The 46087-nt window shown below is 32.2% G+C and carries 45 protein-coding genes and 1 tRNA gene; 28 read left to right on the top strand and 18 right to left on the bottom strand.

Translation table 11 applies throughout. The features are described 5' to 3' along the window. Positions 1 to 193 precede the first annotated feature (193 nt). Positions 194 to 646 (top strand): GNAT family N-acetyltransferase, encoded by a 453-nt coding sequence (locus V7P59_RS12470; protein ID WP_333810483.1) that lies wholly within the window; start codon positions 194 to 196, stop codon positions 644 to 646. Positions 647 to 694: 48 nt separating this feature from the next. Next, a complete protein-coding gene (locus V7P59_RS12465) occupies positions 695 to 2284 on the top strand; it encodes a L,D-transpeptidase family protein (RefSeq protein ID WP_333810482.1) in 1590 nt (529 codons plus the stop codon). Between the two features lie 69 nt (positions 2285 to 2353). Here the strand turns inward: V7P59_RS12465 and V7P59_RS12460 are convergent, their stop codons facing one another. Further along, complete coding sequence (locus V7P59_RS12460; protein WP_333810481.1) at positions 2354 to 3085, bottom strand: murein L,D-transpeptidase catalytic domain family protein; 732 nt, start codon at positions 3083 to 3085, stop codon at positions 2354 to 2356. 191 nt (positions 3086 to 3276) lie between these two features. Between V7P59_RS12460 and V7P59_RS12455 the strand changes: the two genes are divergently transcribed. The 6 genes from V7P59_RS12455 (at position 3277) to V7P59_RS12430 (ending at position 12489) form a co-directional block, all read left to right on the top strand. Beyond that, positions 3277 to 5688 carry a DUF5916 domain-containing protein gene (locus V7P59_RS12455; RefSeq protein ID WP_333810480.1) on the top strand — a complete coding sequence of 804 codons (2412 nt, stop codon included), beginning with the start codon at positions 3277 to 3279 and terminating at the stop codon, positions 5686 to 5688. An 83-nt stretch (positions 5689 to 5771) separates the two neighbouring features. Beyond that, positions 5772 to 7289 (top strand): 2,3-bisphosphoglycerate-independent phosphoglycerate mutase, encoded by a 1518-nt coding sequence (gpmI, locus tag V7P59_RS12450; protein ID WP_333810479.1) that lies wholly within the window; start codon positions 5772 to 5774, stop codon positions 7287 to 7289. A 141-nt stretch (positions 7290 to 7430) separates the two neighbouring features. Further along, positions 7431 to 8102: a TetR/AcrR family transcriptional regulator gene (locus tag V7P59_RS12445; protein WP_333810478.1), complete on the top strand. Its 672-nt coding sequence runs from the start codon at positions 7431 to 7433 to the stop codon at positions 8100 to 8102. Further along, complete coding sequence (locus V7P59_RS12440; protein ID WP_333810477.1) at positions 8099 to 9751, top strand: peptidase domain-containing ABC transporter; 1653 nt, start codon at positions 8099 to 8101, stop codon at positions 9749 to 9751. Before V7P59_RS12445 ends, V7P59_RS12440 begins: the two co-directional genes overlap by 4 nt. 3 nt (positions 9752 to 9754) lie before the next feature. Further along, positions 9755 to 11101 (top strand): HlyD family secretion protein, encoded by a 1347-nt coding sequence (locus V7P59_RS12435; protein WP_333810476.1) that lies wholly within the window; start codon positions 9755 to 9757, stop codon positions 11099 to 11101. Beyond that, a complete protein-coding gene (locus V7P59_RS12430; protein ID WP_333810475.1) occupies positions 11101 to 12489 on the top strand; it encodes a TolC family protein in 1389 nt (462 codons plus the stop codon). The genes V7P59_RS12435 and V7P59_RS12430 overlap by 1 nt, the downstream gene beginning before the upstream one ends. Positions 12490 to 12543: 54 nt before the next feature. Here the strand turns inward: V7P59_RS12430 and V7P59_RS12425 are convergent, their stop codons facing one another. Both V7P59_RS12425 and V7P59_RS12420 read right to left on the bottom strand, forming a co-directional pair. Then, positions 12544 to 12876: an RNA recognition motif domain-containing protein gene (locus V7P59_RS12425; RefSeq protein WP_333810474.1), complete on the bottom strand. Its 333-nt coding sequence runs from the start codon at positions 12874 to 12876 to the stop codon at positions 12544 to 12546. Between the two features lie 220 nt (positions 12877 to 13096). After that, complete coding sequence (locus tag V7P59_RS12420; RefSeq protein ID WP_333810484.1) at positions 13097 to 14374, bottom strand: acetyl-CoA hydrolase/transferase family protein; 1278 nt, start codon at positions 14372 to 14374, stop codon at positions 13097 to 13099. Between the two features lie 177 nt (positions 14375 to 14551). Between V7P59_RS12420 and map the strand changes: the two genes are divergently transcribed. Both map and V7P59_RS12410 read left to right on the top strand, forming a co-directional pair. Beyond that, a complete protein-coding gene (map, locus tag V7P59_RS12415) occupies positions 14552 to 15370 on the top strand; it encodes a type I methionyl aminopeptidase (protein ID WP_333810473.1) in 819 nt (272 codons plus the stop codon). Beyond that, positions 15370 to 16134, top strand: a complete 765-nt coding sequence (locus tag V7P59_RS12410) for a class I SAM-dependent methyltransferase (protein ID WP_333810472.1) — start codon at positions 15370 to 15372, stop codon at positions 16132 to 16134. The genes map and V7P59_RS12410 overlap by 1 nt, the downstream gene beginning before the upstream one ends. Positions 16135 to 16165: 31 nt before the next feature. Here the strand turns inward: V7P59_RS12410 and V7P59_RS12405 are convergent, their stop codons facing one another. The 9 genes from V7P59_RS12405 to V7P59_RS12365 all read right to left on the bottom strand — a co-directional run bounded on the left by V7P59_RS12405 (position 16166) and on the right by V7P59_RS12365 (position 24132). Then, entirely contained in the window at positions 16166 to 17182 is a 1017-nt protein-coding gene (locus V7P59_RS12405; protein ID WP_333810471.1) for an FAD:protein FMN transferase, read from the bottom strand. Further along, positions 17157 to 17522, bottom strand: coding sequence for a Na(+)-translocating NADH-quinone reductase subunit F (locus tag V7P59_RS12400; RefSeq protein ID WP_333810470.1), 366 nt, complete (start codon positions 17520 to 17522; stop codon positions 17157 to 17159). Before V7P59_RS12400 ends, V7P59_RS12405 begins: the two co-directional genes overlap by 26 nt. Before the next feature lie 74 nt (positions 17523 to 17596). After that, positions 17597 to 18064: a hypothetical protein gene (locus V7P59_RS12395; RefSeq protein WP_333810469.1), complete on the bottom strand. Its 468-nt coding sequence runs from the start codon at positions 18062 to 18064 to the stop codon at positions 17597 to 17599. A gap of 107 nt (positions 18065 to 18171) precedes the next feature. After that, positions 18172 to 19464, bottom strand: a complete 1293-nt coding sequence (gene nqrF / locus V7P59_RS12390) for an NADH:ubiquinone reductase (Na(+)-transporting) subunit F (protein WP_333810468.1) — start codon at positions 19462 to 19464, stop codon at positions 18172 to 18174. 25 nt (positions 19465 to 19489) lie between these two features. Continuing rightward, positions 19490 to 20248, bottom strand: a complete 759-nt coding sequence (nqrE, locus tag V7P59_RS12385) for an NADH:ubiquinone reductase (Na(+)-transporting) subunit E (RefSeq protein ID WP_333810467.1) — start codon at positions 20246 to 20248, stop codon at positions 19490 to 19492. Positions 20249 to 20253: 5 nt separating this feature from the next. After that, positions 20254 to 20919, bottom strand: a complete 666-nt coding sequence (locus V7P59_RS12380) for an NADH:ubiquinone reductase (Na(+)-transporting) subunit D (RefSeq protein WP_333810466.1) — start codon at positions 20917 to 20919, stop codon at positions 20254 to 20256. Between the two features lie 5 nt (positions 20920 to 20924). Beyond that, the gene (nqrC, locus tag V7P59_RS12375; protein WP_333810465.1) at positions 20925 to 21608 is read right to left on the bottom strand and encodes an NADH:ubiquinone reductase (Na(+)-transporting) subunit C; all 684 of its coding nucleotides are present in this window, start codon (positions 21606 to 21608) and stop codon (positions 20925 to 20927) included. 2 nt (positions 21609 to 21610) lie between these two features. Continuing rightward, positions 21611 to 22777, bottom strand: a complete 1167-nt coding sequence (locus tag V7P59_RS12370; RefSeq protein WP_333810464.1) for an NADH:ubiquinone reductase (Na(+)-transporting) subunit B — start codon at positions 22775 to 22777, stop codon at positions 21611 to 21613. Between the two features lie 5 nt (positions 22778 to 22782). Beyond that, on the bottom strand, positions 22783 to 24132 hold the full coding sequence (locus V7P59_RS12365; protein ID WP_333810463.1) for a Na(+)-translocating NADH-quinone reductase subunit A: 1350 nt from the start codon (positions 24130 to 24132) through the stop codon (positions 22783 to 22785). A 195-nt stretch (positions 24133 to 24327) separates the two neighbouring features. On the opposite strand from V7P59_RS12365, the gene V7P59_RS12360 reads away from it, so the two are divergent. The 4 genes from V7P59_RS12360 to pruA all read left to right on the top strand — a co-directional run bounded on the left by V7P59_RS12360 (position 24328) and on the right by pruA (position 28780). Continuing rightward, complete coding sequence (locus V7P59_RS12360) at positions 24328 to 25575, top strand: type IX secretion system plug protein (RefSeq protein ID WP_333810462.1); 1248 nt, start codon at positions 24328 to 24330, stop codon at positions 25573 to 25575. A gap of 5 nt (positions 25576 to 25580) precedes the next feature. Continuing rightward, positions 25581 to 26639, top strand: a complete 1059-nt coding sequence (locus tag V7P59_RS12355; protein ID WP_333810461.1) for a DUF3667 domain-containing protein — start codon at positions 25581 to 25583, stop codon at positions 26637 to 26639. Between the two features lies 1 nt (position 26640). Continuing rightward, positions 26641 to 27027: a Co2+/Mg2+ efflux protein ApaG gene (gene apaG, locus V7P59_RS12350; protein ID WP_333810460.1), complete on the top strand. Its 387-nt coding sequence runs from the start codon at positions 26641 to 26643 to the stop codon at positions 27025 to 27027. Between the two features lie 127 nt (positions 27028 to 27154). Further along, entirely contained in the window at positions 27155 to 28780 is a 1626-nt protein-coding gene (gene pruA / locus V7P59_RS12345; RefSeq protein WP_333810459.1) for an L-glutamate gamma-semialdehyde dehydrogenase, read from the top strand. A 74-nt stretch (positions 28781 to 28854) separates the two neighbouring features. Here the strand turns inward: pruA and V7P59_RS12340 are convergent, their stop codons facing one another. Together V7P59_RS12340 and rsmG are read right to left on the bottom strand one after the other, a co-directional pair. Further along, positions 28855 to 29334, bottom strand: coding sequence for a hypothetical protein (locus tag V7P59_RS12340; RefSeq protein ID WP_333810458.1), 480 nt, complete (start codon positions 29332 to 29334; stop codon positions 28855 to 28857). 52 nt (positions 29335 to 29386) lie between these two features. Beyond that, on the bottom strand, positions 29387 to 30016 hold the full coding sequence (gene rsmG, locus V7P59_RS12335; RefSeq protein ID WP_333810457.1) for a 16S rRNA (guanine(527)-N(7))-methyltransferase RsmG: 630 nt from the start codon (positions 30014 to 30016) through the stop codon (positions 29387 to 29389). Positions 30017 to 30123: 107 nt separating this feature from the next. Between rsmG and V7P59_RS12330 the strand changes: the two genes are divergently transcribed. The 11 genes from V7P59_RS12330 (at position 30124) to V7P59_RS12280 (ending at position 39094) form a co-directional block, all read left to right on the top strand. After that, positions 30124 to 31218 (top strand): fatty acid desaturase family protein, encoded by a 1095-nt coding sequence (locus V7P59_RS12330; protein WP_333810456.1) that lies wholly within the window; start codon positions 30124 to 30126, stop codon positions 31216 to 31218. A 57-nt stretch (positions 31219 to 31275) separates the two neighbouring features. Further along, positions 31276 to 32460, top strand: coding sequence for a pyridoxal phosphate-dependent aminotransferase (locus V7P59_RS12325; RefSeq protein ID WP_333810455.1), 1185 nt, complete (start codon positions 31276 to 31278; stop codon positions 32458 to 32460). 167 nt (positions 32461 to 32627) lie between these two features. Continuing rightward, positions 32628 to 34499, top strand: a complete 1872-nt coding sequence (locus V7P59_RS12320; RefSeq protein WP_333810454.1) for a peptidase U32 family protein — start codon at positions 32628 to 32630, stop codon at positions 34497 to 34499. 72 nt (positions 34500 to 34571) lie between these two features. Then, entirely contained in the window at positions 34572 to 35147 is a 576-nt protein-coding gene (locus V7P59_RS12315) for a Crp/Fnr family transcriptional regulator (RefSeq protein ID WP_333810453.1), read from the top strand. Between the two features lie 75 nt (positions 35148 to 35222). Then, positions 35223 to 35939, top strand: coding sequence for a pirin family protein (locus V7P59_RS12310; protein ID WP_442902427.1), 717 nt, complete (start codon positions 35223 to 35225; stop codon positions 35937 to 35939). Between the two features lie 44 nt (positions 35940 to 35983). After that, on the top strand, positions 35984 to 36265 hold the full coding sequence (locus tag V7P59_RS12305; protein ID WP_333810451.1) for a GNAT family N-acetyltransferase: 282 nt from the start codon (positions 35984 to 35986) through the stop codon (positions 36263 to 36265). Positions 36266 to 36333: 68 nt separating this feature from the next. Then, a complete protein-coding gene (locus V7P59_RS12300) occupies positions 36334 to 36564 on the top strand; it encodes a (4Fe-4S)-binding protein (RefSeq protein WP_333810450.1) in 231 nt (76 codons plus the stop codon). Further along, positions 36557 to 37087: an NADPH-dependent FMN reductase gene (locus tag V7P59_RS12295; protein ID WP_333810449.1), complete on the top strand. Its 531-nt coding sequence runs from the start codon at positions 36557 to 36559 to the stop codon at positions 37085 to 37087. The genes V7P59_RS12300 and V7P59_RS12295 overlap by 8 nt, the downstream gene beginning before the upstream one ends. Before the next feature lie 74 nt (positions 37088 to 37161). Further along, positions 37162 to 38037, top strand: a complete 876-nt coding sequence (fabD, locus tag V7P59_RS12290; RefSeq protein WP_333810448.1) for an ACP S-malonyltransferase — start codon at positions 37162 to 37164, stop codon at positions 38035 to 38037. Between the two features lie 76 nt (positions 38038 to 38113). Beyond that, positions 38114 to 38827, top strand: coding sequence for a peptidoglycan DD-metalloendopeptidase family protein (locus V7P59_RS12285; protein WP_333810447.1), 714 nt, complete (start codon positions 38114 to 38116; stop codon positions 38825 to 38827). Between the two features lie 12 nt (positions 38828 to 38839). Continuing rightward, complete coding sequence (locus tag V7P59_RS12280) at positions 38840 to 39094, top strand: hypothetical protein (RefSeq protein ID WP_333810446.1); 255 nt, start codon at positions 38840 to 38842, stop codon at positions 39092 to 39094. A 23-nt stretch (positions 39095 to 39117) separates the two neighbouring features. Here V7P59_RS12280 and galE read toward each other — a convergent pair whose 3' ends face one another. Together galE and V7P59_RS12270 are read right to left on the bottom strand one after the other, a co-directional pair. After that, complete coding sequence (gene galE / locus V7P59_RS12275) at positions 39118 to 40134, bottom strand: UDP-glucose 4-epimerase GalE (protein WP_333810445.1); 1017 nt, start codon at positions 40132 to 40134, stop codon at positions 39118 to 39120. A gap of 145 nt (positions 40135 to 40279) precedes the next feature. Further along, on the bottom strand, positions 40280 to 41410 hold the full coding sequence (locus V7P59_RS12270; RefSeq protein ID WP_333810444.1) for a DegT/DnrJ/EryC1/StrS family aminotransferase: 1131 nt from the start codon (positions 41408 to 41410) through the stop codon (positions 40280 to 40282). 151 nt (positions 41411 to 41561) lie between these two features. Here V7P59_RS12270 and V7P59_RS12265 point away from each other — a divergent pair, with 151 nt between their 5' ends. The 3 genes from V7P59_RS12265 to V7P59_RS12255 all read left to right on the top strand — a co-directional run bounded on the left by V7P59_RS12265 (position 41562) and on the right by V7P59_RS12255 (position 45385). After that, the gene (locus tag V7P59_RS12265; RefSeq protein ID WP_333810443.1) at positions 41562 to 42815 is read left to right on the top strand and encodes a 3-deoxy-D-manno-octulosonic acid transferase; all 1254 of its coding nucleotides are present in this window, start codon (positions 41562 to 41564) and stop codon (positions 42813 to 42815) included. Between the two features lie 52 nt (positions 42816 to 42867). Then, positions 42868 to 45021 (top strand): S46 family peptidase, encoded by a 2154-nt coding sequence (locus tag V7P59_RS12260; RefSeq protein ID WP_333810442.1) that lies wholly within the window; start codon positions 42868 to 42870, stop codon positions 45019 to 45021. Positions 45022 to 45184: 163 nt separating this feature from the next. Continuing rightward, complete coding sequence (locus V7P59_RS12255; RefSeq protein ID WP_333810441.1) at positions 45185 to 45385, top strand: hypothetical protein; 201 nt, start codon at positions 45185 to 45187, stop codon at positions 45383 to 45385. A 54-nt stretch (positions 45386 to 45439) separates the two neighbouring features. Here V7P59_RS12255 and V7P59_RS12250 read toward each other — a convergent pair whose 3' ends face one another. Both V7P59_RS12250 and V7P59_RS12245 read right to left on the bottom strand, forming a co-directional pair. Next, complete coding sequence (locus tag V7P59_RS12250) at positions 45440 to 45802, bottom strand: DUF1508 domain-containing protein (protein WP_333810440.1); 363 nt, start codon at positions 45800 to 45802, stop codon at positions 45440 to 45442. Positions 45803 to 45905: 103 nt separating this feature from the next. Beyond that, a tRNA-Leu gene (locus V7P59_RS12245) sits at positions 45906 to 45991 on the bottom strand. Positions 45992 to 46087 lie beyond the last annotated feature (96 nt).

Here is a 46087-nt window from a genome sequence, read left to right as displayed (position 1 = left end):
TCGCGACAACCAGCTTGGAAGGCTGGAGCTCTACCAACTGAGCTACTTCCGCATAACAAAAGCGTTAACTTTTGTGGGTGCAAATATACTTTAAAAGTTTTAGTAATTGCAAATTTTTTTTGATATTTTTTTCAAAGCTATTGCACTAACTTTACCCTAAAATTAACGCCTTTCTCTAAAAGATTAACTTTTAATGAGTTATATAATTATGGAAATTAAAAAAATTAGTTCGGTTGAAACATATCCTGTGCGTCATGAAGTTTTAAGAAAAGGGAAACCAATTGAAACTTGCATTTTTAAAGGAGATGATGATGAACAAACAATACATTTGGGATTATTTTTAGATGACCAACTCGTGGGAATTATCTCTGTTTTTAAAGAACAAAATAATTTATTCTCTGAAACAAATCAATTTCAAATAAGAGGAATGGCCGTTTTAGAAGAATTTCAAGGAAAAGGATTGGGGACCAAACTAGTAAAAGAAGCTGAAAAACACTGTATTAACTTGAACGCAAATGTAATTTGGTTCAATGCACGAGAAAATGCAGTTCCGTTTTACGAAAAATTAGACTATAAAATTATTGGCGATTCTTTTTTAATTCCAGAAGTTGGCATTCATTTTGTTATGTATAAGAAAATACACTAAGAAGTTATTTGATAATTCTTCTTATATTTATAACACAATTGAGATTTCATGAAAAAAATTACGTTACTCCTCTTTATTTTCACTCTAATTTCGTGCAAGAAGGAACCTTTACCTATTGCGTTTGACAATAGCATTATTAAAGATACCGTTCTAAATGTAATTATAAGACCTATTCATCCAGATTTACTGAGTGAAAAATCAGACAGTATAAAATTATATTACAAGAAACTGAATTTTCATGAAATTTGGTATTTAGATGAAAACAGGAAAGATTTAATAAATGAGATTAAATTTTGTTATCAGGAAGGTTTAAACCCAAAAGATTACGAAATCAATATTATTGAAGATTTAGAAAACAAAAGAGCAACACTGAAAGATGGAGATATTGTAAAATATGACATTTTGCTTACGGAAACTTTTGAAAAATTAGCCAATCATCTACACAAAGGAAAATTAAACCCAAAAGAATTATACTCTGATTGGGATTTGAAACCAAAAGAAATTGCACTTTCTTCATTGTTAGAAAATGCCATTAAAGAAAAAACAGTTGCTTCCACTTTTAAAAAAATAAAACCAAATCATATTGTTTATCAATCTCTTAAAAAGAGTTTAGTTGAAATTGATAAATTTCCAAACGTTACTTTTGAAAAAATTGCTATCAAAAACAAAATTGTTCTAGGCGACACTTTACCCGAAATGGTAAAAATCAAAAAACGTTTAGCGTATTGGAAAGATTATCGTAATAAAGATAGTGTTATCACTTGGGCATATGATTCATTAACTTTTAAAGCCATAAAACGTTTTCAAACGCGTCATGGATTGGCCGCAGATGGCGTTATTGGAATTGGAACTTTAAAAGCATTGAATACTTCTAAAAACGATCGAATAGAACAAATATTTGCTAATTTAGAACGTTGGAAATGGTATCCTTCCGATTTAGGCGAACAATATTTAATTGCGAACATTCCAGATTATATGTTGCATTATGTTAGAGATAATGACACCATTGCAAGTCATCGAATTGTGGTGGGAACACCGAAAAGAAAAACTCCAATTTTAAGTTCAAAATTATCCAATTTTGTATTTAATCCAACGTGGACAATTCCACCTACAATTATAAAAGAAGATTTAACTCCATCTGCTTCAAAAAACCGAAATTATTTTTCATCCAGACAGTTAACCATTTACAATAATGAAGGTAAAGAGGTAAGTCCGAATGATTGGAATCCTGCTAAAGCAAACAATTATAAATACGTTCAAAAACCCAGTTACAATAATTCTTTAGGATTAGTAAAGTTTAATTTTGTAAATCGTCATTCGGTTTACTTACACGATACTAATCATAGAGATTACTTTGTAAAAACATATCGTTCTCTAAGTTCGGGCTGTGTTCGAGTTGAAAACCCATTAGTTTTAGCGAAACAGATTTTAGTAAAAAGCAATCCGGAAAAATGGAGTGGCGACGAAATGGATGCAATAATTAAATTAGAGAAAACAAAAACAGTATCTGTAAAAGATACTGTAAATATTTATATATGGTATTGGACCAGTTGGATTGAAAATGGTAAACTTCAATTTAGAGAGGACATTTACGACCTTGACAAAGCGTTATTTGAAAAATTACGAAATCGCGAGTAAGAAAACTTTGTATCAACTAAATCAATAAAAAGCGATTACATAAATGACAACTTAAAATTAAATCTTCATTTATGAAACTAATTTTGATTTTACCACATAAGTTCTTGATGGATGATAGATAAAAATACAAGATTTTCCTTTGATAGTTTGAATCAATTCTTCGTGAATTTCATATGGAACGGCTGGACAACCTTGGCTTCTTCCTAATCTTCCTGTGTTTTTAATAAATGATTTGCTCACATAATCAGCGCCATGAACTACTACTGCTCTATTGCGAGCATTATCATTAATTCCATATTCCATTCCGTCTAAACGTAAAGACAATCCGTGTTTTCCATTGTAAACTTCACCTGTAATATAAAATCCTAAACTACTTTTAAAAGATTCATTTGCATTTGAAAAGTCGGTTGCATATTCTAAACCGGAATTTCTACCATGTGCTACAAGTGATTTTAAAATTATTTTTTGAGTTTTCATATCAACAACCCACATTCTCTCTTGAATAGATGACAAACTAAAATCAACAATAGTCAAAATTTCATTTTCAATTTTACCTTGTTGTTTTAATTGTTCATACCCTTCAAAAGCAGCTACAAAACTCTCAAAAGAAGGTAATGAAAAACCATTTGCATCAATCAATGTGTAAAATGATTTACTTTTTGCTTCCACAGTGGCTTTTTTGTTTGCAGCAATTAATTTTGGATCTGTAATTTTAACTTCATTATTTTTGTCATCTATTGTATTTAAAGGCTTAAAAGAAAAAACGCAAAATAAAATTAGGGGAAAAATTCTGTAAATCATTGTTAATCTTGTAGTTATATTGTTGTTGAGATGCGCCAAATATATTTATTATTTTTAAACCAACAAATTTTTTAATGTATTTTATCGAAAATTTTAACCTTTCGTCGATTATTCTCACAAAAGTTAAACATTATATAAAAAAAGTAGACATATAATACATTATCCTAATTTTGCGCAATATAGTTTCATTTATGTCAAAGAAAATTATTTTCCTCCTAACACTTGCAATTAGCGTTTCAACTTTTACTTATAGTCAACAAAAAAAGACAGTAAGAGCTCATAAATTGACAGAAGCTATCAGTATTGATGGCGAATTAAATGAAACAGTGTGGAAAAATGCAGAAGTAGCAACTGATTTTGTTTCTTTAGAACCAAAAAACGGCACTCCAATTCCTGAAGAATTTAAAACCGAAGTGAAAATTTTATATTCTAATGACGCTATATATATAGGAGCTGCATTGTATGACCCTAATCCTGAAAAAATATTAAAAGAACTTGTTGAACGCGATAATGTTGGAACTTCCGATTTTTTTGGTGTATTTATTAATGGATATAATGATGGTCAGCAAGAATTTAGATTTTTTGTAACGGCTGCTAATGGTCAGATTGACACCAATTTTACTTCATCTGAAGGAGAAGATGGTTCATGGAATGCCATTTGGGAAAGCAATGCTAAAATTACCGATTTTGGTTATGTAGTAGAAATGAAAATTCCTTACGCGGCTCTTCGTTTTCCTGAACAAGACAAACAAACTTGGGGACTTAACTTTTTTAGAGAAGTTAGAAGAGAACGCCAAAAATACACATGGAGTCCAATTGATAATAAAATTGGAGCCATTTCTCAACAAGCTGGTATTTTAACAGGTATAGAAAACATCAAAACTCCTACCCGATTGTTTTTAATTCCTTATTCTTCTTTTTATCTTTCAGGAAGTGAAACCCAAAAAACTAAAGGTGAATTAAAAGGCGGATTGGATATCAAATATGGGATAAACGATGCTTTTACTTTAGATGCTATTTTAGTTCCCGATTTTGGTCAAACCAAATTTGATAATGTCATTTTAAATTTAGGACCATTCGAACAACAATTTAACGAAAATCGACCTTTTTTCACAGAAGGAACAGACTTATTTAGCAAGGGTAATTTGTTATATTCGAGAAGAATTGGGGCTACACCAAATTTAGACCTTAATTTAGATGAGAACGAAAGAATTTTAAAATTTCCATCGGCCATTAATCTTTTGAATGCAATGAAAATTTCAGGAAGAGATAAAGATGGTTTAGGAATAGGATTTTTGAATGCAATTACAGAGAAGACTACCGCAACTGCTTTTAACGAAGTTACAAATAATTCTCGTGAAGTAGTGATTTCACCATTAACCAATTATAACGTTACCGTTTTTGACCAACGATTCAATCAAAATTCTTCAGTTACTTTTATCAATACTAACGTAACAAGAGATGGAAGTTTTAGAGATGCAAATGTTTCAGGGTTATTATTTAATTTAAACAACAAAGATAATTCTTACAATTTGTCTGGAGAAGTTAAAACTAGTAGCATTTATGATGAAAAAAGTTCAAATGGCTTAAACACTTCTTTGTATTTTGCAGATACTAATGGAAAATATCGATATAGTTTAGGTGGCAATTATGTTTCAAAAGATTATCAAGTAAATGATTTAGGAATTAACTTTAGAACTAACTATTATTCGTTTTCAGGAAATGCAAGCTATCGTATTCTAAATCCAAACAAAACATTTAATACCTTTAGAGTTAATTTAAATTCTTACTTTGAATTTTACACGCCTACTAACCAAATTCAAGCAAGTAATTTTAATGCTAACATCAATTCTACTAATAAAAAAAATCACTTTTTTGGGGGAGGAATCAACTTTAATCCTTTTAAAAATTACGATTATTATGAGCCTCGAGTTGCCAACAGATATTTTGTAAATCCTGAAAACATTGGCGGTTGGATTTATTTTTCTTCTAACTATAATAATAAATTTGCAATTGATTTTGAACCTTTCATATCGCATGTTATCAATGAAAACCGATATGAAGCTGGCGTAAATATTAGCCCAAGATATCGTTTTAGTGATAAATTGTCATTAGTTTATAGTTTCAACTATTTCAAACAAAAAAACGACATTGGTTGGATTGATTTTGAAAACTCTAACATCATTTTTGCCAGAAGAGATAGAGACACTTATACCAATTCTATCTCAAGTAAATTTTCTATTAGTAGTGTTATGAACTTTAACTTGTCTGTAAGGCATTATTGGTCGTTAGCAGAAAACAACAAAATAAACAACCTAAACGATGATGGAAGTTTATCAACAAACACCACTTATACAGGTAATAGAAATTCAAATTTTAGTACTTGGAATTTGGATTTAAGCTATTCTTGGTGGTTTGCTCCAGGAAGTCAAATGTCTATTTTATATCGAAATAATGCGGCATCATTTAATCGTCAAATTAACAAAGACTTTAGCTCAAATTTTTCTACTTTATTTGAAGATAATTTGAATCATGTTTTATCTATAAGTGTACGTTATTTCATAGATTACAATCAAGCTAAAAACTGGGTAAGAAAAGGATAATTCACTTAATCGTTTTCGTAATTTTACGTCACTTTTTCGTTCAAAAATTTACCAAATGTTTATCTTTGTACAAACACACAAAAATGAACAAAAAAGTAATTTTAATGATATTAGACGGCTGGGGAAAATCTCCAGATCCGAGAGTTTCTGCCATAGACAACGCCAATACCCCTTTTATAGATAGTTTATATACAAAATATCCAAATGCCCAACTAAGAACTGATGGCTTAAACGTAGGTTTACCCGAAGGTCAAATGGGAAATTCAGAAGTGGGCCATATGAATTTAGGCGCTGGTCGAATTGTGTACCAAGATTTAGCAAAAATAAATTTAGCCGTTCAAAACAAAAACGTAAATCAAGAAAAACCACTTATTGATGCGTTCAAATATGCGTTAGAAAACAATAAAAAAGTACATTTTTTAGGATTGGTTTCTAATGGTGGCGTGCATTCTCATACCTCGCATTTATACGGCTTATTAGATGCTGCGCAAGAATATGGTTTAGAAAAAATATTTGTTCACGCTTTTACCGATGGTCGTGATGTAGATCCAAAATCGGCTTTATTAGACATCGCAAATTTAGAAGAATATGTAAAAGATTCTAATGCAAAAATTGCAACTGTAATTGGTAGATATTATGCAATGGATCGAGATAAACGTTGGGAACGCGTTAAATTAGCTTATGATTTATTAGTAAATTCAATTGGTCATCACACCACAAATTTTGTTGAGAGCATACAAAAAAGTTACGACGAAAATGTAACCGATGAGTTCATTAAACCTTTAATTAAAGTGAATGAAAACAACGAGCCATTAACAAAAATTGAAAATGGCGATGTCGTAATTTTCTTCAATTTTAGAACCGATAGAGGAAGGGAATTAACCGAAGCTTTATCTCAAAAAGATTTTCATGAGTACAACATGCACAAATTGAATTTATATTATGTTACCATGACCAATTACGACGACACGTATAAAAATGTTCATGTAATTTACGACAAAGATAATATTACCCAAACTCTAGGCGAAGTTTTAGAAAAAGCCAATAAAAAACAAATCCGTATTGCTGAAACTGAGAAATATCCGCATGTTACTTTTTTCTTTTCGGGCGGAAGAGAAGAACCTTTTACAGGCGAAACTCGCATTTTGAAAAATTCTCCAAAAGTAGCTACCTACGATTTACAACCCGAAATGAGTGCTTTTGAACTAAAAGACGCACTAGTTCCTGAACTTAAAAAGAGAGAAGTTGATTTTGTTTGTCTAAACTTTGCTAATGGCGATATGGTTGGGCATACAGGTGTAATGTCAGCAGCAATTAAAGCTTGTGAAGCTGTTGATGTTTGCGTAAAAGAAATAGTTGAAACTGCTTTAGAAAACAATTACACTACAATAATAATTGCAGACCACGGAAATTGTGAAACTATGATTAACCCTGATGGTTCACCAAATACGGCACATACAACTAATCCAGTTCCAATTATTTTGGTGGATAAGGATTTGAAAACAATACATGATGGCGTTTTGGGTGATATTGCTCCTACTATTTTAGATTTGATGGGAATTGAAAAACCTGCAGTAATGACATGTCATTCTTTATTGTAAAATTTTACTTCTAATAAATTAATTATATGAGATTCATTTTTATTGAATCTCTTTTTTTTGCTCTAACATTTCTAAATTAAAAGTTAAACTTTTATATATTGATAGTAATACTATTATATTTGCATTGTTAAATATCGTTTTATGCAAAACTTACTATCTAATTTAAAAATAACTATTAACGAAAAATTATACGTTAAAGATCCCGAAACCTCTGAATTAGGACGTAATATTCTAAAAAATAGTATTTTACTAATCGATGAAATTGGCTTTGACGCATTTACATTTAAGAAGTTAGGAGAGAAAATTCAATCTAACGAAAGTTCTATTTATCGTTATTTTGAAAATAAGCACAAACTATTGGTTTATTTAACTTCTTGGTATTGGTCTTGGATGGAATACCGCATGGCTTTTGCTACAACGAATGTTTCCAATGCATTTGAAAAATTAGAAAAAGCCATAAAGTTAGTAACTGAAAATGTAATTGACGATAATTCAACACCTCATATCAATGAAGCTATTTTAAACAGAATAATTATTGAAGAATTCACTAAAACTTTAATGACAAAAGAAGTGGATAACGAAAATAAAGAAGGTTTCTTCTTAGTATATAAAAGAGTTATTAATCGAATTGTGGATATTATTATTGAAGTTAATCCTGATTATCCCTATGCAAAAAGTCTAGCATCTAATATTGTAGAAGGTGCATTACACCAACATTTTTTGAAAAATCATTTAAAAACTATTACTAATTTATCTGAAAAAGAATGTGCAACAGAATTCTACACAGATATGGCTAAAAAAATATTACTATGACCCCTTTAAAAAGATTTAAAAACCTAATTTTAATTGACAAACAAGATATTTATCAAATCTTCTTGTACTCTATTATTGCGGGTTTAATAAGTTTATCATTACCATTAGGAATTCAATCCATAATTAATTTTATTCAAGCTGGTAAAGTAAGTACATCTTGGATTGTATTAGTTGTTATTGTTGTAGTTGGAGTAGCATTTGTAGGTTTACTTAAAATCATGCAATTTCGAATTACAGAGAATTTACAACAAAAAATATTTGTTCGTTCGTCTTTTGAATTTGCTTATCGCTTTCCAAAAATAAAATTCAATGAATTACACAATCATTATCCGCCAGAATTAGCCAATCGTTTTTTTGATACTTTAACAGTACAAAAAGGATTTACAAAATTATTATTAGATATCTCTGGAGCTGCTTTACAGATTATATTTGGAATTATATTACTTTCTTTATATCACTCTTTCTTTATCTTCTTTGGAACTATCTTATTATTATTGTTGTATTTAATTTTCAAAATGAACTTTAGTATTGGATTAGAAACCAGTTTAAAAGAATCTAAATACAAATACAAAGTAGCTCATTGGCTCCAAGAAATTGCACGAAATCACTTGAGTTTTAAAAGCAATTTCATATTTAATTTTTCGCTACATAAAAATGATAAGTTAGTAAATGAATATCTAAAGCAAAGGGAAAATCATTTTCAAGTTTTGTTAAAACAATTTATTCAATTAACAGGATTTAAAATTATAATTACAGCAGGATTATTAATTATCGGAGGATTATTAGTGATTAATCAGCAAATGAATATTGGTCAGTTTGTTGCAGCAGAAATTATCATTTTAAGTATCATTGCAGCGGTTGAAAAATTATTTTCTGGCTTAGAATTATTTTATGATGTATTAACATCACTTGAAAAATTAGGTTCAGTAGTTGATATGGAATTAGAAGAAGATATTCAAAATTCAAACTATTTGGTTGACAAAAACAAAATTACTATTGAAACAGAGAATTTATCTTTTATCTATCCAAAATCAGACAAAGAAATAGTTAAAAACATCAATTTATCTATAGAGCCAAAACAACACACTTTAATACTAGGTGAAAATGGTTCGGGTAAAACAACACTGATGCGATTATTAGCTCGATTAATTGAACCAACTTCGGGAAGTATATTCATTAATAATACAAATTATAAAAAATATTCTTCAGATGAATATCGTTCGAAAATTGGAATCATTACCGCACATGAAATGCCTTTTGAAGGTACTATTTTAGAAAATATTACATGTAATAATCCAGAAATTAAAATGGATACGGTATTTGAATTAATTGAAAAATTAAAATTAACCGAAGCCATTAAAGCATTACCAAAAGGATTAGACACAACAATTTCATCTGAAGGAAAGCAAATCAATTCCTCTACTATTCAAAAAATAGTATTAGCGCGTTGTATCATAAACAATCCAAAATTGTTGTTTTTAGAAAATCCTTTGGATAAATCTGACGAAAAAACTTGCCAAGAAATAATCGATTATTTAACAGATGATAAACATCCTTGGACATTGATTGTCATTAGTAAAAATCCATATTGGAAAAAGCTTTGTAAACAGACTATTCTTTTAGAAAAAGGAGAAATTAAATCGATTTAAACTATGTTAAACATCACAAAAAATAGAATTGATCAATCCATTAAAATGGACCAATTCAAATCAACTCAAATATTTAAAGCTGAGAAAGATTACAAAGTAATTCGTAAAATTATTTGGGCTTTTGTAATCCTTGTTGTGCTTTTTCTATTTCTTCCATGGACTCAAAACATTCAAGGTGATGGAAATGTTACCACATTAAGACCAAATCAACGTCCACAAACCATACAAACTATTATTGCGGGTAAAATTGAAAAATGGTATGTAAATGAAGGTGATTTTGTAAAAAAAGGCGATACTATCTTATTTATATCTGAAGTAAAAGAGGATTATTTAGATCCAAATTTAATTGAAAATACCGGTAATCAAGTAAAAGCAAAAGAAAATGCTGTCATTTCATATGCAGACAAAGTAAAAGCTCTTGAAAATCAAATGTATGCTATTGAAAACGAAAAGAATCTAAAACTGAAACAAGCGCAAAATAAACTTAAACAAGCCTATTTAAAAGTACAAAGCGATAGTATTGATTTTGAAGCCACGAAAACCCAACTCAAAATTGCTAAAACACAATATACGCGTTCAGTTAACTTAAATAAAGAAGGTTTAAAACCTATGACCGATGTTGAGGAAAAACGAATGAAACTTCAAGAAACAGAGGCAAAAATCATTACGCAAGAAAACAAATACATTGCTAGTAAAAATGAGGTCTTGAATGCCACAATGGAACTTAACAGAATTAGTGCCGAATATGCAGAAAAAAATGCTAAAGCAAGTAGCGATAAACAAACTGCCTTGAGTTCGCAATTTGATACCGAAGCACAAGTTAACAAACTCAAAAATCAATATAAAAATTATCAGATCAGAAATGGATTGTATTACATTACTGCTCCACAAGATGGTTATGTAAACCGAGCTTTACAATCGGGAATAGGTGAAACTATAAAAGAAGGAACTGCAGTGGTGAGCATTATGCCTTCAAAATACGACATTGCAGTGGAAACTTATATCGATCCAATTGACTTTCCGTTAATCAACAAGGGTGAAAAAGTAAGAGTTTGGTTTGATGGATGGCCAACTATTGTTTTCAGCGGATGGCCTGATATTTCGTATGGAACGTTTGGAGGTGTAATTGTAGCAAAAGAAAATTTCATTAGTCCAAACGGTAAATACCGTGTGTTAATTGCACCCGATCCAAAAGATAAAAAATGGCCTGAACAACTTAGCATTGGTGCCGGAACACAGACTTTAGCATTATTAAACGATGTACCAATTTGGTTTGAAATTTGGCGAACTCTAAACGGTTTCCCTCCTAATTTTTACAAACCTACAACAACTGAAAACACAAAAAAATAATGAAATCAAGACTGTTTTATATCTTTATTATTATTTGGAGTTCACTGAATTTATTAGGGCAAAATAATCCTAAAGAATTCACATACAATGAATTTTTAGGTTATGTAAAAAAATATCATCCTTTAGTAAAACAAGCCGATTTAAAACTGAATGAAGCACAAGCCAATTTAATGCAAGCTCGTGGTGCTTTTGATCCAAAAATTGAAGTAGACTTTAATGAGAAACAATTTAAAGATAATCAATATTACTCTATTTTAAACAGTAGTTTTAAAATCCCTACTTGGTATGGTATTGAATTAAAAGCAGGATTTGATAATGCTGAAGGAATGTATGTAAATCCAGAAAACACCTTACCAAATAGCGGTTTAACTTCATTTGGAATTTCAGTTCCTGTGGGTCAAGGGTTGTTTATTAACCAAAGAATGGCTGATATAAGAAAAGCAAAAATTGCACAAAGTTTGAATGCAGCCGAGCGAAAGTTACAAGCTATTGAAGTTTTACATGAAGCTTCGGTAAGTTATGTAAATTGGAAAAGAGCTTTTGATGAGATGAAATTGTATGAAAACTATCTTGTTAATGCTACAACTCGATATAAAGGCGTTGAAAAACTAATTTCAGAAGGCGATAAACCAGCTATTGATAGTATTGAAGCAGGAATTTTAGTAAAAACAAGATTATTAAATTTAGAAGATGCTAAATTAAAACTTACAAAAGCCAAGTTAGAATTATCTAATTATTTATGGTTAGAAAACAATGTTCCATTAGAGTTAAATGATGATTTAATTCCTGAAATCACATTATCAAAAACCATAAAAGAAGTTTTACAGGTAAATGAATTAAGCCCAATAGATTTAAATAATCATCCGAAAATTCAAGCACTAGATGCTAAAATTGCAATGCTAAAAGTGGATAAAAAATTAAAAGCTAATGCTCTCTTACCTAAACTTGATGTAAGCTACAACTATCTATCAGAACCTAGTTACATTGATAATTATCGATTTGAAGATTATAAAATTGGGGTAAATTTCTCTTTTCCGCTTTTTTTAAGAAAAGAGAGAGCTGGAGTAAAATTAGCTAATATTAAAATTCAAGATTCCGAATTTGGATTGCAATTTGAACGAAAAAGTTTAGAAAACAAGATAAAATCACAACAGCAAGAAATTACTTCTTTAGAAAAACAAAGAGAATACATCCGAAAACTGGTTCAAGATTATAACACATTATTGAATGCAGAAGATCGTTTATTTGAAATGGGAGAAAGTTCACTTTTTATCATTAATTCCAGAGAAAACACATTAGTAACTTCTCAATTAAATGAAATTGGACTAGAAAACAGGTACTTAAATGTAGTAATCGGTTTATATAGAACTCTTTCAAATGTAGAGTAAATAAATAAGCCTTCGCAATGCGAAGGCTTATTTTCGTTTATATTAAAAAATATATTAGTAACGACCTCTGTTGTTATCTCTATTATTAGAATAACCTCCTCTACTTCCACCTGAATTACGATCGAAACTTCTTCTTTCGCCTTCTGGTTTTGGTTCAGATTTGTTAACCACGATTTTTCTACCTTCGATAGTTCCACCGTTTAATTCGTCGATTGCTTTTTGAGCTTCCGCATCGTTAGCCATTTCAACAAATCCAAATCCTTTACTTCTTCCGGTAAATTTATCAGAGATAATTTTAACTGAATCAACAGCTCCATACTCTTCAAAATAACCTCTTAAATCTGCTTCCTCTACACTGAAAGGAAGACTTCCTACAAAAATGTTCATCTATGAAAAATTTAATTCCTTACAAAGGTAGACTATTTAATGTTGCTAAAAGGTTAAAGTTTGATTTATTTTCAAAAAAGAAGATTTTTATATAAAAAATTAAAAATCAAAATGTTATATTTTTAAAAAAATTTCATTCCAAAATTAATTTTTTTGAAATTTTTTTATCATAAAAAAAGACAATCTCACGATTATCTTTCTGTACTAACTAATTTTTTAATTATTTATGGCAACCTATCATTTCCAAATAAGCTTTTTCAACAGCTTCTTGATGATTTGGATGCGCAATTTTAACTAACTCATTAACACGTTGTTTTAGTGTTTTACCATATAAATCGGCAATACCGTTTTCTGTAATAATGTAGTGAGCATGCGCTCTAGTCGTTACTACTCCTGCTCCCTGTTTCAAATAAGGGACTATTCTACTTTCACCTCTTTTAGTAATGGATGGTAAAGCAATAATCGCTTTTCCTCCTTCACTTAATGATGCTCCTCGTATAAAATCCATCTGACCACCTACACCAGAATACATCGTACTACCAATAGAATCGGCGCAAACTTGTCCAGTTAAATCAACCTCAATTGCAGAATTAATCGCTACCATTCTAGGATTTCTACGAATTCGTGCCGTATCATTTACCATTGAAGATTCTTTCATTTCAATGAATGGATTATCATCTACAAAATCATACAAACGTTTAGAGCCCATCAAAAAAGTTGCTAAAGCTCTACCACGTAAAGTTCCTTTGTAATTACAATTGATAACATCTTTTTCTATTAAATCGATAACACCATCAGAAAACATCTCCGTGTGTAGTCCTAAGTCTTTATGATTTGTTAATTTACTCAGAGCTGCATTGGGTATAGAGCCAATCCCCATTTGAAGTGTACTTTTATCTTCAATTAAAGAAGCTACATACGTTCCTATTTTTTCTTCTTCCACAGTAAAAGGAGCTACTTCATGAGCATAAATTGGCAAATTAACTTCTACTAAATAATCAATTTCAGAAACATGTAAAATACCATCACCAAAGGTTCTTGGCATTTGCGGATTCACCTGTGCCACAACAATTTTAGCATTTTCAATTGCCGCTACAGAAGCTTCAACCGAAACTCCTAAAGAACAATACCCATGACTATCTGGAGGCGATACATGAATGAAGGCTACATCAAGTTTTACCACATTTTTTCTAAACAATAAAGGCAATTCGCTCAAAAAAACGGGTGTATAAGATCCATTTCCAGCTTTTAAAGTATGACGAACATTGGCGCCAATAAAAAAGGAATTAACATGAAAACTTTCGGCTAATTCAGGATTTGCATAAGGTGCATCGCCTTCGGTGTGTAAATGACAAATTTCAACATTTCTAAGCTCAGAAGCTCTATCCGTTAGTGCTCTTGTTAAGATTGTTGGAGTGGCTGCAGCAGCCTGAACATAGACCCTATCCCCACTTTTTACTACTTGTACAGCTTCCGCTGCGGTTACATATTTTCCCATACCTAATGAAATTAATACCGCAAAATTATGCTCTAATTTAGGCATAAAATATGACAATTCTCATATTTAGTTTCAGGTTTTGAGTTTAAGTAATAGGAATAATAGATTGTAATTGAATTTTGAATTTGTTCTTGTAATTGAACTTGAATTCGTACTTTTGCTTCGAAATTTTGCATTATGATTGTAATAAAAACATTAGAGGAAATTGAATTAATGCGCGAAAGTGCTTTGATTGTTTCTAAAACACTAGGAATGATTGCTAAGGAAATTAAACCTGGCGTAACTACTTTATATTTAGACAAATTAGCGGAAGACTTTCTACGTTCGCATGGAGCTGAACCTGCATTTTTAGGTATGTACGGATTTCCAAATTCGCTTTGTATGAGTCCAAACACGCAAGTTGTTCATGGTATTCCAAATAATATTCCGTTGCAAGATGGCGATATTATTTCAGTAGATTGTGGTGCTTTGAAAAATGGTTTTTATGGTGATCATGCCTACACTTTTGAAGTAGGCGAAGTAGCTCCAGAAACAAAAAAATTGCTTCAAGTTACAAAAGAATCGCTTTACGTGGGAATTCGTGAAACTAAAGTTGGGAATCGTGTAGAAGATATTGGATATGCCATTCAGCAATATTGTGAAAAACATGGATATGGTGTGGTTCGCGAATTATGCGGACATGGATTAGGTAGAAAAATGCACGAAGATCCAGAAGTTCCTAATTATGGAAAACGAGGTCGCGGTAAAAAATTAGTTAACGGAATGGTAATTGCTATCGAGCCCATGATTAATATGGGAACCAAAAACATCAAACAACATAAAGATGGCTGGACAATTACAACAGCAGATGGAAAACCAAGTGCACATTTTGAACATGATGTAGCAATCGTTGACGGAAAGCCAGAATTGTTATCTACTTTTGCTTATATCTATGATGCTTTAGGAATTGTGAGCAATGAAGAAGATGGCTTAAGACAAAAACCATTAGTATTATAATGAAAAAATTATTTAAACTTATTCTTAACACCATTCCTCGTCCAATATTAATTAGATTAAGCATTGTTGTGCGACCTATTTTGGCTTTTTTATTGAAAGGAAATCGTTTTACTGATCCTATTGATGGAAAAAGCTTTCGTATGTTTTTACCTTATGGATACGGAACACAGCGAAACAATGTTTTATCTCCCAGTACACTTTCTTTAGAAAGACATCGCTTATTATGGCTTTATTTACAAAACGAAACCGATTTTTTTACGGCTCCAAAGAAAGTATTGCACTTTGCTCCTGAACAAGAATTTTACAAACGTTTTAAAAAACAATCGAATTTAGACTATACCACTACCGATTTGTTTTCCCCTTTAGCAGATGTAAAAGCAGATATTTGCAATTTACCGTTTGAAGACAATTCATATGATATGATTTTATGCAATCACGTTTTGGAACACATTCCAGATGACACGAAAGCCATGCAAGAATTATATCGTGTTTTAAAACCTGGTGGAATGGGAATTTTTCAAATTCCACAAGATTTATCAAGAGCAACTACTTTTGCGGATGATACGATAACTGACCCAAAAGAAAGAGCTAAAATCTTCGGACAATATGACCATGTGAGAGTTTATGGTAGAGATTACTTTGACAAACTAAGAAGCATTGGCTTTAAAGTAGATGAAGTAGACTACACAAGAACAATAACTCCCGAATTAGTAGAAAAATATTGTTTAGCAAAAGGAGAAATTATTCCAGTGTGTTATAAGTAAAGAAAAAGGCTTTCAAATTGAAAGCCTTTTTTTACTCTTTGATTAACTTTTTGAAATTATCTGTACTGAACTGATGCATCTTATTATTGGCATCCGAATACAAAAGCATTACATGCAACTCTGGATGTTTTTGAAGAAATATTTTACTTTCTTCTAAACTCATTAACATAAAAGCTGTGGCATAACCATCAGATAATCCTGCAGATTTTGATAAAACGGTTGCACTTAAAACGTTGTTCTTTTGAGCTAAACCTGTCTTTGGATTGATTATATGAACGAATTTTTCCCCTGTTTTTTCATCAATCATAACTTTACGATAGTTACCAGAAGTTGCCATTCCTAAATTTTCTAAATTAACTTTGGCAATTAAAGTACGTTCTTCAGGTTTTTGTAATGGATCGTCGATTCCTACGACCCAATTTTTATTGTCAATAGTGTTTTTTCCTAAAGCGAATAATTCGCCACCAATTTCAACAATTGCATTTTCAATTCCTTTTGATTTTAAATAATTCACTACAACATCTACCGAATATCCTTGAGCTATTGCATTAAAATCGATGAAAGTTTGGTTGTGCTTTTTTGAAATGGTTTGATTTTCATTCAATTTAATCTTATCAAAACCTACAAATTGTAACAAACTATCGATTTGCTTTGAAGATAAATCCTGATGCTTTTTATTTGGTCCAAAACCGTAAGCATTTACTAACACACCAATAGTTGGATCAAATAAACCGTCTGTTTCTTTAAATATTTGATTTGAAAGTTGAAACGTTTCAATAAAGAAATTATCCACTATAACGGTTGAATCTCCGGCATTAATTTGAGAAATCTTAGAATCAGTTCGATAGGTAGAAAGTGACAAATCGAAAGCGGTTAACAAAGAATCTATTTGGTTCTTAGTTACTTTTTCCTCGGTTGAAATGTATTTTATAGAATAAGTACTTCCTTGTGCTTCACCTTGAAAAGTGTAAAAATCAGTGGTTTTATGACATGAAACCAATAAAAGAACTACAACTAAAAAACTACAAAATCTCTTTAATTCCTTCATAATTTAAAATATAATCTTGACTTTTTAAAATAGGCTTTTCAAAATCTTCAGCATTAGCAAAGCCAACACCTGCAAATAAAACTTTAGCATTTTTGCTTTTTGCATGATTGATAAAGGTTTCCATGAACACAACATCGTATTCATTTGGATTTTCAGGATAAGTTACCGCTTGTACCATCACAAAATGCAACGTATTCGTAGGTTTATCAACACAAATAAATTGCGGATGTTTTTTCAATTGGCTATTGATAGCAATGAACTCAAATCCTTGTTTTTCGAGTTCTTTTCCCACGTGATTCATGGCCAAATGATGTAAGTCTTGTAGTGATAATGGTTCCATGTTGCAAAGGTAGTTATTCTATTTGAAAGCATAAAAAAACCGACTCATTTCTGGAATCGGTTTTAAAATTATTTTTATCTATAATTACCATACACATCCAATTTTGCAACTGCTCTTTTAAGAGGCTTTTTCCAAGTTTGACCTTCTTCATATTGAAACTCTTCATGAACTGGAAGATTAAAATAGATTTCAGCATATTTAGGTTTTTCAACATTAAATTTTACAAAAAACTTTTTACCAATTAAAAGATTTTTCATTTTGTCAACATTAGATATATGCTTACGATAAACAGAATTATTAGCTGCATTATCAGCGGAAGAAATGTCATTAATAAGATTACCATTACGCATATAGGTATAATAAACATTGTAACTTTTTTTGGCATAATTATAGTTAACTACCTCTCCAACCGTGTACAATGTTTCACCTTCATCAAAATATTTTTTCTTTTCTAAATGAATTGTATAACCATAAAAAATGAATCCAAATATTACTGAAAAAGCTATAATTGTAATACTATTTTTAATCAAAAAATCTTTCATTCCTCGTTACATATCGAAATTAAACAATTCCAAAAATAAACAATTTCAAATTCAAACATAAAAAAACCGACTCATTTCTGAATCGGTTTTGATATATAAAATTTGGATTAACCTCCGAAGTCGTCGAAACGAACATTTTCTTTTGGCACACCCCAATCGTCACACATTTTAACAACGGCTTGATTCATCATTGGTGGTCCACAGAAATAGAATTCGATATCTTCTGGTGAATCGTGTAATTTCAAGTGATTATCAATAACTACATTATGAATAAACCCTACGAAACCATCACCTTCTCCATGTGGTCCATCTTTTACTTTCCAGTTATCTTCTGGTAAAGGTTCAGATAAAGCAATATGGAATTTGAAGTTAGGGAAATCTTTCTCTAAAGCTCTAAAGTGATCTACATAGAATAATTCACGTTTAGAACGACCTCCGTACCAATACGTAACTTTTCTTCCTGTTTTCACTGTACGGAATAAGTGGTATAAGTGCGAACGCATTGGCGCCATACCAGCACCACCACCAATATACAACATTTCAGCTTCAGACTCATTAATGAAAAACTCACCATAAGGACCAGAAACAGTTACTGTATCACCAGCTTTTCTAGAGAATACATAAGAAGAAGCAATACCTGGATTAACTTTCATCCAATCGTTAGTAGCTCTATCAAATGGAGGCGTTGCAATACGAACGTTTAACATAATCTTTCTACCTTCAGCTGGGTAAGAAGCCATAGAGTAAGCTCTTTCAACCAATTCGTTATTTTTCATAACTAATGGCCATAATTTAAATTTATCCCACTCTAACTTAAACTTCTCTGGTTCACCTGGATGCTCCACTGGGTGAGCTGTGATGTCGATATCAGTAAATTTAACTTCACATGGTGGAATTTCGATTTGGATATATCCTCCAGCTTCATAGTGCATATCTTCTGGTAACTCAACAATAAACTCTTTAATGAAAGAAGCTACATTGTAGTTAGAATATACTTTTGCTTCGAATTTTTTGATACCAAAAATTTCTTCTGGCACTTCAATTACCATGTCTTGTTTTACTTTAACCTGACATCCTAATCTCCATCCTTCAGCTAGTTCTTTACGTGTAAAGTTTGGTATTTCTGTTGGTAAAGGCTCTCCTCCACCATCTAATACTTTACATTTACATTGTAAACAAGAACCTCCACCACCACATGCAGATGGTAAGAAAATTTTATTATTTCCTAAAGTAGTTAAAAGTGTACTTCCTCCACCTACTTCGATTTCATTTTCACCGTTAATTTTAATCTTTACAGCACCTGAGTTTACTAATTTAGATTTTGCATATAATAGCATAAACACCATTAGTAAAATAAGCGCTAAGAAAGCTAAAATCGAATATGTAATTAATTCAAACATAATTTCAATTTTTAATGTTATACTATTATTTAACTACTTGAGTTGAATCTACTTTTACAGAATCTACAGCTACTTGAACTGAATCAACCGCTGGAGTTTCAACAGCTGCAGGAGCTGGAGTTTCAACTTTTGCCTCAGGCTTTTTGTTTAATGCGTTAAGGTCAATACCTCCAAAACTCATAAAACCAACAGCCATTAAACCTGTTAAAATAAAAGTAATTCCTAAACCTCTTAATGGAGCTAACACATTAGAATATTCCATTTTCTCACGAATAGCAGCTAACGCAACAATTGCGATTAACCATCCTATACCAGATGATAAAGCAAAAGTAGTTACATGTCCAATGTTTTGATAAGTTCCTGTATCAACACGTAATTGCATAAATAATGACCCTCCTAAGATTGCACAGTTTACCGCAATAAGTGGTAAGAAAATACCCAATGAGTTGTATAACGAAGGAGAGAATTTCTCCACAATCATTTCTACTAATTGTACTAAAGTTGCTACTACAGCAATAAAAATAATTAAGTTTAAGAAACTTAAATCCATATCTTTTAAAGATGGATCTAACCAACCTAAAGCTCCAGCTTCTAAAACATATTTATAAATTAAATAATTTAAAGGAGCCGAAATTACTAATACAAATGTTACCGCAATACCTAATCCAATAGCAGTTGAAACCTTTTTTGAAACCGCAAGGTAAGAACACATTCCTAAGAAGTATGCAAACACCATGTTATCAATAAACATGGATTTTAAAAATATATTGATATATTCAAACATAGCTATTATTTTTTCTCAATTAATTTTTTATTAATACCTCTTTGTACCCAAATGATTATACCTACTGTAACAAGCGCCATTGGTGCTAATAACATAAAACCATTGTTTACATATCCATGAGCATAAGCTCCTGTTTTATCAACAGCATTTCCTAAAATTTCTATACCGAAAATTTTACCTGAACCTAATAATTCTCTGAAAAATGCTACTATCATTAAGATAATACCATAACCTAATCCATTTCCAATTCCGTCAAGGAAAGATTTCCATGGACCATTACCTAATGCAAACGCTTCTAAACGTCCCATTACAATACAGTTCGTAATAATCAATCCTACAAAAACTGATAATTGTTTACTTACATCGTAAGCAAATGCTTTTAAAACTTGGTCTACTAAAATTACCAATGCCGCAACAATTACCAACTGAACGATAATACGAATACGAGCAGGAATTAAATTTCTAATTAATGATACAATAACATTACTCAAAGCTACTACAGCAGTTACTGAAAGTGCCATTACAAAAGCATTTTTCATTTGAACTGTAACCGCTAAAGCCGAACAAATACCTAATACTTGAACTGTTACTGGGTTATCGTCATTAAATGGATTTGTAATTAACTTAATATTACTTTTTGAAAATAATCCTTCTTTGTTGTTTTCTGCCATGACGATTATTTTTTATTAGATTTTAAATATTTTTCATATGGTTTTAAACCTCTAACTAACATTTCGGTTACACCATTACCTGTTAAAGTAGCACCAGAAATTGCATCAACTTCACCATCTTCTTTGTTGTCTTTTCCTGTATATCCTTTAACTACTTTTAAACCTTGTAAGTTTCCGTTAGCGTCAAAAACACTTTCTCCTTTGAAACTGTTTTGGAAATAATCTTGTGTAATTTCTCCACCTAATCCTGGCGTTTCCCCTTTGTGGTCAAAAACGATACCGTCAACTTTTAAGTTTTCATCAATGGAAACATATCCCCAGATTGCATCCCATAATCCCATTCCTCTTACTGGAATAACATAGAATTTTTTACCTTCTTTTTCAGCGTTAAAAATTGGGAATTTTCCTTTCTCCTTAGCGATATCAACTGTAAAAGCATCTTTGCTAATTTCGTTTCCGTTTTCATCAAAAACTACTTCGCTAATAATATGTTTTTTATATGCCTCTTCAGAAGCATCTCTATCTACAGCTACTCCAAACGATTTTAGAATGTACTGCATTTTCTCTTTCTTAATATTTGCTTGTTGATCTGGTTTTAATGCGGTAGCAGCAAATGCTAAAGCAGAAGCAACTAACACTACCATTACAGTCGCAAACAAAAACGTATATCCGTTACTTTCTCTATTCATGACTATGCAGATTTTAATTGTTTAGATTTAGCTAATCTTTTCTTTCTCTTCGCAACGTTTCCATTAACTACAAAATAGTCGATAGTTGGCGCTAAAGTGTTCATTAATAAGATAGCCAACATTACTCCTTCTGGATAAGCTGGGTTGAAAACTCTAATTGTAATACTAAAGAATCCTATTAATAAACCGTAGATAATTTTTCCTTTGTCTGTTTGCGCTGCTGAAACTGGATCAGTAGCCATGAACACAATACCAAAAGCAAAACCTCCTACTACTAAATGATTCATCCAATCAAAATTCATTAATGGAGTTAAACCAACAGCATTGAACATCATAGCTGTTACTGCTGCTCCAACAACTCCAGAAAACATAATTTTCCAGCTACCTACACCTGTTGCAATTAACACAAATGCTCCAATTAAAATAGCTAATACTGAAGTTTCACCAACAGAACCCGGAATAAATCCTAAAAACATATCCATAGTTGAATAAGTAACTTCTTTTCCATTTGCTAACGTTCCTAAAATTGTTTCACCAGAAACACCATCAATAGTTGAAGCATCGCTAACCCAAATTTTATCACCCGACATATAAGTAGGATAAGCAAAGAATGCAAATGCACGTGCTAATAAAGCTGGGTTAAAGATATTCATACCTGTTCCACCAAATGCTTCTTTACCAATTATAACTGCGAAAGCAACTGAAATTGCTAACATCCATAAAGGAAAATCAACTGGCATTACCATTGGTATTAACAAACCAGATACTAGATATCCTTCGTTAACCTCGTGACCTCTTTTAATGGCGAAGAAGAATTCTATACCTAATCCTACTGCATAAGATACAATAATCATTGGTAATACTTTCCACAATCCGTGTAAAAAGATATCCATAAATGGAGGTAAAACCCCTTCATTCAATTGAATAAAGTGTTGGTAACCTGCATTATAAATTCCGAATAACAATGCTGGAACTAAAGCTAAAACCACAGTAATCATGGTTCTCTTTAAATCAACAGCATCTCTAATGTGTGCACCATGCTTTGTAGTATGATTTGGAACATATAAAAATGTATCTAAAGCATTGATAGCTGGAGCGAATTTTTCAAATTTTTGCCCTTTCTCAAAAGGCTTTTTAATTTGGTCTATTTTATTTCTTAAAAACTTCATAGCTATTATCCTACTTCTTTAATCATTAAATCTAAAGCTTCACGAATTATTTCTTGAGCTTCTAATTTAGATGTGTTAGTATAATCAATTAAAGCAAAATCTTCTGGAGCTACTTCGTAAATTCCTAAGCTTTCCATTTTGTCGATATCGCTAGCCAAACAAGCTTTTAATAACTGCATTGGATAAATATCCATCGGCATAACCGATTCCATTTCTCCCGTTACAACTAAAGCTCTTTCTTCACCATTTAAATTGGTGTTTGGCGCATATTTTTTACCAGGCATTAACCAAGACAATCCAGTTCTTGATGCACTGTGAATACTTGGAGAAGCAAAAGGCATCCAACCAAACATTCTATATGTATTTCCTTCTGGAATTACAGTTACTACATTGCTGTAGAAGCCTAAAAACCCGTTTAAAGAAACTTTTTTACCTGTTAAAACATCTCCAGAAATAATTCTCACATTATCTCCTTTAACATTATTTGCTACTACATCAGCAATTGAAGCACCCGATATAACATTATAGTACTGAGCGTCTTTAACTTCTGAACCAGCTAAAGCAATTGTTCTAGTTAAATTCACTTTACCAGTTAAGAATAATTCTCCAATGATAGCTACGTCTTGAGGTGCAACAGTCCAAACACGCTCTCCAGCGCTTATTGGGTCTATTTTTTCAATTTGAACCCCAACATTCCCTGCAGGATGCGGACCATAAACTTTGTGTAAAGAAACACCTTTAACCTCACTAAATGCAGATTTTCCTTTTCCTTTTACAGACAAATGAACTTTTCCTGTTGTAAGTTTAGCTAAAGCATCAACTCCTGCTTGAAAAGCCTCTAATTTGTTTCCTAAAACAAACTCTACATCAGAAGCCAAAGGAGCTGTTGCATAAGCCGAAATAAAAATAGCTTTTGGAGTATCAGCTGAATTAGCAATCACATCATAAGGACGCTGATTGATAAATGGCCAACATCCAGAAGCTAACAAATGTGCTTTTACTTCTTCTGTTGATAAATCGTTAGGATTTTTCTTGCTATGCTCAACGAAAACATCTTGAGAATCTGCAGCAATAAGAATCTCTAAAATGACTCTTTTTTCACCACGTTTGATTTCTTGAATTTTTCCGCTTACAGGAGCAACAAACTTAACTTTCTCATCTGCTTTAGAATAGAAAATCACTTCTCCCGCTTTTACGTTATCACCTTCTTTTACAACCATCTTAGGAGTAACTCCATGAAAGTCAGAAGGTTTAACAGCATAGACTTTCGAGCGAGTGGTGTCAGCTATCTTATGAGCCGCTTCACCCTTCAACTTAAGGTCTAAACCTTTTTTAATTCGAATGTCTTTTGACATATTTTTGAAGATATGAATGTTAAAAAATTTACTATAAAACGTGCAAATTTAATCAAATACATTATAGCGAACCAAAAATAAAGTTGGAGATTTGCTTTATTTATAATTATTCTAAATTAATTAAGATTAATATATGAATTGGAATGGTATTTGTTTTCAAACTTTTGTTATTTTTACATTCTTATTACATATAAAATGAACAAAATTAGCTACATAATTTGCTTGCTTTTTTGCCAAATTGTTTTGGCTCAATCAGGAATTGAACAAGAACCTCCGTTTAATATTAAAACCATTTCTTTTGTTCAAAATAGAAATAATGTGGTTCCTTACTTTAAATTAGGGGAAGTTTTTGAACTTCAATTTGATGATTTATACGGAGACGAATCAGATTATTACTATACTATTACTCAATACAATTACGATTGGTCGCAACCTACAAATTTGGCTAAAAACGAATACTTAAATGGAATGGACAATCAACGTATCATTACCTATGAAAATTCGTTTAACACTTTACAACTTTATTCTCACTACGTACAACGTTTCCCTAATCAATACAATCAAATTACAAAAAGTGGCAATTACTTAATTACCGTATTAAACGATGAAAATGAAATTGTTTTCTCTAGAAGATTTATAATTTACGAAGAATTAGTTAATCCTAAAATTTTGATAAAAAGAACTAGAGATTTTGAAAATCGTGCTGGAAAACACAATATTGAATTATCAATTAACTATGGAAATTATTTATTGCAAAATCCTATTGAAAATGTAAAAGTAACCCTAATTCAAAATGCCAATTGGAGTAACAGCATTTCAAATATAAAACCTCAATATACTTTAGGTACAGAATTAATATATAGATACAACAAAGAAACACAGTTTTGGGGCGGAAATGAATCATATTCAATTGACAATAAAATCATTAGAGCTACTAACAATACAGTAGCAATGGTAACATCTGGAGAAAACTTATACAATACACATTTGTATGTAAATAAGCCAAGAAAGAATCAAATTTACACCTATTTCCCCGATATTAATGGAAATTTTTATATTGATAACATTAATACAGAAAAACCAGCCATACAGGCCGATTATTCTTGGGTTTACTTTTCATTAGATATGCCATTTGCAGCAGACAAAAAAGTATTCATCAACGGAATGTTTAACAATTATAGTCTTTCCGATGAATATAAAATGGACTTCAATAAAAAAACAGGATTATATGAAAAAGCATTACTACTCAAACAAGGTTTTACCAATTACCAATATGTATTAACCGATAAAAATGGTAAAATTGATTACGAAAATGCGATTGATGGTAATTATTTTGAAACCGACAATCTTTATTCTGTTCTCATTTATTACCAAGGCAACAATGAAAGATATCACAGAGTAATTGGATTGTCTGTCACTAACAGTCTTAACATTCAAAATTAATAGGAATGGGTAGGAAAGATTTAAAATATAGAGGTACACAATGCATGAATTGCGAAACACCTTTAGATGTTAGTGAAAAATATTGTCATGCTTGTGGTCAGCTAAACTCAACAAAAAAACTTACCATTAAAGATTTTATCGAAGAATTTTTTGCAAATTTTTATGCTTACGATTCAAGATTACGAAACACACTTCTTTCGTTATTCTTAAAACCCGGAATTGCTGCAAGAGAATTTTGCGAAGGAAAAAGACATCATCACGCTAATCCTTTTCGTTTATTTTTAAGTATTTCAATTATTCTTTTCATAGTTATTAATCTAGGAAGTGGATTTAAAACAACTACACCCGAAGAAAAACCCACTGTAAAATTAACCAAAGAAGACAGCATACAAGTTAGTTTTAAAAAAAATTACGAGTCAGGTATTCTAGAAATAGATAAAAAAACAGCAAAAAAATTTCATCGCGACTCTATTTACAAAGCAAATGAACTTGGAAATGATCCGGAAAACTTAAATCATTTGATGATACGAGTTACTACGTTTAGAAATTATAATTTAAAAAATCCTCAAGAAACACCAGAAATAGCTTTAAAAAAATTAGGCTATCAAAATAATAACATCAACCGCTATCTATTCAATAAAGCACAAAATTTAAAATCTAATGATGTATTGAGAGAAGTAAGAGATTATATATTAAACAAACTTCCCTTTTTAATTTTTCTTTCCATTCCATTCATTGCATTAATTTTTTGGGTAACGTTTTATGATAAGAAATTAAATTACACAGATCATTTAGTTTTCTCTTACAACTTTTATTCGTTCATGTTCATTTGCATGATATTGTATGAAATATTAGGCTTTATGTCAGAAGATTTATCTCTGTTTTTAATTGGAACAAGCTTTTCTATTTTGTTCCCAATTTACCTTTATAAATCTTTAAGAAATTTTTATCAAAACAGTCGTTGGAAAACAATTTTTAAATTCTTACTTTTGAACATATTGTTTATACCGATTTCATTATTAGCTGTTTTCGTGTTAATGGCGGTGTCGATAATCTTATTTTAATATGGTAAGTCAAATTACAAGAGGCATAAAAATTTCTGTTTTAACTAGTTTTGAAGGAACATACTTCAAGAACTACAAAATTCATTTTGCCTTTTCGTATCATGTTACCATCGAAAATCAAAGTAAAGATTCGGTTCAATTGACTACTCGTCATTGGGAAATTTACGATGCCTTAAATCATGTAGAAATTGTTGATGGCGAAGGTGTAATTGGGAAAAAACCAGTTGTAAAACCAGGAGAAAGTTACACCTATTCTTCTGGATGTTTGCTTTCTTCACCTATTGGGGCAATGAAAGGTTATTTCAACATGGTCAACTTTACCTCAACCAGAAGTTTTAGAGTTATTATTCCTACTTTCAAACTTAGTGCTCCTTTTGCTATTAACTAAATAGCGAACAAATTAGCTTCGTAACATTTGTTATCGATAATTCAAAATATACTTTGTATTTTTGTATTCGTTTACGATTATCTCGTAAATCAAAGCACAAAATTGTCTAATTTCAAAATACAACACCATGTTAAAAGGATTTTTTAATGTCCCAAAAGCGGTAAACGAACCCGTAAAATCGTACGCTCCAGGTTCTCCTGAAAGAGCAAAAGTTGCAGAAACATATAAAGCCATGTGGAATGCTCAAGTTGAAGTTCCATTATATATAGGTAGCGAAGAAATCAAAACTGGCGACACCAAAAAAATGTCGGCTCCACACGACCACCAACATGTTGTAGGTGTTTATCACCAAGCAGACAGAGCCTTAGTAGAAAAAGCCATTACAGAAGCATTAGAAGCTCGTAAAAAATGGGCTGCTTTATCTTGGGAAAACCGTGCTAGTATCTTCTTAAAAGCTGCTGAATTATTAGCAGGTCCATACCGCGCAAAAATCAATGCAGCGACTATGATTGCGCAATCAAAAACAATTCACCAAGCAGAAATTGATTCCGCTTGTGAGTTGATTGACTTCTTACGTTACAACGTAGAATTCATGACAAAAATATACGCAGACCAACCCGCTTCTACATCAGACATGTGGAACCGTGTTGAATACAGACCTTTAGAAGGTTTTGTATATGCAATTACACCTTTTAACTTTACAGCTATTGCAGGAAATTTACCTTCAAGCGCTGCGTTAATGGGGAATGTGGTAGTTTGGAAACCAGCAGCAACACAAGTGTATTCTGCCAATGTGATTATGCAAGTTTTCAAAGAAGCAGGTTTACCAGACGGCGTTATCAATATGGTAATAGGTGATTCTGGAATGGTTTCTGACGTAGTTTTATCAAGCCCACATTTAGCGGGAGTTCACTTTACAGGTTCGACTGGTGTTTTCAATGACATTTGGAAAACGATTGGAAACAACATCGCGACATACAAAACATATCCAAGAATCGTTGGAGAAACAGGTGGAAAAGATTTCATCATTGCACATCCATCAGCTAATGCAAAACAAGTAGCTACAGGAATTTCTCGTGGTGCTTTTGAATTCCAAGGACAAAAATGTAGTGCAGCTTCACGTGTTTATATTCCACAAAGTTTATGGCCAGCAGTTAAATCACATTTAGAAGCAGATTTAGCTTCAATGAAAATGGGTTCGCCTGAAGATATGAGTAATTTCATTACGGCTGTAATTTCAGAAGCTTCATTCGATAAATTAGCGCGTTACATTGACCAAGCTAAAAACGATAGTGATGCTGAAGTAATCATGGGTGGAAATTACGATAAATCAAAAGGGTATTTCATTGAACCAACAGTTATTTTAACTACAAATCCAAAATACAATACCATGTGTACCGAGTTATTCGGACCAGTAGTTACGATTTATATTTATGAAGATGCCAAATGGTCTGAAACATTGAAATTAGTTGACGAAACTTCAGAATATGCTTTAACAGGTGCGGTATTTAGCCAATGTCGTTATGCGGTAGAAGAAGCAACAGTTGCGTTACAAAATGCAGCAGGAAACTTCTACATCAACGATAAACCAACAGGTGCTGTTGTAGGAATGCAACCATTTGGAGGCGCAAGAGGTTCTGGTACTAATGATAAAGCTGGTTCAGCACAAAACTTATTACGTTGGGCTTCAGTTAGAACTATCAAAGAAACATTCGTAACACCAGAAGATTATAAATATCCGTTTTTAGGATAATATAATTTGAAATAGAAATAAAAACCCGATTTTCAGTTGAGAATCGGGTTTCTTATTTTTATAAAATTTTAGATTTAATTTCCTTTAGATAAGATAAACTTAATCTGCTCATTACTAGAAAACATTTTGTCTTGCAAATAAATACTTAATCCATTTTCTGGCTTTAACAAAATTCCATTTTTTGTTTTAACTATTTTTTTCAATCCAAACCATTTTATTTCTCCATTAGAAAAAGGACCATTGATTTTAATCATTTCATCAGTGAATTGCATCTGTAATTCTTTTCCTAAAATTCTTGAATCTAATCTGTCTTTCATCCATTTTTTCTTTTCATTATAAAATTTAAAAAATTCATATAAACCTGAAAAAATAAAAAGAAATGGAAAAATTCCAATAACTCCAGACTTATCTAAAAAATAAAAAACAACACCTATAAAAATCAAAGCTGATGCAAAATATGGCACATACTTTTTATATTTCATTGAAGAAACCATCTCATCATAAGCTTCTTTATAATAATTCCCATCAGGGATAAATTTCAAATTAAATTCCATTCAAATTATATTATTTGATTTAGACTAATCACTAGTTACTTTTCACTAATCACTATTTTTTATACTTCAACGGCAAATGCACCACTTTCTTCGTTTCAAAAAATTCATCTTTAAAGAAATCGGATAAATTGTATTGTGTTGCTTTTGGAAAATCTTTTAATTCTTCGGCTAAATCGCCTCCTTTTAAATATAAAATTCCGTTGGCTAATTCGTGATTTTGTTTTTTTGAAACTTTATCATCTACCCATTTTACAAAATCAGGCATGTTGGTTACAGCACGACTTACAATGAAATCGAATTCTTGTTTGACTAATTCGGCACGTTTTTGTTCGGCTTTTACGTTTTTTAATCCTAAACCTGCGGCTACTTCATTCACTACACGGATTTTTTTCGCAATTACATCAATCAAATAAAAATCAACTTCTGGAAATAAAATTGCTAATGGAATTCCAGGAAAACCACCACCTGTTCCCACATCCATAATTTTGGATCCTGGACGGAATTCAATAATTTTTGCAATTCCAAGTGAATGTAAAACGTGACGTGTATATAATTCGTCGATATCTTTTCGTGAAATCACGTTAATTTTGGCATTCCAATCTTCATATAAACCTTGTAATTTTTGAAACTGAAGTATTTGATTATCAGATAAATCAGGAAATTGCTTTAAAATGGCTTCCATTCGTTAAATTTTACACAAAAATACGCTTTTTGGTGAATAAAAAATGACGAATATCATAAATGAAAAAATTATAATAATTATCTTTGACGAAATTTGAATATTAAAATATGAATACCACAACCCCGATTTTTTCAAAAGAGGACAATCTGAAATTTTTCAGAACTTTAAATAAACGAGTAAACGACTATTTCAAAGAAAACAAAATCAACAAAACTGGAAACTGGAAATTACACTTGAAAACGATTGTAATGTTCGGTCTTTTCCTTACACCTTATTTCTTCCTGTTAGCTATGGATATGCCTTTTTGGGTATACTTATTATTAAACGTAGTAATTGGAGTTGGAATGGCAGGAGTTGGAATGAACGTAATGCACGATGGAAATCACGGTGCTTACTCAACCAAATCTTGGGTAAACAAATTAATGGGCGGAAGTATCTACATCTTAGCCGGAAATGTTTACAACTGGCAAGTACAACACAATGTTTTACATCACACCTATACCAATATTATTGGTCATGATGAAGATTTAGAAGCTGGAAGAATTTTACGTTTTTCAAAAAATGCTAAATGGTACAGTTACCATAGATTCCAACATTATTACTCGGTTTTCTTATACGGATTATTAACGTTTAACTGGGCTATTACTACCGATTTTCTTCAAATGAAACGTTACTTAAAAAGAAAATTATCCTATGGAGAAGCTAAAAGTCCAGCTTTCCAATGGACTACGCTTATCATTACAAAAATTATTTATTTCTCTATTTGGATTGTTTTACCGATTGTATTTGGCGTAACTTGGTGGAAAGTACTTTTAGGATTTGTGGTAATGCATTACACTGCAGGATTAATCTTGAGTGTTGTATTCCAATTAGCTCACGTAGTAGAAGATACTATCAATCCAATTCCAGATGAAAGCGGGGAAATTGAAAACACTTGGGCTATTCACCAATTATTTACCACTGCAAACTTTGCTCCAAAAAACTGGATTGTCAATTATTATACTGGTGGACTGAATCACCAAATTGAACACCATATTTTCCCAAATATTAGTCACATTCACTACAATAAAATTGCTGAAATTGTAAAACAAACAGCAGCGGAATGTAACTTACCGTATCACGAGTTCAAAACAACTCGAGCGGCCATTGCTTCTCACTTCAAACATTTGAGAGAACTAGGAAGGAAACCACAATTAGCATAATAAAGAAGAGACGCGAGGAATCGCGTCTTTTGTATTAACTATAATAACTAACACACAATGAACCCGTTATCGGACAGAATCAACAACTTAGCCGTTTCTCAAACTTTAGCTATGGCGGCTTTGGCAAGAGAATTAAAAGCACAAGGAAAAGACATTATTAGCCTTAGTTTAGGAGAACCAGATTTCAACACTCCTGAATTCATTAAAGAAGCTGCAAAAAAAGCTATCGACGAAAATTACAGTACGTATACTCCAGTAGAAGGTTACTTAGAGTTGAAAGAAGCGATTTGCAAAAAATTCAAAAGAGATAATAATTTAGACTACAAACCATCACAGATTGTAGTTTCTACAGGAGCAAAACAATCATTATACAACATTGCTCAAGTAATGTTGAATGATGGTGATGAAGTAATTCTTCCTGCTCCGTATTGGGTTTCGTATTACGAAATTATCAAACTTTCTGGTGGAGTTCCTGTTGAAGTTCCAACTTCTGTTGAAAGTGATTTCAAAATTACACCAGAACAATTAGAAGCAGCTATCACACCAAAAACAAAAATGATGTGGTTCAGTTCGCCTTGTAACCCAAGTGGTTCGGTTTACAATCGTGAAGAATTAACGGCTTTAGCTAAAGTTTTAGAAAAACATCCACATGTATATGTAGTTTCTGACGAAATCTACGAACACATTAACTTTTCAGGAACATTTTGCAGTATTGGTTCTATACCAGGAATGTTAGAAAGAACAATTACTGTTAACGGTGTTGCAAAAGCATTCGCTATGACTGGTTGGAGAATTGGTTATATCGGAGCACCTGAATTTATCGCAAAAGCATGTACAAAAATTCAAGGCCAAGTTACTTCGGGAGCAAATTCTATTGCACAAAGAGCAACTATTACTGCTGTTGAAGCTGAACCAAGCGTATTAAACGAAATGGTAACTGCTTTCAAAAATCGTAGAGATTTAGTAGTGGGATTAGTAAAAGAAATTCCAGGATTCAAATTAAATGTTCCAGAAGGAGCGTTTTATGTGTTCCCTGATGTTTCATCTTTCTTTGGAAAAATATTAAAAGGTCAATTAATTAAAGACGCAACCGATTTCTCTATGTTCTTATTAGCAGAAGCAAATGTGGCAACTGTAACAGGAGACGCTTTTGGAAATCCAAATTGTATTCGTTTCTCTTACGCAACCAGCGAAGCTTTATTAACAGAAGCAATGAGAAGAATCAAAGAAGCGGTTTCTTAAATCACAAACAAATATATTAGCACGAATTGATTTATTAAATTAGATTAATTCGTGTTTTTTTATGCTCCAAATTCAAAAAAAGCGAACTCGAATTAGAAATCTCCAATTTTTTATAAGAACTTTGCACACTTTTTTTCGGCAAATCCCGAAAGATTAAAGATTTACACATGAAGAAGAAGATTGAAATTTTAGCTCCTGCAAAAGATTTACTTACTGGAATTGCTGCTATCAATGCAGGTGCCGATGCAGTTTATATTGGAGCACCACAATTTGGAGCGCGTTCGAATGCTCATAATTCACTGGAAGATGTTGCAGCACTTGTGCAATATGCACACTTGTATAATGTGCAAGTTTTTGTGGTAATCAACACGATTTTATACGATGATGAATTAGAAACGTGTCGTCAGTTGATTTGGAAATTATATGATGCTGGAGTTGATGCTTTAATCATTCAAGACATGGCGATTATGGAAATGGAGTTACCTCCTATTGCACTTCATGCAAGTACACAAGCCAATAATCGTGATGCCGATAAAATTAAATTCTTAGCCGATGCCGGAATTCAAAGAGTGGTTTTGGCACGTGAATTAAACTTACACCAAATCAAAGAAATTAGTCAGGCAACTGATGTAGAATTAGAATTCTTCGTAACGGGTGCATTATGTGTTTCGTTTAGTGGGAATTGTTACATGAGTGTGGCGAATGGAGAGCGTTCGGCAAACCGTGGTTCTTGTGCACAAAATTGTCGTTTACCTTATAATTTAATTGATGGAAATGGCGATACTTTAATTAGAAATAGTCATTTACTTTCGATTAAAGATTTTGATGTAACCGACCAAATTCCAAATTTAATCGAAGCTGGAATTGTTTCTTTTAAAATTGAAGGCCGTTTGAAAGATATCGTCTATGTGAAAAATAACGTTTCCTACTTACGTCAAAAATTAGACGATTTCTTAGAAAAAAACAGCGATAAATATAGTAAAGCTTCTTCAGGAAGTTGTACTTATGCATTTGATGCTAACTTAACTCGTACTTTCAATCGTGGTTATACCGATTATTTCGTTAACGAAAGACATCAAGCTATTGGTTCTTGGGAAAGTCCAAAATCAAAAGGACAATATATTGGTAAATTGGTAAAAACTGTTGGGAATTCATATGTGATTGAAAACGGAGAATTGCTAAACAATGGTGACGGATTGTGTTATATAAATGCTAATAACGAAGCCGAGGGGATTTACGTAAACAAAGTAGAAAACGGAATCGTGTATCCAAATGTGTTGAAAGAGATTAAAGAAGGTACTTTCATTTACCGAAACAACGATGCGGCTTTCATCAAATTGGTGGAACGCGAAGATAGTGCGGTTCGAAAAATCAGTACTACTTTATTAATGACTGAAAATGAAACTGGGTTTGAATTAATTGCTACCGATGAAGATGGAAATGTGAGCGTTGTAAAATTAGAGCATTCAAAAGAACGCACTAAAAACAACGAATCTATAGAAGAAAACATCAAAACACAATTAGCTAAAACAGGATTTACGCCTTATACTGCTGATGAAATTTCGGTTTTATTCTCTGAAAATTGGTTTTTACCGATTTCGAAAATCAATGAAATGCGAAGAACGGTTTACGAACAATTATCGGAAATTCGTTTGAAAAATTATGTTCGAAAAGAACACCAATTGGTAAAAACATCGCATCCGTATCCAGAAACGAAATTGGATTTCATGTACAATGTTGCCAACAAAACCGCTCGTAAATTCTACGAACGTCATGGTGTAACTGAAATCGAAAAAGCGTTCGAATTACAATGGGATCCAGGAAAATCCCGTGTAATGACTACCAAATATTGCATCAAATACGAATTAGAGCGTTGTCCAAAATACCACAGAGAAAACATGGACAAAAAGCTAAAGGAACCTTTAGTTTTAAAACAAGGCGAATTGGAATACAAATTAAAATTCAATTGTAAACCTTGCGAAATGGAAATTTGGGAAAAAGATGCCGAATTTGAAATTGAAGAAGATCACTTTCATTAATATTAAACCGATGTGTAATGCATCGGTTTTTTTGTTTCTGGAATCCCAAAATTAAATTGTATTTTTGGAGTAATGCAATCTATTTTAGAAAATATCGCCAAACATGTTACGCTAACTCCTGAAGAGCAAGAGTTGTTTTTGTCTAAAACTGAAACCAAACAATTCAAAGCCAAAACCATTTTATTGAGTGCGGGCGAAGTGGCGACTTGCACGTATTTTGTGAATTCCGGAATTTTGAGAAGTTTCAATATTAATGATAATATTATCGAACACGTATTACATTTTGCTTGCGAAGGTTGGTGGATTGGTGATATGTACAGCTATATTTCTGAAAAACCAGGCAATTTATTTATCGAAGTTCTAGAAGATGCGGAAGTTGTCATAATTACCAAAGAAAACCATCAAAAACTTTATCAAGAAATCCCAAAACTTGAACGCTTTTTCAGAATTTTAGCCGAAAACTCCTTAGTTTCTCACCAAGAACGTTTAATGGATAATTTAAGCTTAACAGCTGAAGAACGCTTTGAGAAATTTTGTTCCAAATATCCAACTTTAATTCAGAAAGTACCACAAAAGCAAGTAGCTTCTTTCATAGGTGTAACACCTGAATTTTTTAGTAAGATGAAAGCTCGATTACTCAAAAAATAATTTCTTAATCTAGGTTAAGTGCTCTTCCCTATTCATAGATGTAAATTTGTATCATAATAATTACTAAATTTATACATTATGAAAACGATAGTACATAAAGCAAATGAAAGAGGTCATGCTAACCATGGTTGGTTAAATGCGTATCACAGTTTTAGTTTTGCCAATTGGTATAACCCAGAAAAAGTACAATTTGGAATGCTTCGCGTTTTGAATGACGATACCATTGCAGCTGGAATGGGCTTCGGAACACATCCACATGACAACATGGAAATCATCACCATTCCCTTAGAAGGAGATTTAGCGCATAAAGACAGCATGGGAAATGGTACAACTATTAAAAGTGGTGACATTCAAGTAATGAGTGCTGGAACGGGAATACAACACAGTGAATTCAATCCAAATCATGATCAACAAACGAAATTGTTTCAAATTTGGTTGTTTCCAAAATATAGAAATGTAGAACCTCGCTACCAACAAATTACCTTAGATAAATCGTTAGAAAAAAATGATTTCGCACAAATTTTATCCCCAAATCCAGATGATGCAGGGGTTTGGATACATCAAGATGCATGGTTTTATTTAAGTGATTTTGATGCTGATTTTTCAAAAAAACTTTCACTTAAAAAAGAAGGAAACGGTTTCTACATTATGAATATTGAAGGTGAAATCGAAGTAAACGGTGAAAAACTTGAAAGAAGAGATGCCGTTGGAATTTGGGAAACCAATGAAATCGAAGTTAAAGCGAATTCTAATGCGAAGTTTTTAGTTATGGAAATTCCGATGGAACAGTAATTAGTTAGCAGTCGCAGTAGTCAGTCGCAGTAAAAAATTAAATTATGAATGAAGTACAATTAAGAATTAATGACAACAAAGGTGCTTTTTACATTGAAGTTGAAGGCAAACAGGAAGCTATGATGACTTTTGTTTTTACTGGCGAAAATAAAATCATCATCGACCACACAGAAGTGAATCCTGGAAATGAAGGAAAAGGTTTTGGCAAAAAAATGGTAACTAGAGCGGTAGAATACGCTCGAGAAAAAGGAATTAAAATATTGCCTCTATGTCCGTTTGCCAAAAGTGTTTTTGATAAAACGCCAGAGTTTAGAGACGTTTTATAATTATATCCTGCAAGTTTTTAAATCTTGCAGGTTTTTATATTAATGCAATAACCAAAAAACTAAGAATCATGGATCCAAAAAACATTAAAAAAGAATACACAAATGGTGAAGTTACCATTGTATGGGAATCTGGAAAATGTACTCATTCTGCTAATTGCGTAAAAAACAATCCTGATGTTTTTAAACCAAAAGAGCAACCTTGGATTACACCTGACAATTCAACTACTGAAAAAATTATTGAAACCGTAAAAAAATGCCCTTCGGGAGCCTTAACTTATTATTTAAACAAGAATGACTAAAAAAATTATCGCTTTCGGAGCCTCTTCGAGCAAGAATTCTATAAACAGACAATTGGCCACTTTTGCTGCTAACCAATTTCAAAATGCTTCTGTTGAAATTTTAGATTTAAACAATTACGAAATGCCTATTTTTTCGGTAGATAAAGAGAAAGAAAATGGTATTCACCCGTTAGCACAAGAATTTTACAGCAAATTAGGAAGCGCTGATTTAATCATAATTTCGTTTGCCGAACATAACGGAAATTACTCTACAGCTTTTAAAAACATTTTAGATTGGTCTTCACGTATTAACGCTAAAACCTTTCAAGAAAAACCGATGTTGTTATTAGCCACTTCTCCCGGAGCTCGTGGCGGAAGTTCGGTTTTAGAGATTGCTACAAAAAGATTTCCTTTCCAAGGCGGAATAGTAAAAGGTAGTTTTTCATTACCAAGTTTCTATGAAAATTTTGATGTGGTAAATGGTATTATCCATCCGGAATATAAAAATCAATTATTGGAAATCACAAATTCAATTGAATTCTAATAAAAATGTTATTTTTGCTGAAGTTTTGAGTTACACTTTTAAACTCATAAACTTTAAACTTTTAAACTAAAAACATGAAAGCATACGTATTTCCAGGTCAAGGCGCTCAATTCACAGGAATGGGTAAAGATTTATATGAAAACTCACCTTTAGCAAAAGAATTATTCGAAAAAGCGAACGAAATTTTAGGTTTTAGAATCACCGATATCATGTTCGAAGGAACAGCAGAAGAATTAAAAGAAACCAAAGTAACTCAACCTGCGGTTTTCTTGCACTCGGTAATTTTAGCCAAAGTTTTAGACGTAAAACCAGATATGGTTGCTGGACACTCTTTAGGGGAATTTTCTGCCTTAGTGGTAAACGGCGCTCTATCATTTGAAGACGGATTAAAATTAGTTTCACAAAGAGCAATGGCCATGCAAAAAGCATGTGAAATTACTCCTTCTACTATGGCTGCGGTTTTAAACTTAGACGACAAAATTGTAGAAGACATTTGCGCTTCAATTGATGGTGTTGTAGTAGCTGCAAATTACAACTGCCCAGGTCAATTAGTAATTTCTGGAGAATATAAAGCAGTAGAATTAGCTTGCGAAAAAATGAAAGAAGCTGGTGCAAAACGCGCCTTAATTTTACCTGTTGGTGGTGCTTTCCATTCACCAATGATGGAACCAGCGAGAGAAGAATTAGCAGCTGCTATTGAAGCCACATCTTTTGCTACACCAACTTGTCCAGTATATCAAAATGTTACGGCAAACGCCGTTTCTGATGCATCCGAGATTAAGAAAAACTTGATTTCGCAATTAACAGGAGCTGTAAAATGGACACAATCCGTACAACAAATGATTGCTGATGGCGCAACAAGTTTCACAGAAGTGGGTCCAGGAAAAGTATTAGTTGGATTAGTAAATAAAATCAACAAAGACGTAGAAACGATTTCTGCTTCTTTGTAAAATAAAATACTCTTAAAATAGAATTCCTCATGAAGTTTATTCGTGAGGAATTTTTTATTTTTGAGAAAAAGAAAATATGGAAAATCTAATTGCTTTGTTCAAATCAATTGAAGCAGCTAAAGTCATTTCTTCTGAGATTGATTATTCTGATTATGTTCCTTTGAATTTATCTGTAACTAATCCTGAGTTGAATCAACATAAATTAGAAACCGCTAAAGATTATGAAATTTTCATTCAAAATCATTTAAATAAAAATCAAGGTAAAATTGCTTTTGGTGGCTACATTGAAACCCGAAATTTATACCAAAGAAGCACTGTTTTTAATAACTCGAATTCAGACGAACGCAATGTTCACATTGGTTTGGATTTATGGATTAATGAATCGGCTCAAATTCATGCGGCTTTAGATGGCGCCGTTCATAGTTTTCAAAACAATACCGCTTTAGGGGATTATGGTCCAACAATAATTTTAGCACACGAGATTGAAGGAATTAAATTCCATACGCTTTATGGTCACTTGAGCGAAGCAAGTTTAATTGGTAAAAAAGTGGGTGATATCATAAAAAAAGGAGAACAAATTGCTACTTTAGGATTACCACCTATTAATGGCGATTATGCGCCACATTTACACTTTCAAATCATTATCGACATGGAAGGAAAAACGGGTGATTATCCCGGAGTTTGTAATGAAAAAACACTTTCATTCTACAAATCAAATTGTCCAGATCCTAATTTACTTTTAAAGATCCATAAAAAGAATTGGCATCAATTTTGTAACTTTAATCTCTAAATAAATCTAACTATGAAAAAAATATTTTTAGGAATTGCATTAGCAACCACTATGCTTTCTTGTCAAGAAGAGACAAAAGAAAAAGTAAAAGAAGCTTCTGAAGCCGTTGGTACCGATTTAAAACAAGCCGCAGATTCGGCAAAAGTAAAAGCTAAAAAAGCAATTGATTCTTCTAAAGTAGGTGAAAAGGCAAAAAATATTATTGCAATAGGAGCTGAGAAAGTGGAAGAAGGCGCTAAAAAAGTAAAAGAATCTGTTAAAGAATAAAAAAATCCTCAGTTGAGGATTTTTTATTTATTTCTTATTTTCTGTTCCCATTTCCAAGCACTTTCCAAAGCATCTTCTAAGGATAATTGTGCTTTCCAACCTAAAACAGAATTGGCTTTATCGGTATTGGCATAAGCTTCTGTAACATCACCTGCTCTTCTTGCCACAATTTGATAGTTTAATTTTTGATTTGTTACTTTTTCAAATGCATCAATTACTTGCAAAACCGAACTTCCAGTTCCCGTTCCAATGTTGAAAGTTTCTACTTTTTCTGTATTTTCCTTCTTCAATAAACGTTGTAAAGCTACCACATGAGCTTTTGCTAAATCTACCACATGAATATAATCACGAATGGCTGTTCCATCCGGAGTTGGATAATCATTACCAAAAACAGATAACTTTTCACGAAGTCCGATTGCTGTTTGCGTAATAAATGGTACTAAATTTTGAGGAACTCCTAAAGGTAATTCACCTATTTCAGCTGAAGGATGCGCTCCAATTGGATTAAAATAACGCAATAAAACAGCATTAATATTGGTTACTTTCGTAACATCAGTTATGATTTCTTCACCTATTTGCTTTGTGTTTCCGTAAGGTGACATCGCAGTTTGAATAGGTGCATTTTCTGTAATGGGCATTTTTTCGGCTTGACCGTAAACCGTACAAGAGGAACTAAAAATAAAATGTGATTCTGATTTTTTTTGTAATTCTTGTAAAATATATACTAAAGAATTAATATTATTTTCATAATACAACAATGGATTTTCAACGCTTTCACCCACGGCTTTTGAAGCCGCAAAATGAATGACGCCTGAAATATCTTGGTATTTGGAAAAGAAATTCTGAACCGCCGATTTATCTCGTAAATCGATGTTTTCAAAAAGTGGCTTTTTTCCTGTAATCCGTTCAATTCCATCTAAAACTTCAATTGATGAATTGGAAAGATTGTCAATAGCGATTACTTCAAAACCTTCATTTTGCAATTCCACAACCGTGTGCGAACCTATGAATCCTAAACCTCCTGTAACTAATATTTTCATTTTTCTCGTACAGACGCGATTTATCGCGTCTCTATTTCTTTTTTGGAAGACGCAATGAATTGCGTCTTATACATCAATTTTTAAAACGCGATGAATCGCGCTTCTGCATATTCATTTTTACGAATAGACGCGATAAATCGCATCTCTACCCGATATATTCCAAAACGGCGTCTGTAATAAATTTTATTTGTTCATCATCTAATTCTGTGTGCATTGGCAATGCAATTACTTCTTTTACCAATTGATTCGTAACTGGGAAATCAGCTTCGTTGTAACGAGTATCAGCATATGCTTTTTGACTGTGTAATGGAATTGGGTAATAAATTGCACATGGAATTCCTTTTGCTTGTAAATGTTCTAATAATCCATCACGTTTTCCATTCATAATACGAATTACATATTGATGAAATACATGACAATCACAAGATTCACAAATGGTTGGAACCCAAATATTAGGATTTTGTCCAAGGATTTCTGAATACTTTCTTGCTGCATCTTGACGTGCTTTGTTGTAAGCATCTAAATGAGGTAATTTCGCTTTTAAAACTCCCGCTTGAATACTATCTAAACGCGAGTTCACTCCCACTACATCATGATGATATCTTTCATACATTCCGTGGTTAACAATTCCTCTTATTTTGTGCGCTAAAGCGTCATCATTCGTAAAAATGGCTCCACCATCACCATAACAACCTAAGTTTTTAGATGGGAAAAATGAAGTTGCTGCTACATGACCAATGGTTCCTACTTTCTTTTTAGAACCATCTTTTGAAGTGTAATCAGCTCCAATTGCTTGAGCATTATCTTCGATAACATATAAATTATGTTCGCGAGCAATTTCCATAATCGCATCCATATTGGCAGCACGACCAAATAAATGTACCGGAACAATTGCCTTTGTTTTTGGAGTTATTGCTTTACGAATTCCGTCTAACGAAATGTTCATATTATTCATATCCACATCCACTAAAACTGGAGTTAGTTGTAATAATGCGATTACTTCAACCGTAGCTGCGAATGTAAAATCGGCAGTAATCACTTCATCACCTGGTTTCAAATCCAATCCCATCATGGCAATTTGCAACGCATCGGTTCCGTTTGCACATGGAATTACGTGTTTTACTCCCAAATATTTCTCTAAATCCGCCTGAAATTGGTGAACCAAAGGTCCGTTAATGTAAGTATTCGTATCTAAAACCTCTTGAATAGAAGCATTTACTTCTTCTTTTATTTTTTCGTATTGACTTTTTAAGTCAACCATTTGTAATTTTCTCATTAAAAAATAAGTTTAAAAGTTTAAAGTTTAAAAGTTTAAGGTAGTTTTACCTTTATTTTCACTTTTAACAAGAACAAAAATAGTCAATAATTGATTGTTGGCAATGAATTTTAATAAAGAAACTGTATTTTCGCAATAGATAATTACCAATATGTTATTTCTTTACAATTTAGTAGTCATTTTTGCCTCACAACTTTTGAAGCTTGTTGCGCTTTTTAGTCCGAAAATGAAACTTTTTATAGACGGACGAAAATCGGTTTTTCAAGCGTTAGCAAGTAAAATTCAATCTTCGGATAAAACGATTTGGTTTCATGCGGCATCTTTGGGTGAATACGAACAAGGTTTACCCGTAATTGAAGCAATCAAACAACAATTCCCAAGTCATAAAATTGTGGTTTCGTTTTTTTCGCCTTCGGGTTATGAAGTTCGAAAAAACAATACTGTTGCTGATGTTACAGTTTACTTGCCTTTGGATACAATTTCGAATGCGAAACAATTCATTGAATTAGTTCATCCCGAAATGGCGTTTTTTATCAAATATGAATATTGGCCCAATTATTTAAACGAACTAAAAAAACAGCAAATCAAAACCTATTTAATTTCTGGAATTTTACGAGAAAATCAAGCGTTTTTTAAATGGTATGGCGGATTTTACAGAAACGCACTTAAAACATTTGATTACTTTTTTGTGCAGAATGAAAGCTCAAAAAAACTACTGCAAAGTATCGGATTTAATAACGTAAAAGTTTCTGGCGACACCCGCTTTGATCGTGTGGTTTCGATTTTAGAACGTGACAATTCATTAGATTTTATCGAACAATTCAAAGACAATACAACTACAATCGTAATTGGAAGTTCTTGGCCAAAAGATGAAAGTTTATTGGTGAATTATATCAATCAGAGTTCGGATGATGTGAAATTTATTATTGCACCGCACAATATCAAATCAGAACAAATTCAGGAATTGAAAAATGCTGTTTCCAAAAAAACGATTTTGTTTTCTGATGTAGAGAAGAGATTAATCGCGTCTCTACAGGAAAACAACGTTTTTATCATCGACACTATCGGAATTTTAACGAAAATTTATTCTTATGCCGATATTGCTTATGTGGGCGGTGGTTTTGGAAATCCGGGTGTTCATAATATTTTGGAACCTGCAACTTTTGGAGTTCCGGTTGTGATTGGTCCAAATTACTCCCATTTTGCGGAAGCTACAGCATTGGTAAATATGGAGGGTTGTATTTCGATTCAGAATCAAACCCAATTAAATGAAGCTTTTGATTTATTACTTCACAACGAAGACGAACGATTAGAAAAAGGTCACATTTGCAGTACATTTGTTCAAATGAATAAGGGAGCTACTCAGACAATTATGAATTATATTATTAACGAAACTATAAATTGATTTAAGTTCCAAAAGTAAAATTGTAACTTGCACCCATTAATGTAATCAACATATGAAATTTTTAAAATTACTACTTGTTTTATTTGTTTTCCAAGTTCAAGCGCAACAAGGAGGCATGTGGATTCCGTCGTTACTGAAAGGAACCAACGAAAAAGAAATGAAAGCTTTGGGAATGAAAATTAGTGCCGATGATATTTATTCGGTAAACAATTCCAGCTTAAAAGATGCTGTTCCTCATTTTGATGGCGGTTGTACAGCAGAAATGATTTCACCAAAAGGACTTTTATTAACCAATCACCACTGTGGTTATGACAATATTCAAAGTCACTCTACAGTTGAAAACGATTATTTAACGAATGGTTTTTGGGCTTACAAAATGGAAGACGAGTTACCAAACAAAGATTTAACCGTTACGTTCATCATCAAAATTGAAGATGTTACGACTAAAATTTTCGAAGGTGTTTTGAATCTTCCAACCGAAAGCGACAAACAAAAAAGAATCCAACAAAATATTGCAACGGTTAGTAAAAGTTTCCAAAAAGAAGCTTGGCAAGATGTAATGATTCGTGCTTTTTATGATGGAAATCAATACTTATTATTTGTAACTGAAAACTTCAAAGATGTTCGTTTAGTAGGCGCGCCACCAAGTTCAATCGGAAAATTTGGTTCCGATACTGATAACTGGGTTTGGCCTCGTCATACAGGAGATTTCTCTTTATTTAGAGTGTATGCTGACAAAAACAATCGTCCTGCTGAATATTCAAAAGATAATGTTCCTTACAAACCAAAACATTTTTTCCCAGTTTCAGCAAAAGGAATTCAGGAAAATGATTTCACTATGGTAATGGGGTATCCTGGAAGAACTCAGGAATATTTACCATCATTCGCTGTAGAACAAATTGTAAATGATTTGAATCCGGCTAAAATTGAAATTCGTGATGCTGCTTTAAAAGTGCAAGATGGTTTCATGAGAAAAGACAATGCGATTAAAATTCAATATGCTTCAAAATATGCAAGTGTTGCCAATTATTGGAAAAAATGGATTGGTGAAACTAAAGGTTTGAAAAAATCGAATGCGATAGCCATCAAACAAGACTTTGAAAAGAAATTCCAAGAAAGAGTTAACAAAGCAGGAAAACAAGCTGAATACGGAACTATTTTAGCTGATTTCGAAAAGAACTATAAAGACATCAGAGAATATGCTATTGCAAAAGACTACTTTACCGAAGTAGTTTTACGTAATTCAGAGATTTTATCTTTTGGATACCGTTTGTATCAGTTAGAACAAGTTTACAACACAAAAGGCGAGCAAGCTTTCAACGATAGAAAAAACAATCTAATTTCTGGGTTTGAAGGTTTATACAAAGATTACAGTGCTCAAGTGGATGAGAAAGTTTTTGAGCAATTAATTCATTTATACGCTACAAAATCACCAAAACAGTTTTTACCAGAAAGTTTAAAAAATGCTAATGCATCTAGTTTAACGACAAATATTTTTAGTTCTTCTAAATTAACAAACTATAACGGTTTAAAAGAATTGTTAAATGGTGATGCAAAATCAGTTTTAGAAAAACTAAATCAAGATAAAGGGTATCAATTAGTAAAATCAATTGCAGATAGTTATCAAAAAAATGTAGCTCCTAAATTTGATGAGCTTAATTTAAAAAACATTGCATTACAAAGAACGTATATGAAAGGAATTATGGAATTTTTCCCTAACGATAGAATTTTTCCTGATGCAAACAGTACGTTACGTGTTACATACGGAAAAGTAAAAGGCTATAAACCAAGCGATGCTGTTATTTATGAACCTATAAGCTATTTAGACGGTGTAATTGAAAAATACGTTCCAGGAGATTATGAATTTGACGTGCCTAAAAAATTAATCGATTTGTACAATGCAAAAGATTATGGAAGATACGCAGATAAAAACGGAAAAATGCCATTAGCATTTATTGCAACCAATCATACAACTGGAGGAAACTCTGGAAGTCCAGCTTTAGATGCAAAAGGGAACCTTATCGGATTGAATTTTGATAGAGTTTGGGAAGGTACCATGAGTGATATTTATTATAGTCCTGAAATCTGTAGAAACATTATGGTAGATTCACGTTATATTTTATTTGTAATTGACAAATTTGCAGGTGCAAAAAACCTGATAGACGAGATGACGATTATTTATCCTAAGTCTCAAAAAGCCAAATAATTACAAAAAAAATAAAAAATAAAAAATTTGGCACACCATTTGAATTAAAGCATTTCGGAATCCAAAGAAAAAAAATTAAAAAAAATGTCTAAAAACATTTTGACATGTCAAAAAATTTATATCTTTGCTCCGAATTAATAATTAACCTTTATAATTTAGTAAGATGAAAAAAGTTGTTTTAAGTTTAGCAATTGTTGCTGCTATGTTCGTTTCTTGTAAAGAAAATGCTGCTGAAACTACAGAAACTGTAGATTCTACAGTTGTTGAAGCTCCTGCTGTTGAAGAGGCTCCTGTAGCTGATTCTACTGCTGTTGATAGCGCTGCTGCTCCAGCTGCTGCTACTGAAGCTGCTCCAGCAAAATAATTATTGCTAGAACAAAAAAATTAATCCCGATAAAATCGGGATTTTTTTTTGTAGTTAATCTTCAAATGGAGAAGGTCCAAAAATATCTTCTGAAGACGAAAAATCTAAAAACTCTGCCTTACCTGCATACTTAACAATCTCGTCAATACCTTTTTGAAGCAATAACTGAGTTGTATATCGTCTACTTACTGCTATTTCATGCTCATCCAATATCAACCGAAAGAAAAACTTACCACTTGACGATTTAAAGCGCATAAACACACATCTTTCTATTGAATTTTTCAAACGTTCAATTTCTTCTTCACATTCAAATCGCAATTCAAAATCGTTACTTGTAAAAATGGTTTTCCCTTTCCGTGAAACAAATTCATATTTATAAGCTCCGTTTAATCGTTGTGCGATTACAAATGTCCCCATAATGATTTAAGTTGATTTTAAAGATGATTTAAAGATATTATAAAATTTCAAACTGAGAATTTTATAAACAAAAAAAGCTCCAAACATAGTTTGAAGCTTTTTGTACTCAAGGCGGGACTTGAACCCGCACGGGCATTACTACCCACTGGATTTTAAGTCCAGCGTGTCTACCAATTCCACCACTCGAGCAAAAATATTTTAATTTGGTAGTGTTGAGCGAAAAACGGGGTTCGAACCCGCGACCTCAACCTTGGCAAGGTTGCGCTCTACCAACTGAGCTATTTT

Source organism: Flavobacterium sp. (assembly GCF_036782315.1).
Classification (GTDB): Bacteria; Bacteroidota; Bacteroidia; order Flavobacteriales; family Flavobacteriaceae; genus Flavobacterium.
This window is presented reverse-complemented; position numbering and strand designations above follow the sequence as displayed.

What these genes read in the sequence shown, in the direction of transcription:
- gpmI (WP_333810479.1), top strand. Translation starts at nt 5,772, where the DNA reads ATGAACAAAAAAGTAATTTTAATGATATTAGACGGCTGGGGAAAATCT.
- V7P59_RS12470 (WP_333810483.1), top strand. Translation starts at nt 194, where the DNA reads ATGAGTTATATAATTATGGAAATTAAAAAAATTAGTTCGGTTGAAACA.
- V7P59_RS12320 (WP_333810454.1), top strand. Translation starts at nt 32,628, where the DNA reads ATGAAGAAGAAGATTGAAATTTTAGCTCCTGCAAAAGATTTACTTACT.
- pruA (WP_333810459.1), top strand. Translation starts at nt 27,155, where the DNA reads ATGTTAAAAGGATTTTTTAATGTCCCAAAAGCGGTAAACGAACCCGTA.
- V7P59_RS12255 (WP_333810441.1), top strand. Translation starts at nt 45,185, where the DNA reads ATGAAAAAAGTTGTTTTAAGTTTAGCAATTGTTGCTGCTATGTTCGTT.
- V7P59_RS12265 (WP_333810443.1), top strand. Translation starts at nt 41,562, where the DNA reads ATGTTATTTCTTTACAATTTAGTAGTCATTTTTGCCTCACAACTTTTG.
- V7P59_RS12340 (WP_333810458.1), bottom strand. Translation starts at nt 29,334, where the DNA reads ATGGAATTTAATTTGAAATTTATCCCTGATGGGAATTATTATAAAGAA.
- V7P59_RS12410 (WP_333810472.1), top strand. Translation starts at nt 15,370, where the DNA reads ATGAAAAAATTATTTAAACTTATTCTTAACACCATTCCTCGTCCAATA.
- apaG (WP_333810460.1), top strand. Translation starts at nt 26,641, where the DNA reads ATGGTAAGTCAAATTACAAGAGGCATAAAAATTTCTGTTTTAACTAGT.
- V7P59_RS12360 (WP_333810462.1), top strand. Translation starts at nt 24,328, where the DNA reads ATGAACAAAATTAGCTACATAATTTGCTTGCTTTTTTGCCAAATTGTT.
- V7P59_RS12355 (WP_333810461.1), top strand. Translation starts at nt 25,581, where the DNA reads ATGGGTAGGAAAGATTTAAAATATAGAGGTACACAATGCATGAATTGC.
- V7P59_RS12280 (WP_333810446.1), top strand. Translation starts at nt 38,840, where the DNA reads ATGAAAAAAATATTTTTAGGAATTGCATTAGCAACCACTATGCTTTCT.
- galE (WP_333810445.1), bottom strand. Translation starts at nt 40,134, where the DNA reads ATGAAAATATTAGTTACAGGAGGTTTAGGATTCATAGGTTCGCACACG.
- V7P59_RS12425 (WP_333810474.1), bottom strand. Translation starts at nt 12,876, where the DNA reads ATGAACATTTTTGTAGGAAGTCTTCCTTTCAGTGTAGAGGAAGCAGAT.
- V7P59_RS12300 (WP_333810450.1), top strand. Translation starts at nt 36,334, where the DNA reads ATGGATCCAAAAAACATTAAAAAAGAATACACAAATGGTGAAGTTACC.
- V7P59_RS12435 (WP_333810476.1), top strand. Translation starts at nt 9,755, where the DNA reads ATGTTAAACATCACAAAAAATAGAATTGATCAATCCATTAAAATGGAC.
- V7P59_RS12465 (WP_333810482.1), top strand. Translation starts at nt 695, where the DNA reads ATGAAAAAAATTACGTTACTCCTCTTTATTTTCACTCTAATTTCGTGC.
- V7P59_RS12440 (WP_333810477.1), top strand. Translation starts at nt 8,099, where the DNA reads ATGACCCCTTTAAAAAGATTTAAAAACCTAATTTTAATTGACAAACAA.
- V7P59_RS12420 (WP_333810484.1), bottom strand. Translation starts at nt 14,374, where the DNA reads ATGGGAAAATATGTAACCGCAGCGGAAGCTGTACAAGTAGTAAAAAGT.
- V7P59_RS12400 (WP_333810470.1), bottom strand. Translation starts at nt 17,522, where the DNA reads ATGGAACCATTATCACTACAAGACTTACATCATTTGGCCATGAATCAC.
- V7P59_RS12285 (WP_333810447.1), top strand. Translation starts at nt 38,114, where the DNA reads ATGGAAAATCTAATTGCTTTGTTCAAATCAATTGAAGCAGCTAAAGTC.
- V7P59_RS12270 (WP_333810444.1), bottom strand. Translation starts at nt 41,410, where the DNA reads ATGAGAAAATTACAAATGGTTGACTTAAAAAGTCAATACGAAAAAATA.
- V7P59_RS12295 (WP_333810449.1), top strand. Translation starts at nt 36,557, where the DNA reads ATGACTAAAAAAATTATCGCTTTCGGAGCCTCTTCGAGCAAGAATTCT.
- V7P59_RS12460 (WP_333810481.1), bottom strand. Translation starts at nt 3,085, where the DNA reads ATGATTTACAGAATTTTTCCCCTAATTTTATTTTGCGTTTTTTCTTTT.
- nqrF (WP_333810468.1), bottom strand. Translation starts at nt 19,464, where the DNA reads ATGTTTGAATTAATTACATATTCGATTTTAGCTTTCTTAGCGCTTATT.
- V7P59_RS12325 (WP_333810455.1), top strand. Translation starts at nt 31,276, where the DNA reads ATGAACCCGTTATCGGACAGAATCAACAACTTAGCCGTTTCTCAAACT.
- V7P59_RS12380 (WP_333810466.1), bottom strand. Translation starts at nt 20,919, where the DNA reads ATGGCAGAAAACAACAAAGAAGGATTATTTTCAAAAAGTAATATTAAG.
- V7P59_RS12250 (WP_333810440.1), bottom strand. Translation starts at nt 45,802, where the DNA reads ATGGGGACATTTGTAATCGCACAACGATTAAACGGAGCTTATAAATAT.
- V7P59_RS12395 (WP_333810469.1), bottom strand. Translation starts at nt 18,064, where the DNA reads ATGAAAGATTTTTTGATTAAAAATAGTATTACAATTATAGCTTTTTCA.
- V7P59_RS12370 (WP_333810464.1), bottom strand. Translation starts at nt 22,777, where the DNA reads ATGAAGTTTTTAAGAAATAAAATAGACCAAATTAAAAAGCCTTTTGAG.
- V7P59_RS12305 (WP_333810451.1), top strand. Translation starts at nt 35,984, where the DNA reads ATGAATGAAGTACAATTAAGAATTAATGACAACAAAGGTGCTTTTTAC.
- V7P59_RS12330 (WP_333810456.1), top strand. Translation starts at nt 30,124, where the DNA reads ATGAATACCACAACCCCGATTTTTTCAAAAGAGGACAATCTGAAATTT.
- nqrE (WP_333810467.1), bottom strand. Translation starts at nt 20,248, where the DNA reads ATGTTTGAATATATCAATATATTTTTAAAATCCATGTTTATTGATAAC.
- fabD (WP_333810448.1), top strand. Translation starts at nt 37,162, where the DNA reads ATGAAAGCATACGTATTTCCAGGTCAAGGCGCTCAATTCACAGGAATG.
- V7P59_RS12430 (WP_333810475.1), top strand. Translation starts at nt 11,101, where the DNA reads ATGAAATCAAGACTGTTTTATATCTTTATTATTATTTGGAGTTCACTG.
- V7P59_RS12445 (WP_333810478.1), top strand. Translation starts at nt 7,431, where the DNA reads ATGCAAAACTTACTATCTAATTTAAAAATAACTATTAACGAAAAATTA.
- V7P59_RS12365 (WP_333810463.1), bottom strand. Translation starts at nt 24,132, where the DNA reads ATGTCAAAAGACATTCGAATTAAAAAAGGTTTAGACCTTAAGTTGAAG.
- V7P59_RS12455 (WP_333810480.1), top strand. Translation starts at nt 3,277, where the DNA reads ATGTCAAAGAAAATTATTTTCCTCCTAACACTTGCAATTAGCGTTTCA.
- rsmG (WP_333810457.1), bottom strand. Translation starts at nt 30,016, where the DNA reads ATGGAAGCCATTTTAAAGCAATTTCCTGATTTATCTGATAATCAAATA.
- nqrC (WP_333810465.1), bottom strand. Translation starts at nt 21,608, where the DNA reads ATGAATAGAGAAAGTAACGGATATACGTTTTTGTTTGCGACTGTAATG.
- V7P59_RS12260 (WP_333810442.1), top strand. Translation starts at nt 42,868, where the DNA reads ATGAAATTTTTAAAATTACTACTTGTTTTATTTGTTTTCCAAGTTCAA.
- V7P59_RS12405 (WP_333810471.1), bottom strand. Translation starts at nt 17,182, where the DNA reads ATGAAGGAATTAAAGAGATTTTGTAGTTTTTTAGTTGTAGTTCTTTTA.
- V7P59_RS12315 (WP_333810453.1), top strand. Translation starts at nt 34,572, where the DNA reads ATGCAATCTATTTTAGAAAATATCGCCAAACATGTTACGCTAACTCCT.
- map (WP_333810473.1), top strand. Translation starts at nt 14,552, where the DNA reads ATGATTGTAATAAAAACATTAGAGGAAATTGAATTAATGCGCGAAAGT.